General features: G+C 66.0%; 52 protein-coding genes (2 of these 52 only partly in view). 25 read left to right on the top strand and 27 right to left on the bottom strand.

Annotated elements, in window-relative coordinates:
• From A6F65_RS03230 to A6F65_RS03200, 7 genes are all read right to left on the bottom strand, one after another.
• Positions 1-2,514: the 5' portion of a PKD domain-containing protein gene (locus tag A6F65_RS03230; RefSeq protein ID WP_067785934.1), read on the bottom strand. The gene continues 726 nt to the left of window position 1, outside the view; only the first 2,514 of its 3,240 coding nucleotides appear in the window; it begins with the start codon at positions 2,512-2,514; its stop codon lies off the left edge, out of view.
• Positions 2,515-2,664: 150 nt separating this feature from the next.
• On the bottom strand, positions 2,665-3,195 hold the full coding sequence (locus A6F65_RS03225) for a hypothetical protein (RefSeq protein ID WP_067785932.1): 531 nt from the start codon (positions 3,193-3,195) through the stop codon (positions 2,665-2,667).
• Positions 3,196-3,253: 58 nt separating this feature from the next.
• A complete protein-coding gene (locus tag A6F65_RS03220) occupies positions 3,254-3,868 on the bottom strand; it encodes a lysophospholipid acyltransferase family protein (protein WP_083989180.1) in 615 nt (204 codons plus the stop codon).
• Between the two features lies 1 nt (position 3,869).
• Positions 3,870-4,394, bottom strand: a complete 525-nt coding sequence (locus A6F65_RS03215) for a DUF2306 domain-containing protein (protein ID WP_157093031.1) — start codon at positions 4,392-4,394, stop codon at positions 3,870-3,872.
• A gap of 79 nt (positions 4,395-4,473) precedes the next feature.
• Positions 4,474-4,776, bottom strand: coding sequence for a DUF3088 family protein (locus A6F65_RS03210; protein WP_067785928.1), 303 nt, complete (start codon positions 4,774-4,776; stop codon positions 4,474-4,476).
• 2 nt (positions 4,777-4,778) lie between these two features.
• Complete coding sequence (locus A6F65_RS03205) at positions 4,779-6,380, bottom strand: carboxyl transferase domain-containing protein (protein ID WP_067785926.1); 1,602 nt, start codon at positions 6,378-6,380, stop codon at positions 4,779-4,781.
• 4 nt (positions 6,381-6,384) lie between these two features.
• Entirely contained in the window at positions 6,385-7,539 is a 1,155-nt protein-coding gene (locus A6F65_RS03200) for an acyl-CoA dehydrogenase family protein (protein WP_067785924.1), read from the bottom strand.
• Between the two features lie 141 nt (positions 7,540-7,680).
• Here A6F65_RS03200 and A6F65_RS03195 point away from each other — a divergent pair, with 141 nt between their 5' ends.
• Entirely contained in the window at positions 7,681-9,216 is a 1,536-nt protein-coding gene (locus A6F65_RS03195; RefSeq protein ID WP_083989176.1) for a sensor histidine kinase, read from the top strand.
• Here the strand turns inward: A6F65_RS03195 and A6F65_RS03190 are convergent.
• Together A6F65_RS03190 and lgt are read right to left on the bottom strand one after the other, a co-directional pair.
• A complete protein-coding gene (locus tag A6F65_RS03190; RefSeq protein WP_067785922.1) occupies positions 9,203-10,267 on the bottom strand; it encodes a class I SAM-dependent methyltransferase in 1,065 nt (354 codons plus the stop codon). The genes A6F65_RS03195 and A6F65_RS03190 overlap by 14 nt on opposite strands.
• Positions 10,264-11,163, bottom strand: a complete 900-nt coding sequence (gene lgt, locus A6F65_RS03185) for a prolipoprotein diacylglyceryl transferase (RefSeq protein WP_067785920.1) — start codon at positions 11,161-11,163, stop codon at positions 10,264-10,266. The genes A6F65_RS03190 and lgt overlap by 4 nt, the downstream gene beginning before the upstream one ends.
• An 84-nt stretch (positions 11,164-11,247) precedes the next feature.
• On the opposite strand from lgt, the gene A6F65_RS03180 reads away from it, so the two are divergent.
• The 3 genes from A6F65_RS03180 (at position 11,248) to A6F65_RS03170 (ending at position 15,911) form a co-directional block, all read left to right on the top strand.
• Positions 11,248-14,013: a [protein-PII] uridylyltransferase gene (locus A6F65_RS03180; protein WP_067785918.1), complete on the top strand. Its 2,766-nt coding sequence runs from the start codon at positions 11,248-11,250 to the stop codon at positions 14,011-14,013.
• A 179-nt stretch (positions 14,014-14,192) separates the two neighbouring features.
• Positions 14,193-15,239 carry a rod shape-determining protein gene (locus A6F65_RS03175; protein ID WP_067785916.1) on the top strand — a complete coding sequence of 349 codons (1,047 nt, stop codon included), beginning with the start codon at positions 14,193-14,195 and terminating at the stop codon, positions 15,237-15,239.
• A gap of 201 nt (positions 15,240-15,440) precedes the next feature.
• On the top strand, positions 15,441-15,911 hold the full coding sequence (locus A6F65_RS03170; RefSeq protein WP_067785914.1) for a GNAT family N-acetyltransferase: 471 nt from the start codon (positions 15,441-15,443) through the stop codon (positions 15,909-15,911).
• A gap of 39 nt (positions 15,912-15,950) precedes the next feature.
• Here A6F65_RS03170 and A6F65_RS03165 read toward each other — a convergent pair whose 3' ends face one another.
• Positions 15,951-16,625 (bottom strand): YggS family pyridoxal phosphate-dependent enzyme, encoded by a 675-nt coding sequence (locus A6F65_RS03165; RefSeq protein ID WP_067785912.1) that lies wholly within the window; start codon positions 16,623-16,625, stop codon positions 15,951-15,953.
• On the opposite strand from A6F65_RS03165, the gene A6F65_RS03160 reads away from it, so the two are divergent.
• The 3 genes from A6F65_RS03160 to A6F65_RS12835 all read left to right on the top strand — a co-directional run bounded on the left by A6F65_RS03160 (position 16,609) and on the right by A6F65_RS12835 (position 20,231).
• The gene (locus tag A6F65_RS03160; protein ID WP_335645333.1) at positions 16,609-17,208 is read left to right on the top strand and encodes a thiamine phosphate synthase; all 600 of its coding nucleotides are present in this window, start codon (positions 16,609-16,611) and stop codon (positions 17,206-17,208) included. The genes A6F65_RS03165 and A6F65_RS03160 overlap by 17 nt on opposite strands.
• A 61-nt stretch (positions 17,209-17,269) precedes the next feature.
• Complete coding sequence (locus A6F65_RS03155) at positions 17,270-19,612, top strand: FtsK/SpoIIIE family DNA translocase (RefSeq protein WP_067785908.1); 2,343 nt, start codon at positions 17,270-17,272, stop codon at positions 19,610-19,612.
• Between the two features lie 4 nt (positions 19,613-19,616).
• Positions 19,617-20,231 carry a hypothetical protein gene (locus A6F65_RS12835; protein ID WP_157093030.1) on the top strand — a complete coding sequence of 205 codons (615 nt, stop codon included), beginning with the start codon at positions 19,617-19,619 and terminating at the stop codon, positions 20,229-20,231.
• 143 nt (positions 20,232-20,374) lie between these two features.
• Here the strand turns inward: A6F65_RS12835 and A6F65_RS03150 are convergent, their stop codons facing one another.
• From A6F65_RS03150 to A6F65_RS03140, 3 genes are all read right to left on the bottom strand, one after another.
• The gene (locus tag A6F65_RS03150; RefSeq protein WP_067785906.1) at positions 20,375-21,760 is read right to left on the bottom strand and encodes a DEAD/DEAH box helicase; all 1,386 of its coding nucleotides are present in this window, start codon (positions 21,758-21,760) and stop codon (positions 20,375-20,377) included.
• A gap of 235 nt (positions 21,761-21,995) precedes the next feature.
• Positions 21,996-22,400: an acyl-CoA thioesterase gene (locus tag A6F65_RS03145; RefSeq protein WP_067785903.1), complete on the bottom strand. Its 405-nt coding sequence runs from the start codon at positions 22,398-22,400 to the stop codon at positions 21,996-21,998.
• Positions 22,397-24,469 carry a S9 family peptidase gene (locus tag A6F65_RS03140; protein WP_067785901.1) on the bottom strand — a complete coding sequence of 691 codons (2,073 nt, stop codon included), beginning with the start codon at positions 24,467-24,469 and terminating at the stop codon, positions 22,397-22,399. Before A6F65_RS03140 ends, A6F65_RS03145 begins: the two co-directional genes overlap by 4 nt.
• Positions 24,470-24,593: 124 nt before the next feature.
• On the opposite strand from A6F65_RS03140, the gene A6F65_RS03135 reads away from it, so the two are divergent.
• The 5 genes from A6F65_RS03135 (at position 24,594) to A6F65_RS03115 (ending at position 32,187) form a co-directional block, all read left to right on the top strand.
• Positions 24,594-26,414, top strand: coding sequence for an aminopeptidase P family protein (locus tag A6F65_RS03135; RefSeq protein WP_067785899.1), 1,821 nt, complete (start codon positions 24,594-24,596; stop codon positions 26,412-26,414).
• 228 nt (positions 26,415-26,642) lie between these two features.
• On the top strand, positions 26,643-27,215 hold the full coding sequence (locus tag A6F65_RS03130; protein ID WP_067785897.1) for an EF-hand domain-containing protein: 573 nt from the start codon (positions 26,643-26,645) through the stop codon (positions 27,213-27,215).
• A gap of 8 nt (positions 27,216-27,223) precedes the next feature.
• Positions 27,224-27,949: a response regulator gene (locus A6F65_RS03125; RefSeq protein ID WP_237164874.1), complete on the top strand. Its 726-nt coding sequence runs from the start codon at positions 27,224-27,226 to the stop codon at positions 27,947-27,949.
• 9 nt (positions 27,950-27,958) lie between these two features.
• Positions 27,959-29,410, top strand: a complete 1,452-nt coding sequence (locus A6F65_RS03120; RefSeq protein WP_067785893.1) for an ATP-binding protein — start codon at positions 27,959-27,961, stop codon at positions 29,408-29,410.
• A gap of 62 nt (positions 29,411-29,472) precedes the next feature.
• On the top strand, positions 29,473-32,187 hold the full coding sequence (locus A6F65_RS03115; RefSeq protein WP_067785891.1) for a M1 family metallopeptidase: 2,715 nt from the start codon (positions 29,473-29,475) through the stop codon (positions 32,185-32,187).
• A 22-nt stretch (positions 32,188-32,209) separates the two neighbouring features.
• Here the strand turns inward: A6F65_RS03115 and A6F65_RS03110 are convergent, their stop codons facing one another.
• The gene (locus A6F65_RS03110) at positions 32,210-32,602 is read right to left on the bottom strand and encodes a hypothetical protein (protein ID WP_067785890.1); all 393 of its coding nucleotides are present in this window, start codon (positions 32,600-32,602) and stop codon (positions 32,210-32,212) included.
• Between the two features lie 69 nt (positions 32,603-32,671).
• Positions 32,672-34,246: a helicase HerA-like domain-containing protein gene (locus A6F65_RS03105; protein WP_067785888.1), complete on the bottom strand. Its 1,575-nt coding sequence runs from the start codon at positions 34,244-34,246 to the stop codon at positions 32,672-32,674.
• A 141-nt stretch (positions 34,247-34,387) separates the two neighbouring features.
• Here A6F65_RS03105 and pabB point away from each other — a divergent pair, with 141 nt between their 5' ends.
• From pabB to A6F65_RS03060, 9 genes are all read left to right on the top strand, one after another.
• Positions 34,388-36,187, top strand: a complete 1,800-nt coding sequence (pabB, locus tag A6F65_RS03100; protein ID WP_067785886.1) for an aminodeoxychorismate synthase component I — start codon at positions 34,388-34,390, stop codon at positions 36,185-36,187.
• The gene (locus A6F65_RS03095; protein WP_067785884.1) at positions 36,184-37,371 is read left to right on the top strand and encodes a pyridoxal phosphate-dependent aminotransferase; all 1,188 of its coding nucleotides are present in this window, start codon (positions 36,184-36,186) and stop codon (positions 37,369-37,371) included. Before pabB ends, A6F65_RS03095 begins: the two co-directional genes overlap by 4 nt.
• The gene (locus A6F65_RS03090; RefSeq protein ID WP_067785882.1) at positions 37,368-38,018 is read left to right on the top strand and encodes an RluA family pseudouridine synthase; all 651 of its coding nucleotides are present in this window, start codon (positions 37,368-37,370) and stop codon (positions 38,016-38,018) included. Before A6F65_RS03095 ends, A6F65_RS03090 begins: the two co-directional genes overlap by 4 nt.
• On the top strand, positions 38,015-38,416 hold the full coding sequence (gene arfB, locus A6F65_RS03085) for an alternative ribosome rescue aminoacyl-tRNA hydrolase ArfB (RefSeq protein WP_237164873.1): 402 nt from the start codon (positions 38,015-38,017) through the stop codon (positions 38,414-38,416). The genes A6F65_RS03090 and arfB overlap by 4 nt, the downstream gene beginning before the upstream one ends.
• 138 nt (positions 38,417-38,554) lie before the next feature.
• Complete coding sequence (gene rpmG, locus A6F65_RS03080; protein ID WP_067785877.1) at positions 38,555-38,722, top strand: 50S ribosomal protein L33; 168 nt, start codon at positions 38,555-38,557, stop codon at positions 38,720-38,722.
• Positions 38,723-38,853: 131 nt separating this feature from the next.
• A complete protein-coding gene (locus A6F65_RS03075) occupies positions 38,854-39,489 on the top strand; it encodes a LolA family protein (protein ID WP_237164872.1) in 636 nt (211 codons plus the stop codon).
• Positions 39,490-39,767: 278 nt separating this feature from the next.
• Complete coding sequence (gene xth, locus A6F65_RS03070; RefSeq protein WP_067785874.1) at positions 39,768-40,559, top strand: exodeoxyribonuclease III; 792 nt, start codon at positions 39,768-39,770, stop codon at positions 40,557-40,559.
• Between the two features lie 41 nt (positions 40,560-40,600).
• Positions 40,601-41,623, top strand: a complete 1,023-nt coding sequence (ribA, locus tag A6F65_RS03065) for a GTP cyclohydrolase II (protein ID WP_237164871.1) — start codon at positions 40,601-40,603, stop codon at positions 41,621-41,623.
• Entirely contained in the window at positions 41,620-42,120 is a 501-nt protein-coding gene (locus A6F65_RS03060; protein ID WP_205631898.1) for a GNAT family N-acetyltransferase, read from the top strand. The genes ribA and A6F65_RS03060 overlap by 4 nt, the downstream gene beginning before the upstream one ends.
• Here A6F65_RS03060 and asd read toward each other — a convergent pair.
• Genes asd through recQ form a run of 5 tightly spaced genes read right to left on the bottom strand, consistent with a single transcriptional unit; the run spans position 42,117 to position 46,957 of the window.
• Entirely contained in the window at positions 42,117-42,959 is an 843-nt protein-coding gene (asd, locus tag A6F65_RS03055) for an archaetidylserine decarboxylase (protein ID WP_067785872.1), read from the bottom strand. The genes A6F65_RS03060 and asd overlap by 4 nt on opposite strands.
• 28 nt (positions 42,960-42,987) lie before the next feature.
• Positions 42,988-43,251 (bottom strand): DksA/TraR family C4-type zinc finger protein, encoded by a 264-nt coding sequence (locus A6F65_RS03050; RefSeq protein ID WP_067785870.1) that lies wholly within the window; start codon positions 43,249-43,251, stop codon positions 42,988-42,990.
• A gap of 53 nt (positions 43,252-43,304) precedes the next feature.
• Positions 43,305-44,288, bottom strand: a complete 984-nt coding sequence (locus tag A6F65_RS03045) for a right-handed parallel beta-helix repeat-containing protein (protein ID WP_067785869.1) — start codon at positions 44,286-44,288, stop codon at positions 43,305-43,307.
• Between the two features lie 35 nt (positions 44,289-44,323).
• Positions 44,324-45,109, bottom strand: a complete 786-nt coding sequence (locus A6F65_RS03040) for a CPBP family intramembrane glutamic endopeptidase (protein WP_083989174.1) — start codon at positions 45,107-45,109, stop codon at positions 44,324-44,326.
• A gap of 54 nt (positions 45,110-45,163) precedes the next feature.
• Positions 45,164-46,957 (bottom strand): DNA helicase RecQ, encoded by a 1,794-nt coding sequence (gene recQ / locus A6F65_RS03035; RefSeq protein WP_067785867.1) that lies wholly within the window; start codon positions 46,955-46,957, stop codon positions 45,164-45,166.
• Between recQ and A6F65_RS13160 the strand changes: the two genes are divergently transcribed.
• The 3 genes from A6F65_RS13160 to phhA all read left to right on the top strand — a co-directional run bounded on the left by A6F65_RS13160 (position 46,956) and on the right by phhA (position 48,752).
• Positions 46,956-47,438: a hypothetical protein gene (locus A6F65_RS13160; RefSeq protein WP_237164870.1), complete on the top strand. Its 483-nt coding sequence runs from the start codon at positions 46,956-46,958 to the stop codon at positions 47,436-47,438. The two genes, recQ and A6F65_RS13160, sit on opposite strands and share 2 nt — an antisense overlap.
• Positions 47,439-47,527: 89 nt before the next feature.
• The gene (locus tag A6F65_RS03025; RefSeq protein WP_067785864.1) at positions 47,528-47,752 is read left to right on the top strand and encodes a hypothetical protein; all 225 of its coding nucleotides are present in this window, start codon (positions 47,528-47,530) and stop codon (positions 47,750-47,752) included.
• Between the two features lie 61 nt (positions 47,753-47,813).
• Complete coding sequence (gene phhA / locus A6F65_RS03020; RefSeq protein WP_067789871.1) at positions 47,814-48,752, top strand: phenylalanine 4-monooxygenase; 939 nt, start codon at positions 47,814-47,816, stop codon at positions 48,750-48,752.
• A gap of 128 nt (positions 48,753-48,880) precedes the next feature.
• On the opposite strand, the gene A6F65_RS03015 is transcribed toward phhA, so the two are convergent.
• The 5 genes from A6F65_RS03015 to A6F65_RS02995 all read right to left on the bottom strand — a co-directional run bounded on the left by A6F65_RS03015 (position 48,881) and on the right by A6F65_RS02995 (position 54,576).
• Positions 48,881-49,120, bottom strand: a complete 240-nt coding sequence (locus tag A6F65_RS03015; RefSeq protein ID WP_067785861.1) for a hypothetical protein — start codon at positions 49,118-49,120, stop codon at positions 48,881-48,883.
• A gap of 77 nt (positions 49,121-49,197) precedes the next feature.
• Positions 49,198-49,464 (bottom strand): GlsB/YeaQ/YmgE family stress response membrane protein, encoded by a 267-nt coding sequence (locus tag A6F65_RS03010; protein WP_067785858.1) that lies wholly within the window; start codon positions 49,462-49,464, stop codon positions 49,198-49,200.
• 101 nt (positions 49,465-49,565) lie between these two features.
• Entirely contained in the window at positions 49,566-50,360 is a 795-nt protein-coding gene (locus tag A6F65_RS03005; protein ID WP_067785855.1) for an undecaprenyl-diphosphate phosphatase, read from the bottom strand.
• A 139-nt stretch (positions 50,361-50,499) separates the two neighbouring features.
• Complete coding sequence (locus A6F65_RS03000; protein WP_067785852.1) at positions 50,500-52,614, bottom strand: M13 family metallopeptidase; 2,115 nt, start codon at positions 52,612-52,614, stop codon at positions 50,500-50,502.
• A gap of 153 nt (positions 52,615-52,767) precedes the next feature.
• The gene (locus tag A6F65_RS02995) at positions 52,768-54,576 is read right to left on the bottom strand and encodes an ABC transporter transmembrane domain-containing protein (protein WP_067785849.1); all 1,809 of its coding nucleotides are present in this window, start codon (positions 54,574-54,576) and stop codon (positions 52,768-52,770) included.
• 189 nt (positions 54,577-54,765) lie between these two features.
• On the opposite strand from A6F65_RS02995, the gene A6F65_RS02990 reads away from it, so the two are divergent.
• The gene (locus A6F65_RS02990; protein WP_067789868.1) at positions 54,766-56,004 is read left to right on the top strand and encodes a polyhydroxyalkanoate depolymerase; all 1,239 of its coding nucleotides are present in this window, start codon (positions 54,766-54,768) and stop codon (positions 56,002-56,004) included.
• Between the two features lie 3 nt (positions 56,005-56,007).
• On the opposite strand, the gene A6F65_RS02985 is transcribed toward A6F65_RS02990, so the two are convergent.
• Entirely contained in the window at positions 56,008-56,637 is a 630-nt protein-coding gene (locus A6F65_RS02985; protein ID WP_067785846.1) for a DUF4126 domain-containing protein, read from the bottom strand.
• Between the two features lie 40 nt (positions 56,638-56,677).
• On the bottom strand, positions 56,678-56,787 hold the end of the coding sequence (locus A6F65_RS02980) for a DUF5935 domain-containing protein (RefSeq protein ID WP_067785843.1). It continues 1,279 nt past the right edge of the window; 110 of the gene's 1,389 nt are visible here — the last part of the coding sequence; its start codon lies beyond the right edge, outside the window; its stop codon occupies positions 56,678-56,680.

Raw genomic sequence — 56,787 nt, 5'->3', positions numbered from 1 at the left:
TTCGATCCAGACATCGAACCGGCCCGCGCCATTGTCCGCCAGGCCAAGCGCGGCGCTGGCCATGGCCAGGCTGCTGGAGACGCGCAGGTCACCGCCCGTCAGGCGCATGTCCACCGGCAGCTTGCCGCTGCCCGGAATGGGCACGCCGCCAAGGCTGGCGCTGCCGCCGCCCGGCGTTACGCCGCGCACCCGGTCCAGCCGGCGCATGCTGTCGGGCTGGCCGGCCAGCAGCAGGGCATTACGCCCGCCCAGGAACTCGCCAATCGCCTCCTGCGCAGCGCCGCGCGTGTCGGACAGCTCCACCGTGCAGACCAGGTCTTCACTGGGCGAAAGCTCCAGCGCGATGCTGCCCTGCGCGAAGTTCACCGCGCTGTCCGTGTCGTTGCAGCTGAGCGCCGTCAGGGCATAGCCCTGCGCCCGCAGGTCTGCGACGGAAAAGGTGTAGCTGCCGCTGGACACGCCGGTCGCACTTGCCGTCGCCATGCCATTGCTGGTGGTGACGGAGCTGGCGAGGCCCGGGACATTGGTGGTGTATCCCACCTGCGTATCGGGCCCCACGATCCGCTGGCGGATGGTGATGTTGCCCAGCGCCTGCACCGTGATGGTCACCGTGTCCGCCGGACTGTCGACCTGGCCATCGTTGACGATCAACTGGAAAGTCAGCGGCTGTGTGCCGGTGACATTGGGCGCGGTGAAGGTGGGCGAGGTTGCCGTGCTGCTGCTGAGCGTGACGCTCGGCCCGCCGGTCTGCACCCAGCGATACGTCAGCGTGTCACCGTCCGGGTCGCTGGAGCCGGAACCGTTCAGCGTGACAGTCTGCCCGCTGTCGATCGGCCCCTGATCCGCGCCCGCATTCGCGACCGGTGCGGTGTTCGGCTCCACCGTGATGACCACCGTATCCGTGACGCTGGAAATCCCGTCGCTGACCGTCAGCTCGAAGGTCAGGTCCTGGTCCACCGGCGTGCCGAGCGGCGCGGTGAAGGTGGCCTGCGCGGCATTGGCATTCGACAGGTTGACGGACGTGCCGCCTGTCTGGACCCAGCTGTACGTCAGCGTGTCCCCTTCCGGATCGCTGGAGGCCGAGCCATCGAGCGTGACGGACGTGCCGCCCTCCACCCGCCGGTCCGCACCAGCCGCTGCCGTAGGCGCGGCATTGGCCGCGATGGTCAGCGTGACCGTGTCGGTGTCGGTCGCCCCGGCATTGTCGGTGACTTCGACTTCGAAGACGAGCGTCTGTGCACTGGCCATTGCGGCAGGCGCGATAAAGCTGGCCCGCACGCTGGCCGGATTGGACAGGGTAACGCTGGGTCCGCTCACCTGCGTCCATGCATAGCCGGTCACCGTTCCATCCGGGTCGCTGGAGCCGCTGGCATCGAGCACGATCCGGTCGCCGGCATCGATGATCCGGTCCGCGCCCGTCACGGCATCGGGCGCGATATTGACCACTGCGGCCGGGATCGTGATCGTAACCTGGTCCGTGCTCGTTGCGCCGTCATCATCGGTGACGGTTACTTCGTAAACCAAGGCCTGCGGGCTGCCGCTGGCAGGCGGGGTCGAAACGGTTGCCTGCGCAGACGAGGGGTTGCTGATGGATGTGGAAGTGCCGCTGACCTGGCGCCAGGAATAGCCGACGATCGTGCCGTCGCTGTCGGTCGAACCCGAAGCATCGATGGTTACGGACGAGTTTGCGGAGGCAGTACGGTCCGCACCTGCATCTGCGACCGGCGGATTGTTTGCCGCCGCGGGACTGAGATTGATCGTCATGACGGAAGTGTCCGTCGCGGTCCCATCGCTGACGGTCAGCTCAAACCGATACTGCCTAGGTGCGGAAATCCCGCTGACTTGGAAAGTGGCCTGCGCCTGACTGGTATTGGAAAGGGTCACACCCCCGGTCGGACCCTGGATCTGACGCCAGGAATAGGTCAGCGGGTCACCGTCAGGGTCGAACGAATTGCTACCATCCAGAATGATCGGCGCATTCGAGACATAGTTCCGATCCACGACGTTGGGACCAGCATTGGCAACTGGCGGGAAGTTGGCCGCCGGCGTGGAGAACGTGGTGGCCAGCGTCGCGCAAGCTCCGCCTGCAGCACTCATCTGGTTCAGGTCGAGCGGGGTCTGCGCCAGCAAGGCACCTCGCGTGTTGAGATCCGTTTCGAAAATCGAGACGTAGACCGGACCGGTCCCCTGCGTGTTTGCCGGCATCAAGAGCTCGCGAACCCCGATATTGATTGCGCTGGCCCCATTGGGGAACACGCCCGGTTGCTTCACCCCGGAGAGATCATTGCCATTTGCATCGGTGATCACAACGTCGGTGAAGTCAGCGCCGAACTGGTCGTTGCGCTGGTAGAATTGCGAGAAATTCCCGCCAATCCAGCAGGCGGTCTGCGAGTTGGTGTTGTTGTACGTAAGGTTTGCCGGTGCCGTTACCGTCGCAGCACTGGCAGGCTGCGCCAATGCGACGAGCGAAACGGAACCCAGCGCCGCAGCGCGGCGGAGAAACTTGGTTTGCATGGATTTTGACCCCTAATCAGAATTGATCCGGGGTTGCCGATGCCAATCAGGCGCGCGGGCTTGAATATCCCAAATGGGACATAAGTGGCGATTTTTTCAAAGCGTCCCGTGCCCGCACAGCGAAGGTTGCAGGAGGCGCGGGAAATGGGCCTATTCGGCGGCTTCGGCGGCCTCGGCCTCTTCCGTGGCGCCGGCTTCCGGGGTCTCCGCCGCAGCGGGAGCAGCCGCGGGCGCATCGTCTTCTGCCGCATCGCGGACATAGATCACATCGCCAGTCGCTTCCGCTTCCGGCTGGTCGATGGCGTCGAGTTCTACCAGCGATCCGTCGCGCAGCAGGAAGAAACCGGTCCCGCCGCTGAAGGCGGAAATCGTCAGGCGCCCGCCATCCTCGCGCGAGAATCGCCCGCTGCGGCGCGATCCGTCGGCATCGGTAAATTCATATGTGTCATCGGCATTCAGGACCAGCTGGCTGGTCGCGCCGTCGGCATCGGTGCGGGTATAGGCGCCGATGAAGTCATCCTCTTCGGAAGCGATGCTTTCCGCCTCGGCCATTTCGAGCGCCGGTGCCTTTTGCGCCTGCAGTTCCGCCTCGTCGATATCCTCCACGCTGATGGTCTCCCCGCAGGCAGCAAGGCTGAGCGAGAGGGCGGCGAGCGGCAGGGCGGCGATGACGGGACGCATGGGATATTCTCCGAGAAACGGTGCTGGCAGGCTGGCCGTCCGGCTGGCCCGCCCTACCCTATTGGCGCTCGCCCCGGCGTTCTTCAAGCTTTGCCGCGAGCGCGGCGAAATCCGGCGTCACGATATTGCGCGAGGAATAGAAGGCCTTCGCCGTTTCCATGTCCGCTTCCAGGTCGCCGGTGGGCATGAGGGAGGGGCCGAGGCCGCCCTCGCGCTTATCCGGATCAACAAAGCCGCACACGATATGCACGCCCGCGCCATGCGCAATGCGGTAGAAGCCGGTCTTCCAGTCGCCCGGCGCACTGCGTGTGCCCTCCGGCGCGATGACCAGCAGCAGTTCGTCCCGCTTGCGGAATTCCTCGGCCATCTGCTCGACCATGCCGGCGCTGCGGCTGCGGTCCACCGGGATGCCGCCCATATCGCGCATGAAGGGGCCCATCGCGCCCTTGAAAAGCGTATGCTTGGCCATGAAGCGGGTGCGCACGTCCAGGTCGTGCGTCAGGCCCAGGAAGTCGATGAAATCCCAGTTTGACGTGTGCGGTGCGGCCAGCACCACGGCCTTCTTCGGGATCGGCCGGTGCGCCACCGCCGTCCATCCGCGGCGGCGATAAAGGCCAAGGAGCGAGGCATAGACCGCGCGCGAGAGCAGGGTGGGCTTGCGGTCGTGCGCCAAGTTACATCGCGATCCAAATTGCAAAAAGCCGGTTGAACATGAAGGTGAAGAACCCTGCAACGAGCAAGGCCCCGATCACGATCCCACGCACGTGGCCGCGATGGGCAACATGATCGCCCGCCCGCGCACTGGAAACAATGCGCCAGCAGACAAAAAGTGTCAGCACGCTGAGAAGGTGGATCAGGCTGAAATTGCCGTCATTGATGTCGCGGATGAAAAACGTGTCCACGGCCGTGATGACCATGGCCGCGATCCAGACATAGCCCATGACCCGGTGCGCCTTGTCGCCCTTGGCCCGCAGCAGCAGGACAGGCGTCAGCGCAAGCGCGATGGCCAGCGTACCGAAGTGCAGCGGGTAAGTCAGCGGCAACTGCGCCAGCTGGTCCTGTCCGCGCCAGATCGCCAGCGCCATTGCGCCCAGCATGGCGAGGCACGCAGCTGACAGGATGTAATCCATCGCCTGGGGGACATAGCCCCACAGCTTGTTGGACTGCGCCGCCTTTGGTGATGTCGCCTGCGTCGCCACTAACACTCTCCCTGCCCTGCGGGGAAGCTGGCAGAGCGGGCCGCCGCCCGCAAGCCGCTTGCAATGCGCCTGCCCGCCATCAGGAAGAACGCTGCGGGAAGCCGTGCCGCTCATTCAACGCAGCCAGCAACGCCTCCTGCGTATTCACGAACCCGCCTTCCGCGAGGACCAGCGCAGGGCAATTCTGTTCGTCCTGTCCGATGGCCTGCACCACTGCCGTACGCGGCCGCTCCCACGGGACGCGGACGATCTCCATGCGTTCGGCCAGCTCCGGGTAGAGCGCGAGCAGGCCCTCCACCTCCACGCAATCGCGGCAGAAGTATTCCGCGCCGTCGCTGCCGGTGTAACTGCGTTCGAGAAGGAAGAGCGTATCCCTCGCCAAGGTCACATCCGGAAAACGCCGAAGCGCGGGGCTTCGGGGATGGGCGCCTCGAGGCATGCCGCAAAGGCCAGCCCCAGCACGTCGCGCGTCTGCACAGGGTCGATCACCCCGTCATCCCACAGCCGCGCAGTGGCGTAGTACGGATTGCCCTCGCTCTCGTACTTGTCGCGGATAGGGGCCTTGAATTCCTCCGCCTGCTCATCCGTCCACCTGTCGGCATCGCGGTGCACGGTGGCAAGCACGCTGGCGGCCTGCTCGCCGCCCATCACGCTGATGCGGGCATTGGGCCAGGTGAAGAGGAAACGCGGGGAATAGGCGCGGCCGCACATGCCGTAATTGCCTGCGCCGAAGCTGCCGCCGATCACCACGGTGATCTTGGGGACCTGCGCGGTGGCGACGGCGGTCACCAGCTTCGCGCCGTGCTTGGCGATGCCTTCCGCCTCGTACTTCCCGCCGACCATGAAGCCGGAGATGTTCTGCAAGAACAGAAGCGGGATGCCGCGCTGGCAGGCAAGTTCGATGAAATGCGCGCCCTTCTGGGCAGACTCGCTGAAGAGCACGCCGTTGTTGGCCAGGATCGCCACCGGCATGCCCCAGATATGCGCGAAACCGCACACCAGCGTGCTGCCGTAATCGCGCTTGAATTCCTGGAATTCGCTGCCGTCCACTAGCCGGGCAATCACCTCGTGCACCTCATACGGCGCGCGCACATCCTCCGGCACGATGGCGTAGAGGTCTTCCGCATCATATTTCGGCGGGCGCGGGTCGCGCAGCTCCACCCTCGCCGTGTCGCCAGCGCCAAGATGGCTGACGATATCGCGCAGGATGGTGAGGGCATGCTCGTCATTCTCGGCAAGGTGATCGACCACGCCGGACTTCTTTGCATGCAGGTCCCCGCCGCCGAGGTCCTCGGCGCTGATTTCCTCGCCCGTCGCCGCCTTCACCAGCGGCGGCCCGGCCAGGAAGATGGTGCCCTGTTCGCGCACGATCACGCTCTCGTCGCTCATGGCGGGCACATAAGCGCCGCCGGCGGTGCAGCTGCCCATGACGCAAGCCAGCTGCGGAATGCGCTTGGCGGACATGTTCGCCTGGTTGAAGAAGATGCGCCCGAAATGGTCGCGGTCCGGGAAGACCTCGGCCTGGAAGGGCAGGTTCGCCCCGCCGCTATCGACCAGATAGATGCACGGCAAATGGTTTGCCTCGGCAATTTCCTGCGCGCGGAGATGCTTCTTCACCGTCAGCGGGAAATAGGACCCGCCCTTCACCGTGGGATCGTTCGCCGCGATCATCACCTGCCGGCCTGACACGCGCCCAATCCCTGCAATCATGCCTGCGCCCGGCACGTCCGTGCCATAGACATCGTGCGCCGCCAGCTGGCCGATTTCGAGGAAAGGCGAGCCGGGATCGAGCAGCCGCTCCACCCGCTCACGCGGCAGCAGCTTGCCGCGCGACACGTGCCGCTCGCGGTGCTTCTCGGAGCCGCCCAAGGCCGCAGTCGCGACATGCGCGCGCAGCTCCTCGGCCAGCTTCCTGTTATGCGCAAACCGCGCCTTGGCATCAGGCGCCTCGCGGTCGAGTTTGGATGTGAGGACGGGTGCGGTCATGGCATCAATCCTTCAGCAACTCGCGCCCGATCAGCATGCGGCGGATCTCGTTCGTGCCTGCGCCGATGTCCAGCAGCTTCGCGTCGCGCAGGTAGCGTTCCACCGGCCAGTCCTTGGTGTAGCCCGCGCCGCCCAGGGCCTGGACGCTTTCGCCTGCGACGCGGAAGGCGCTTTCGCTGGCCAGCAGGATCGTGCCGGCGGCATCGAAGCGGGTCGTGCGATCATTGTCGCAGGCGCGGGCCACGGCGTAAGTGTAAGCGCGGGCCGATTGCAGCGCGACATACATGTCCGCCACCTTCGCCTGCATCAGCTGGAAGCTGCCGATGGGCTTGCCGAACTGCTCACGCTCGCGGAGGTAAGGGATCACCGTGTCGAGGCAGGCCTGCATGATGCCCAGCTGGATACCGGCGAGCACCACGCGCTCGTAATCCAGGCCGCTCATCAGCACGGCGACGCCTTCGCCCACTTCGCCCATCACGTTCTCGTCCGGCACGAAGCAGTCTGTGAAGACCAGCTCGCTGGTCGGGCTGCCGCGCATGCCCATCTTGTCCGCCTTCTGGCCCGGCGCGAAGCCGTCCATGCCCTTCTCGATCAGGAAGGTGGTGATGCCGCGCGATCCCTCGCCCGTGCGGGCGTAAACGACCAGCGTCTCGGCATAATGGCCATTGGTGATCCAGAACTTCGTGCCATTGAGCTTCCAGCCGCCATCGACCTTCTCGCCCTTCAGCTTCATCGACACGACATCGCTGCCGGCGCCCGGCTCGCTCATGGCGAGGCTCCCGACATGCTCGCCGCTGATCAGGCCCGGCAAATATTTCGCCTTCTGCGCGGCGTTGCCCCAGCGCGCGATCTGGTTGATGCAGAGGTTGGAATGCGCGCCGTAGCTGAGGCCGACCGAGGCGCTGGAGCGGCTCACCTCTTCCAGCGCGATGACATGTTCGAGGTAGCCCAGGCCCAGCCCGCCATCCTCTTCGGAAACGGTGATGCCATGCAGGCCGAGTTCGCCCATCTGCGGCCAGAGCTCCTGGGGGAAGCGGTCATCGGCGTCGATCCCGACGGCCAGCGGCTCGATCTGTTCGTCGGAGAAGCGGCCGACCGTTTCGCGCAGCATGCGCGCTTCGTCACTCAGGCCAAAGTCGAAATCGGGGGTCGCGCGCATGGAAGCTCCTGTTGGGTTCGACAGCGCGCATAGCAGGGGGCGCGCCACGCGCAAACCGGTTGCAAATGGAAGTATCCCGGGGCGCAGGATTTTGCATTCGCCATGATCCGCACTTGTGGGCTATTGAGCCATCGCGTCGCGATGAAGAATCCTGTCCACCTCTCCTGGCCCACCGATGCCGAGCCCGCGCCCGAGTTCTGCGGCGAGGATGCGCGCATGGGCGTTCTGCGCAGCTTCGATGCCGAGGCTTTCGTCGACGATCCGGAGCTGCAGGCGATCGTGCGCTATGCCGCCGAGATGGCCGGCGTGCCCACCGCGCTCGTCACGCTGGTGGACGAAGAGCGTCAGGTCTTCATCGCCCGCGAAGGGCTGGAAGACCGCGAGACGCCGCGCGAATTGTCTTTCTGCGCCCATGCCATGCTGATCGGCCGCGGCATGACGGTGGAAGACGCGCGCGAAGACCCGCGCTTTGCCGACAATCCGCTGGTCACCGGCGCGCCGCATGTGCGCTTCTACCACGGCCAGCCGCTGATTTCCGGCGAGGGCGCGCCGCTGGGTGCGCTGTGCCTGGTATCACCTGACGCGCGGCCCGGCGGGCTGGACCCGCTGCAGCGCAAGGGCGTGGCCGTAATGGCGCAGGCCGTCATGGGCCGGCTGGAGCGCAGGCGCACCGCGATCGCCGTCGATGCCGAACTGGAGGAGCGCGATGCGCGCTTCCGCGACCTGGCCGATTCCATCCCCGACATCGCTTGGACGGCGAAGCCTGACGGCACAGTCACCTTCATGAATCGGCGCTGGTTCGAATATACCGGGCGGACCGATTTCGATCCGCAGCTGGCAGCGCGCAATTGCGTGCATCCGGACGATTTCTCCAAGATGGAAGCGGCACGGGCGGTATCGCTGCGCGACGGGACGACCTTCGAATTCGAGAACCGGCTGCTGCGCCATGACGGCGCCTATCGCTGGATGATCACCCGCGCCGTGCCCATCACGGACGATAGCGGGGCCGTGGTGCGCTGGTTCGGCACGATTACGGACATCCATGCAGCGCATTCCCTGTCGGAAAGCCGCGACTTGCTGGCCAAGGAACTGAGCCACCGGATCAAGAACATCTTCGCGGTCATCACCGGCCTGATATCGCTCAACGTGCGAAAGCAGCCGGAGCACAAGCCCTTCGCGGACGAGCTGATCCAGACGCTGCGCGCGCTGGGCCGGGCGCATGAATATGTCCGCCCGACGGACCGTATCGCGGATGAGAAGGACACTCTGCAGGGCATGTTCTCCGACCTGTTCGCCCCCTATGGCGGCGGCACGCATGCGCGCGTGAAGGTGAGCGGGGACGACGTGCCCATCGGGCCGCGCGCCGCCACGCCGCTGGCGCTGATCTTCCACGAACTGGCCACCAATTCCGCCAAATACGGCGCACTGGCGCAGGAGCGGGGCGACGTGGACATCACCCTGCGCGAGGAAGGCGACACGGTCATCATCCGGTGGGACGAGAACGGCGTGCTGCACAAACCCGATACCGAGCACGAGGGCTTCGGCTCGCGGCTGGTGGACATGAGCGTGCGCGGCCAGCTGGACGGCGAGTGGGAGCGCCGCTTCGGCGAAGACGGGCTGGAAGTGACGCTGCGGCTGAGCCGCGCGGCGCTAAACGGCCAGGTCAGCTCACGCTGAAGCCTGCGCCTTCCGGCCAGTCCGGATCGGCCAATGCCATTACCTTGAACAGTTCGCCCATCTGGTCCGGTGCGATCAGCCGGTCCTTTGCGGCCAGCAAGGCCTCGCGGTGATGCGGTGCGAAATTGGACAGGGCCTCCGCCCGGCCCTCGATACCCAGCGCGGTCAGGAACTCGCCCTGCGTCACCGTGCCGAGCCATTTGGCCCCGCGTGACTGGGCGACCTGCGCTGCGGCATCGAAATCGACGAGCGCGGTCAGGTCTGCCTCGCCCGGCTCCATGAAAGGGTCGACCTTCCGGTGCGCCTTCACGGCCTGCAATGTGGAGCCGGCCTGGGGCGCCGTGTAGCCGTAATCGATGAACAGCGCCGCGCCGCCCTGGTTCACCAGCCGGCCGGCCGCTTCGTAAAGGATGGCCGCAGCACCGGGGCTGGTTTCCAGCAGCGTGCCATCGGGCTGGTCGCGCCGGGCCTCGGGCACGGCGGCGTCCATCGGCCGATCCCCGGCAATGCAGGCGAAGCGGCCATCGGCCTCGTCCCACACCACCATCCGTTCGCGCCAGCCATCGGGCGTCTTCACCAGCTGGCGAACGGGCAGCGCGTCGAGGAATTCATTGGCGACCAGCAACACCGGCCCTTCCAGCGGGATGAAGCTGAGATCGGCGTGGAAGCGCGCGCCGGGCACGGACTGCAATTGCACTTCCTTCAGTGCGGTGGAGCTTTCCACGAAATGCACGACCGGTTCGATGCCGTATCGCTTCATCGCCCGCAGCGCATCGCGCGCCAGCGTGCCCTTGCCCGGACCAAGTTCCACGTAATGCACCGGCTCCGTCCGCCCGGCGCGGATCCACATGTCGGCCAGCCACAACCCGATCAGCTCACCGAACATCTGGCTGATTTCGGGCGCGGTAACGAAATCGCCCCCCGTGCCCAGCGGGTCGCGGTCGTTGTAATACCGCGCATTCGCTTCGCCCATGTAATGCTGCAGGCTGATGGGCCCGGTATTGGCGACCAGTCGCCGGAAGATGTCCGTCAGCGAGGCATCTTCGTTCATGCGGGTGCGGTTTCCTTCGCGCGGGGCTTTGTCCCGCTGGCGAGCGCCGGGCGGCTCATTGCCCAGAGCACGAGGCCAAGGCCCAGCACGATCATCGGCAGCGACAGCCACTGCCCCATGCTGAGCCCGCTGCGCTCCGCAAATTCGGTCAGGTGCGCATCGGGCTGGCGGAAAAACTCGCCGATGAAGCGGGCCGTGCCCATGCCAGCGGTGAAAGCGCCAACCAGCAGGCCGGGGCGGAAGCGTGCGCGTGTCAGCCAGAACAGGCCCAGCATCACCAGCATCAGCAGCAGGCCTTCCATGCTGGCTTGGTAAAGCTGGCTGGGGTGGCGCGCGACCGGGCCGCCATCGGGGAACACCATGGCCCATGGCACGTCGGGGCCGGCAGGGCGGCCCCATAGCTCGCCATTTACGAAATTGGCCAGCCGTCCGAACAGCATGCCGAAGGGCACGTTGACCGCGATATAATCGCACACGCGCAGGAATTTCAGGTCATTGCGCCGCGTGACCCAGACGATGGCCAGCACCACGCCGATCACACCGCCATGGAAGCTCATGCCGCCGTCCCACAGGCGCAGCAATTCCCACTTCACGAGGCCGTCACCGCTCCAGCCGGTGAACAGTTCCGGCTTGTAGAACAGCGCGTATCCGAAGCGGCCGCCCAGGATCACGCCCAGCGTGCAGTAAAAGAACAGGTCTTCCGCATGGACCTTCGCCAGCGGGGCGCCGGGCGCCTTGATCATCTTCAGCAGGTGCACATAAGCCAGCACCAGCCCCGCGAGATATGCGAGCGAGTAATAGCGCAGCGTGAAGAAGCCGAGGTCGATCCCTTCCTTCAGGCCCAGGTCGGTCCACTGGATCGGCGCATAGGCGCTGGCGACGATTGGCTCTAACATCTGCGGCTGGGATCCCTCGCTTCAAACGCGCTCGCCCTGCCAGAAAGCTTGGCCGAACGGAAGGCGCAACCTATGTAGGTTGGCGTGAACAGCGTGAAAATCCCCAGGCGCCGCGCCATCATTGACCGCCGCGCGCTGGCCGAGCGCATCGCCGCGCTGGCAGCGGATGGCGGCGCGCAGGCCAATCGCATGGGAATTGTCGATGCGGCCAAGGAGTCCATGGCAGCTGGCCGGGCGGAGCTTGAAAAACGGCTCTCGGAGAAGCCCAGTGCGGGGCACGAAAGCGCGGCGGGCCATGCCTTCCTGACGGACCAGGTCATCCGCACGCTGTATGATCATGTCGTCACGGACCTGTACCCCGGCGGCAACCGCTCCACCGGGGAGCGGATCGCACTGGTCGCCGTGGGCGGATACGGCCGTGCGGAGATGGCGCCGCATTCCGACGTGGACATCGCCTTCGTCACGCCGGGCAAGCCCACGCCCTGGTGCGAGCAGGTGATCGAGGCGATGCTGTATTACCTGTGGGACCTAGGCCTGAAGGTCGGCCAGTCCAGCCGCAGCATCGAAGACACGGTCCGCATGGCGAAGAGCGATGTCACCATCCGCACCGCCATGCTGGAAAGCCGTTTCCTGTGGGGTGATCAGGATGTCTACGACGAGGGCGCGAGGCGGTTCTGGGCCGAAGTGGTCAAGGGAACCGAAGCGCAGTTCGTTGCCGAGAAGCTGGAGGAGCGCAACGCGCGGCACAAGCGGATGGGCGACAGCCGCTATGTCGTCGAACCCAATGTGAAGGACGGTAAGGGCGGGCTGCGCGACCTCCACGCGCTGTACTGGATCGGCAAGTACATGCACCGCGTGCAGAGCGCCGCTCAGCTTGTGGACGCGGGCCTGCTGACCACGCGCGAATACCGCACCTTCCGCCGTGCCGAGAGCTTCCTGCTGGCCGTGCGCGCCCACCTGCATCACATCACCGGCCGCCCGGAAGACCGCCTGACATTCGACCTGCAACGCGAAGTGGCCAGGCGGATGAATTTCGCCGAGCGGACCGGCAAGAGCGCGGTCGAGCGCTTCATGCAGTACTACTTCATCCAGGCCCGCCACGTTGGCAGCCTGACCGGCGTGTTCCTGGCCCAGCTGGACGACCAGGCCATGGCGCAGCGCAAGGCGCGCGGCCTGCTGGCAGGCTTCCGGCAGAAGGCGCGAATCCTCAGTGGCTACCGCGTGTTCGGCGGCAAGATCGCCGCGCCGGACAAGGATGACTGGTTCCGCCAGGATCCCGTCCGCCTGCTGGAAATCTTCCAGCTGGCCGAGGAACACGGGCTGGAAATCCACCCCGACACCATGCGCACCGCCACGCGCGACCAGAAATGCATCGACCATGACGTGCGGCACGATCCCCGCGCCAACGCCCTGTTCCTGAAGCTGCTGACCGGCCGCGTGCAGGCGGAGACAGCGCTGCGCTGGATGAACGAGGCGGGCATTTTCGGCCGCTTCGTGCCCGATTTCGGCAAGGTCGGCGCGCAGATGCAGTTCGACATGTACCACCACTACACGGTCGACGAGCACACCATCCGAGCCATCGGCCTGCTTGCCCAGATCGAGCGGGGGGAGCTGAAGGGCGACCACCCCATTGCCAGCGAGCTGATCCCGCAGCTGGACAGCCGCCGCGCGCTATATGTCGCCACGCTGCTGCACGATATCGCGAAGGGCCGGGGCGGCGACCACTCGGTGCTGGGCGCGGAGATTGCGCTGACACTGTGCCCGCGTTTCGGCCTGAGCGACGACGAGACGGAGCTGGTCAGCTGGCTGGTGCGCCAGCACCTGCTGATGAGCGCGACGGCCTTCAAGCGCGACCTGGCCGACCCCAAGACCATCACCGATTTCGTGGAACAGGTGCAGGGGCTGGAGCGGCTGCGCCAGCTGACCGTGCTGACCATCGTGGACATCCGCGCCGTGGGTCCGGGCGTGTGGAACGGCTGGAAGCGCCAGCTGATCGGCGATCTTTACGAGCTGACGGAGGAGCGCCTGCGGCTGGGCCACAAGCGCCGCCATCGCAGCGATATCGTGGCCATGAAGAAGGACAAGGTCCGCGGCGCGCTGGGCGACAAGGCCGATGTGCTGGATCGCCTGTCCGACACATTCGACGATGCCTACTGGATCGCGGAGCCGGAGGATATCGTCGCGCTGAACCTGGTGCATTACGCCGCCGCGACGGACATGGATCACGACCTGTCGATCCATGCCGAATACTACCCCGCGCGCGGCGCCACGCTGGTCACCGTCATCGCCAGCGACCACCCGGGCCTCTTCTTCCGCATTGCCGGGGCGATCCACCTGGCGGGCGGCAACATCATTGATGCGCGCATCCACACGACACGCAGCGGCCGCGCGGTGGACAATTTCCTGGTGCAGGATCCGCTCGGCCAGCCCTTCAGCGAAGATCCGCAGATAGAGCGGCTGGAAAAGAGCATCCGCGATGCGCTGGCCAATCGCATCGAGCTGGTCCCGCAGCTGGCCGCCCGGCCCCTGCCCCGCACCCGCGCCGCCAGCTTCGATGTCCGCCCGCGCGTCTTCTTCGACAATAAGGCCAGCGGCCGCTTCACCGTGATCGAAGTCAGCGCGCGCGACCGCCCGGCGCTGCTCAACCGGCTCGCCCGCGCCCTGTTCGAGGCGAATTTGATGGTCACGTCCGCCCACATCACCCATTATGGGGAGCGCGCGGTCGACACATTCTACGTCACCGACCTCACGGGCCAGAAAGTGACTGCGGCGGACCGGCTGCGCGCCATCGAGGTCGCCTTGCTGGACGCCGCCAGCGACCAGCGACAGGCGGAGACCGAGGCCGCCTGAGCGCCACCCTTGCTGCGCCCTGCCCGCTTTGCGGCTCCACTCGGCGCAGCCCAGCGGCACGCGCCCGGCCCGTTCATCTGCGCGACAGTTTGCTGGTCCATCGCAGGCCTTTCCGCACCGTCAGGGGATGGGCGCTGCGCAAGACGGGACATAAGGGGGCTGGAGGGGTCGCAAACCCGATGGGCTTTATGGATTTCCTGCCATTCGCTTCGGCGGACATGGCAATCGATTTGGGCACGGCAAACACCGTTGTCTGGTTTCGCGGCAGCGGCATCGTGCTGGCCGAACCATCTGTCGTGACGCTGGAAAGCGTCAATGGCATCAAGGGCGTGCGCGCCGTGGGTGACGATGCCAAGCTGATGATGGGCCGCACGCCTGACAATGTGGAGACGATCCGTCCGCTTCGCCACGGGGTCATCGCCGACCTCGAAGTGGCGGAGGAAATGCTCAAGCACTTCATGGCCAAGGCCAAGCTGGAGGCCGGGTCACGCGGTCGCGGCAGCCCCGAAGTGGTGCTCTGCGTGCCCAGCGGCTCCACCAGCGTGGAACGCCGCGCGATCCGCGATGCGGCCAGCAACGCCGGCGCGCGCAAGGTCTATCTGATAGACGAGCCGATGGCCGCAGCCATCGGCGCAGATTTGCCCGTGACGCAGCCGACGGGCAGCATGGTGGTCGATATCGGCGGCGGCTCCACGGAAGTCGGCGTGCTGTCGGTGGGCGGTCTCGCCGTAACGCTGTCCGCCCGCATCGGCGGCGACCGGATGGACGAGGCCATCGCCGCGCATATCCGGCGCGACCACAACCTCGTGATTGGGGAAATGACAGCCGAGCGCGTGAAGATGCAAATCGGCGCGGCGACCTGCACGGACGAGGGCGGGACCATCGCCATGAAGGTGCGCGGGCGCGACGTGGTGCGCGGCGTGCCCACCGAAACCGCCATCGCCCAGTCGGAGATTGTCGAGGCGCTGTCCGAACCTGTCGGCCAGATCGTGCACACGGTGCGCCAGGCGCTGGAGATGACCGCGCCGGAAATCGCCGCCGACATCATCGAGGGCGGCATTGTCATGACCGGCGGCAGCTCGCTGCTTACTGGGCTGGACAAGGTCCTGAGCGAAGCGACCGGCCTGCCGGTCATCGTTGCCGACGACCCGCTCAACTGCGTCGCGAGAGGTGCAGGCCGCGCGCTGGAGGAGGCGGAATACCGCGGCGTGCTGGTCGCCGCCTGACCTGCTCGCTTGCGTTACTGACCAAATTGCGTCACTTATCCCGCGTCCCACGAGGGACGGATGGAGATTTTTTGAACGCTACCGCGTGAATAAGGACCGGCCTGCATCGGTGATGCGGCCCGGCAAGATCCAAAACCCCGCCACCGGCATGGCCCGGTTGGCGAGCGGTTCGCTGTAATCTCAATTCACGAGTATCATGACATGAACGACACGGCTTCCATCCGCGCGATGACGCGCGAAGACCTGCCCCGCATTGGCGAACTGGTCGATGCCAACCAGATGTTTCCATCCGAAATGCTGCCCGACATGACGGCGCCATTTTTTGAAGGCGAAGCGGAGGCGCATCGCTGGATCGTCTTCGATGACGGGCAGCTTTCCGGGGTGGCTTACACGGTGCCAGAAGCCATGACCGATGGGGCATGGAACACGCTGCTTATCTGCGTCGACCCGGCGCGGCATGGCGCAGGCATCGGCGCACGGCTGATGCAGCATATCGAGGCCGACCTGGCCAGCGGCGGCGGGCGCATCCTGCTGGTCGAAACCAGCGGCAAGCCGGAATTCGAGCGCACGCGCGGCTTCTACGACATGCTGGGGTACGAGCGGGAGGCCCGCATTCGCGACTATTACGAAGCGGGCGACGACAAGGTCGTCTTCCGCAAGGCTCTTGGCTGATCGTGGGAAACTGGGGCGGGCTGCGAGAGCGGCCTGCCCCTATCCGCGCGCACCGAACAGTGCGCTGCCCACGCGGATATGCGTGGCGCCGGTCATGATCGCGGTTTCGAAATCGCCGCTCATGCCCATGCTGAGGCCCAAGGGTTCTTCGGGCACGCCATTGTCCCGCGCCAGCTTGGCGAGGAAGGCAAAGAAGGGTGCGGGCTCGATATCGGCGGGCGGCACGGCCATCAGGCCGGCGAGCGGAATGTCCGCATCGCGCACCTTGGCCAGGAAAGCGGGCAGCTCCGCCACGGGGCAGCCACCCTTCTGCGGTTCCTCGCCGATGTCGACCTGCACGAAGCACGGCACGCGCCGGTCCTGCCGGTCCATCTCCTTGGCCAGCGCCTTCAGCAGGCTTGCGCGGTCGAGCGAGTGGATCGCATCGAACAGCGCCACGGCATCGCCCGCCTTGTTGCTCTGCAACTGGCCGACCATGTGCAGCTTCGTATCGGGAAATCGCTCGCGCAGGGCTGGCCATTTGTCCAGCGCCTCCTGCACGCGGTTCTCGCCGAAGCTGCGATGACCCTGCTCCAGCAGGGGCAGGATGGCGTCGGAACCATGCGTCTTGCTGATCGCAATCAGTTCCACGCTGCCGGTTTCGCGGCGGGCGATCTTGCATGCTTTGGCGATGCGCGCCTCGATCGCCTGCAAGGGTGTGTCTGGATGTTCCATCGCCGCGCGCTATAGCCTGCCCATGCCGCTGCGCCATCCCCAAAGCCGCTTCCTGCCCCCGCGCTGGCTGCTGTCCGATCAGCGCAACGACACCGTACTGGAGCGCGCGCTGGAGCGCCTGCCGGAGGGGGGCGGCTTCATCTACCGACATTACCACCTGCCGCCGCAGCAGCGCCTCGCCCGTTTCCGCCAGCTTGCCGCTATCGCTCGCAGGCGGGGCCACTGGGTCGTGCTGGCGGACAGCGCCCTGACCGCGCGCGAATGGGGCGCCGACGGCATCTATGGCGCGCCGCGCAGCCTCTATCCCACACGCGACCTCCTCACGCTTGCCACCGCGCATGACATGGCGGAGGTCGCGCAGGCCAACCGCATGCACGCCGATGCCGTGCTGATCTCGCCGGTCTTCGCCACGCAGTCCCATCCCGGCGCAGATGTGCTGGGCCCGATGCGCTTCCGCAGGCTGGCCGCCCATGCCGCCATGCCGGTCATTGCGCTGGGCGGGATGACGCCGGCCAGCGCGCGCCGACTGCAATGGCCGCGCTGGGCCGCGATCGACGGCCTGTCCGGCGACACGGATTCTTGACGGCGAGTCCGCGAGGGCCGATGGTGCCAATTCGGGACTTTGGACGAGGATTACACGGACGATGGCAACACGCGTCGCCACGCAGCGCAAGGGTGCGGTGGACTGGAAAGCGGCCTTCCGCCGCTCCGCCCGGCGCGCCATGCAGCTGGTGGGTGCGGTGGTGCTGTTTGCGGGCGTCGCCTTCCTCGCCCTGTCGCTGCTGAGCTATTCCGAGGCCGATCCCAGCCCCTCCACCGCCGCGGGCGAAGTGGTCGCCAACTGGATGGGTCGCCCCGGTGCCTGGGCATCGGAGCGCGCCTATTTCCTGTTCGGCTGGCCGGCCTTCCTGCTGCTGCCGCTGTTCTACGCCTTCGGGATGAAGCTGTGGCGCGATGCCGGTGACGAGGTGACGCTGCACGGCAGCAAGTGGTGGCGCACCGTCGGGTGGCTGGTGCTGGCCATCGTGCTGATCGGCACGGCGCTGTCGCTGGCATTCGATCCGGCCACCACCAACCGCCCCGCCGGATGGGGCGGCATCGGCGGCCTGCTGGGTGCAGGCGCGCTGGAAGGCGTAGCCGGGCTGCTGCCCGATGGCGCGCAATTCTGGGCGCTGCTGGTGGCAGGGCTGGTCGCCGCCTTTGCCGGGGTCAGCCTGGCGGGCAAGGTCTTCATGCTGGATTGGGATGCGCTGCTCACCCGCCCGCAATGGCTTAGCCGCATGCCCAGCCTGCGCGGGCCGGAAAACCCCTTCAAGCCGCAGAAGGAAAAGCCCGCACGCGCCGCGCCGCGGATCGAGGAACCGCAGGACGGCGAGGAGGAGGCAAGGCCCCGCCGCGCCCCCGAAATTGCCGATCCCTCCGTCCCGCCGCGCCCAGCAAAGCCCAGCAAGACCGCGCAGAAGGACATGTTCGCGGATTACGAACTGCCCAGCATCGACCTGCTGGAAGATGCCCCGCCGGACAACCGCCCGGTGCTGGACAAGGCGGCGCTGCAATCCAACGCCCGCCTGCTGGAAAACGTGCTCGACGATTTCAATGTGAAGGGCGAGATCACCGCCGTGCGCACCGGCCCGGTGGTGACGATGTACGAGCTGGAGCCCGCGCCCGGCATCAAGGCCAGCCGCGTCATCGGCCTGGCCGAGGATATTGCGCGCAACATGTCCGCCATCTCCGCGCGCGTCAGCCCCATTCCGGGCAAGACGGTGATGGGCATCGAACTGCCCAACAAAGATCGGCAGATGGTCAGTTTCAAGGAACTGGCCGCGTCCGAAGCCTTCCAGGGCCACAAGGGCGCGCTGCCGATCATCCTGGGCAAGGATATTGCCGGCGAGCCCATCGTCGCGGACCTAGCCGCCATGCCGCACTTGCTGGTGGCGGGCACCACCGGTTCGGGCAAGTCGGTCGGCCTCAACGCCATCCTGCTGAGCCTGCTTTACCGCTTCAATCCCAGCCAGTGCCGCCTGATCCTGGTCGATCCCAAGGTGCTGGAGCTGAAGAGCTATGACGATATTCCCCACCTGCTGAGCCCCGTGGTGACGGAGCCGCACAAGTCCGTGCGCGCACTCAAATGGGCGGTCGAGGAGATGGAACGCCGCTATCGCATGATGTCCGATATCGGCGCGCGCAACATCTCCGGCTTCAACGAGCGGATCGCCACCGCCGCAGCCAAGGGCAAGCCATTGGGACGCGCAGTTCAGACGGGATTCGACCCCGAAACCGGCGAGGCGTTGGTGGAGGAAGAGCAGCTCGATTACGAGGTACTGCCGCTGATCGTGCTGATCGTGGACGAGCTGGCCGACCTGATGGTGACCGTGGGCAAGGAAATCGAGGTGCTTATCCAGCGCCTTTCCCAGAAATCGCGCGCCGCGGGCATCCACCTGATCATGGCGACACAGCGCCCGTCCGTCGATGTCATCACCGGCGTCATCAAGGCCAATTTGCCCACCCGCATCAGCTTCAACGTCACCAGCCGGATCGACAGCCGGACCATCCTGGGCGAGCAGGGCGCGGAGCAGTTGCTGGGCAAGGGCGACATGCTGTTCAAGCCGTCATCGGGCGCGCTCACCCGCGTGCACGGCCCCTTCGTGTCGGACGAGGAAGTGGAAGCGGTCGCCAGCCACTGGCGCGGCCAGGGAGAGCCCGCTTACGTCGACAGCGTGACCGAGGAGCCGGAAGACGGCGGCTTCGGCTTCGAGGACGAGCTGACCGCCTCGGACAATCCCGAGGAGCGCAAATACCGCCAGGCCTGCCAGATCGTGATCGAGAACCAGAAAGCGTCCGGCAGCTGGCTGCAACGCCAGATGGGCGTAGGCTACAACACCGCCGCCAAATGGATCGAACGCATGGAAGGCGAAGGCCTCGTCGGCCCGGCCAACCACGTCGGCCGTCGCGAAATCTTCCGCGACCGGGACGGGAATCCGTTGTGAAAACATGATCGCCAATTGCAGATTATACCGGCATCAAGAAGAATCCTCTGAAACCGTGAAGAGGACGAAACTCGTTCTGACCGCCGGAGCTTCGATAGCTTTAGCCTCCTGTGGTCAGCCGCTCGGCACTTACGAAGTTGAGGCTTTAACAGTGACCGAGAATGCGCCCAAGCCTGAGGGCGTTCGCGCTCCAAACTATGGTCGTTACGTGAAGGTTGCGCTTTCCTCTGAAACGAACCTCACTGCGATCGCAGATCACATCGCCAGCGTTTACGCACATGCAGACTTTTGCCCGTTCTCTGACCCCTATTTCTTGACGACATTTGGACCGTTCAGCAGTGGCGATGCCGACTTAGAAGTACCAAGTTCGGCGAAAGCTCTGGAGCGAGCACCGGACGGCAAGTTCCACTACAATGTCTATATCGTCCCGCGGCATAGAATGCCGGATATCAAGTACAGTCGAAGTGCAGATGCCCGAGAGAGCTACGACATAGAGTCAGACGGGCGCGACATCTGTATCAGGTTCGACGCTCCGGGTTACGATATCGTCAAATCAAGGTCAAAAATGATCCGGATATCGCACGATGATATCCGAGACGCCTTCGCTTCTGCTTCGTGAGGCCGACGCGAACATTCGCGTAAGCAGGCTCTTTCTGAAGCCTTGGGCGAGCCACAACAATGCGCATACGAAAAAGCCCCGCCTTCCAGCGGGGCTTTTCATCTTAAGGCACGAGTTGTGGTTCGCGCAGATGCGGTAAGGCGTCAGCCTGCGGTGTCGCGCTGCTTGCGGCGGCGGTTGCGGTTGCCGCCGCCCTGGCTACCCTGGCCGCCGCCCTGTCCACCAGCCTGTCCCTGGGCGCCGCCCGGTCCGCGGCGGTTGTGCCGGGGTTTGGGCTTGGCGCTGGGCTTCGGCTTGCGGCCGAGCGGGCGGTTGTGTTCGGGGCGGTTGCCGTCTTCCTGTCGGAAGGGCGCCGTGGCGCTGGCCTCCACTGCGTCGACCGCCTCGCGGAAGCCTGAAGGCAGCGGGACCTTGCCCAGCGTGATGCCGGTCAGCTTCTGGATGTCGCGCAGGTAATCGCGCTCGTCCGGGGCGCAGAAGGCAATCGCCACGCCCGATGCGCCGGCACGCGCGGTGCGGCCGATGCGGTGGACATATTGTTCTGGCACATTGGGCAGCTCGAAATTGAAGACGTGCGACACGCCTGGAATGTCGATCCCGCGCGCGGCGATGTCTGTCGCCACCAGGATCGGCACCTTGCCGCTGCGGAAGGCGGCGAGGCTGCGCTCGCGCTGGGGCTGCGACTTGTTGCCGTGGATGGCATTCGCCTCGATCCCCATGCGGCCGAGCTTCTTCACTACGCGGTCAGCGCCGTGCTTCGTGCGGGTGAACACCAGCACGCGGTCCATTTCGCCGCTTTCCATGCCCTTGCGGATGGAAAGGGTCAGCAGCGCCTGCTTTTCACCCTGGTTCAGGAAGCAGACGAACTGGTCCACCCGCTCCGCCGTGGTGGCAGCGGGGGCGACGGAAACCTGCTTCGGATTGGTCAGGTACTGGCTGGCCAGCTGCTTGATCGCCTTGGGCATGGTGGCGGAGAACAGCAGCGTCTGGCGGTCCTTCGGCAGCAGCGCCACGATGCGCTTCAGCGCATGGATGAAGCCGAGGTCCAGCATCTGGTCCGCTTCGTCCAGCACCAGGATCTGCGTGCTGTCCAGCTTCAGCGCCTTCTGGCTGATGAGGTCTTCCAGCCGGCCGGGCGTGGCGACGAGAATGTCGACGCCGCGGGCCAGCTTCTGCTTGTCCTTGTTGACCGAGGTGCCGCCCACGATGCTGGCGACGCGCAGTGCGGAAAGCGCCCCGTATTCGCGCGCATTGGCGGCAATCTGGCCGACCAGTTCGCGTGTGGGAGCAAGCACCAGCTTGCGGCAGGAGCGCGGGCTGGGCTCGCGGTCGTCCTGCGCCAAGTGCTGGATGCTGGGCAGCATGAAGGCCGCCGTCTTGCCGGTGCCGGTCTGCGCGATGCCGAGGAGGTCTTCACCCTTCAGCAGCAGCGGGATGGACTGGGCCTGGATCGGCGTAGGCGTGTCGTAACCCTTGTGGGCGAGCGCCTGCTGGATGGACTTTGAAAGTCCGAGTTCGTTGAATTTCATGTCTGATATGTACTCATGTGCAAAGCCGTCCCGCGCAGCCGAAATGGCGCACGAGTGGCGGGTTCGTGAACGACCCGCGTGACAAGGGAGGCTCTGTCAGGGATGCCGGGTGGGGGCTGCGGCGGAAGGTCCGCCCATTCACGCTGCCCTATCGAAAGGCCCGGCTCGCGGCCCATGTGGATGCTGCACCGCACAAAGTCAATGGCGGCGCGTTAAGGTCTTGCAGCGCGCTGGCTCAGGCCTTGGGCACGAACTGCGCCGCGACATCCTTGGGCACGCGCATGATCTTGCCGGTGGACCGGTCGATCATGGCCCAGCTCGTGACGGCGCGGACGATGGGCTTGCCCTCGGCATTGCGGAAGGTGGTGCGCCGCTCGAACCGCGCGCCGGTGGGCGCCTTGCCGATCTCGGTGGTCGCTTCGGTCGTCTCGCCTTCCACGATATTGCCGCGGTAATCGATCTCGTGCCGGGTGACGAACCAGGCATAGGCCTCGCGGTGCGCCTCGTCCGCAATGCTGTTCCAGTGCGTAGTGGCAACCTCCTCCATCCAGCGCACCCAGACCGCGTTGTTGACGTGGCCGTTGATGTCGATGTCTTCCGGGGCGGCGGTGAAGCTCATCGTGAAGCTGGAGGAGCTCATGCCTCCACTCCCATCTGCCACAGGATGAAGGCGAATTCCTCGGCTGTCTCGTGCAGGCTCTGGAAGCGGCCGGACTTGCCGCCGTGCCCTGCGCCCATATTGGTCTTCAGGACCAGCTCGTTCGCATCCGTCTTCAGCTCGCGCAGGCGGGCGACCCATTTGGCAGGCTCCCAATAGGTGACGCGCGGATCGTTGAGGCCGGCGGTGACCATCAGCGGCGGGTAATCCTGCGCGCGGACATTGTCATAGGGGCTGTAGCTGCGGATCAGCTCGAACGCGGCCTTGTCCTCGATCGGGTTGCCCCATTCGGGCCATTCGCCCGGCGTCAGCGGAAGCGTCGCGTCTAGCATGGTGGCGAGCACGTCCACGAAGGGCACATGCGCCACCACCGCGCCCCACAATTCCGGGTCGGAATTGATAACCGCGCCCATCAGCTCGCCACCCGCGCTGCCGCCGGAGATGCTGATGCGGCCCTTCTCGGTCAGGCCGCGCTCGACCAGACCCTGCGCCACGTCCACGAAATCGGTGAACGCGTTGGTGCGGCTTTCCAACTTGCCTGCCTTGTACCAGGCGCGCCCCAGATCGTCCCCGCCGCGGATATGCGCGATGGCATAGGCAAAGCCGCGATCCACCAGGCTGAGGCGAGTGGTGGAGAAGCCGGGCGGGATGGCGATACCGTAAGCGCCGTAACCATAAAGGTGAAGTGGGCCAGAACCTTCCCGGTCTTTTCGGTACATCACGCTGACCGGTATCGCCGTGCCGTCACGCGCGGTGATCTCCAGCCGCTCGGTCGCGTAAAGCTCGCGCTCGTAGCCGGAGGGGATTTCCTGCCGCTTCAGCAGCGTCAGTTGCTGGCCCGCGACATCGTGATCGTAAGTGCTCGCCGGGCTGATCATGCTTTCGTAGGAGAGGCGCAGCACGGTCTGGCCGTATTCCGGATTGCTGCCGAGCCCCGCGGTGTAGCTGGCCTCAGGAAATTCCACCGGCTCGATCCGCGACGGGTCGTCGTAATAGCGCAGCTCGATCCGGTCGAGACCGCCAAGCCGCCCGTCGAGCACCCAGAAATCGCGGAACAGTTCGAAACCGGTCAGATAATGCGCGTCCGTCCCCTCGACCACGGTTTCCCAGCGGTCCGGCGTGCCGAGCGGAGCATTTGCCACGCGGAAGTTCTCATGCGTGTCATTGGCCAACACCCAGACGGTGCCTTCGCGGATATCGCAATCGTATTCGACGCCCTTTTCGCGCGGCTTCACGCAGCGCGGCGGCGCGGTGGGATCGTCCGCCGGGACCAGCCAGGCCTCGCCCGTTTCGTGGTCCCCGGTGGAGATGACGATCCAGTCATCCTGCGCGGAAAGCCCGGCGGAGACGCGGAAGCCCTCGTCGTCCTCGTGGAAGATCTCGGTGTCGTCCTCGGCTCGCTGGCCCAGCCAGTGCAGCCGCGCATTGTCCGTGCGCCATTGCTCGTTCGCCAGCGAATAGACCAGCGCCCGGTCATTCGCGCACCAGACCAGCGAGGATAGCGTGCCGGGTATCTCATCGGCGAGCATTTCACCATTCTGGAGATTCTTGACCTTTGCCGTGTACCGTTCCGACCCGTTATCATCGACCGAATAGGCCAGCATGGTGCCATCCTTGCTGACCGACAGCGCGCCCAGCCGGAAATATTCCTTCCCCTCTGCCAGGGCGACCTCGTCGAGGATGAGCTGGTCCGCTCTGCCATCGTCTGCCGCATCGACATGGCGGCGCCACCACTTCTTGTATTCGGCGCCTTCCTCGAACTCGATCCAGTATAGCCAGTCACCATCCTTCTGCGGGACGGACTTGTCCGCTTCCTTGATGCGCGCGCGCATTTCCCTGAACAGCGCCTCGACCGTGCCCTCATGCGGCTTCATCCGCTGCTCGAACCAGGCGTTTTCCGCTTCCAGATGTGCCAGGATCGCCGCGTCCTTCACCTCCGGATAGCCGGGATCGCGCAGCCAGGCGTAATCGTCGGTGATCGTGATGCCGTGATGCGTGGCGGAGGACGGCTTCTTCACCGCGCGCGGCGGCTGGATGGTCTGGTCTGTCATGCCAGCCCACTTAATGGCTTTGGCGCGCGAGGGAAGATGGCCGCGCGCCGCTTCGCTGGAAAAGCCGCGGCAACCGGCCTATGCCTGTAGGCGGATAGTTTCATACGAACCGAAAGTTGCCGCCATGCTGATGCAGACCCACGAAGCCCGCCTCGATGCGCTGAGGACCGAACTCGCCAACCGCGATTTACAGGGCTTCTTCGTGCCGATTTCCGATGAGCATATGAGCGAATATGTCGGCGATTATGCGCAGCGGCTGCAATGGCTGACGGGCTTTGCCGGCAGCGCGGGCAGCGCGGTGGTGCTGAAGGACAATGCGGCCATGTTCGTGGACGGCCGCTACACGCTGCAGGTGACCGAACAGGTCGACGGCAAGCTGTATGAATACAAGGGCGTCCCGCAGGACGATCCGGCCGACTGGATCGGCGCGAATGCAGCGGAAGGCTCGCGCATCGGTTATGATGCGTGGCTGCACACGCGCGGCTGGGTCTCCAGCATGACGGAAAAGCTGGCCGAGCATGGCATCACGCTGGTGCCGGTCGATGGCAATCCGATCGATGCCGTGTGGCAGGACCGGCCCGAGCCGAGCCCGGCCAAGGCTTTCGTCCAGGCGAACGAGCATGCCGGGCGCTCCTCAAGCGCCAAGCGCAGCGAGATTGCCGAATGGCTGAAGGCCAAGAAGCTGGACGCGGCGGTCATCTCCGCGCTCGACTCCGTGGCATGGACGCTGAACATCCGCGGCAAGGACGTGCCGCGCACGCCGGTCGCGCTCAGCTACCTGCTGGTGCACGCGGATGGCACGGCGGAATGGTTCATCAAGGAAGACAAGGTGGACGATGAAGTCCGCCAGTCGCTCGGCAACGCAGTGCGCATCACGCCGCGCGATGCCTTCGAAGGCTCGCTGTCCGGGCTGAAGGGCAAGCGCGTGGCGGTCGATCCCAATTACGGCGTCGCGGGGATTTTCCAGGCCTTGGAAGATGGCGGGGCCAGCCCTGTCGCGGTGACCGATCCGGCCATCCTCCCGAAAGCGCAGAAGAACCCCGCCGAGCAGCAGGGCCACCGCGATGCACAGGCGCGAGACGGGGCGGCCGTTGCCCGCTTCCTGCGCTGGCTGGAAGTCGAAGGCCCCAAGGGCGGTGTGGACGAGCTTTCCGCCGCCGCCCGGCTGCAGGAATTCCGCCAGGCGCATGGCGACCTGCGAGACCTCAGCTTCGACACGATCTCCGCCGCCGGCCCGCACGGCGCCAGCCCGCATTATCGGGTGGACGAGGACAGCAATATCCCGCTCGCCCCCGGCAGCGTGTATCTGGTCGATAGCGGCGGGCAATATCCCGACGGCACGACCGACATTACCCGCACCGTGTGGATCGCGGGCGAGGGCGATGCGGCAAACCCGCCCGCCGAAGTGCGCGACCGCTTCACCCGCGTGCTGAAGGGCCATATCGCGCTGGACCGGCAGGTCTTCCCCGCAGGCACGCAGGGCGGCCAGCTGGACGCGATTGCCCGCATGCATCTGTGGCAGGCCGGCTGCGACTATGCCCATGGCACGGGCCACGGCGTGGGCAGCTTCCTGATGGTGCACGAAGGCCCGCAGCGCATCGCCAAGCCCGGCGGCGCCTATGCCGGGACGGCCCAGCCGCTGCTGGAAGGCATGATCCTCTCCAACGAGCCGGGATATTACAAGGCCGGCGAATACGGCATCCGGATCGAGAACCTGGTGCTGACCGAGAAGCGCGAAATCGCCAATGCGGATGCGGGCGAATGGCTTGGCTTCGAGACGCTGACCCTGGTTCCCATCGCGCGCAACATGCTCGATGTGGACCTGCTGGACGCCGACGAGCGCGCATGGTGGAACAGCTATCACGCGAAGGTGCACGGGGTGCTCGCCCCGCAGCTGGAAGGCGCGGACCGCGAATGGCTGGACGACGCCTGCAAGCCTATCTGACCGCGCGGTGACCGGCCCGACCGCGCTGACAAGGCCCTGATCTAACGGCAGGATGAACGGGGCAGGCCGCATGTTACAATCCGCGACAAATACGCCGCGTTCGGGCATAAGCCCGCGACATTGCTGTCCTAGAACTGTTTTCGTGGACAGCGGGGTGCTGCCGGTTTCCAATCCCTCCCCCTTTGCCGGTGGGCCCCGCTGTTCCTGAAGCAACATCAGGAGAGAATTATGCGTAAGTTTACCCTTCCCCTCATCGCTGCCGGTGCAGCCACCCTGGCCTTTGGCGGCGTTGCCGTGGCGCAGGAACGCGGCGGCGACATGACCCGTGCGGAAGTGACCGCCAAGGCGCAGGAACGCTTCGCCAAGATGGATGCCAACGATGACGGCGTCATCAACGAAGCCGACCGCGATGCCCGCCAGCGCGAGCTTTTCGACCGTATGGACGCGAACAATGACGGCGCCGTCAGCTACGAGGAGTTCTCCGCCATGCGCGAGCAGCGCAGCGAACGGCGTGAAGCCCGCCAGGGCCAGCGCGGCGGCGAGCAGCGCGGCGGCCGCCGTGGCGGCCAGCGCGGCGGCAAGATGATGCTGCAGCAGGCCGACACCAACAATGACGGCGCGATTACGGCGGCCGAGTTCCAGGCCGCAGCGCTGACCCGCTTCGACCAGGCGGATGCCAACAATGATGGCACCGTGACGGCCGAGGAGCGCAAGGCGGCCCGCCAGCAGATGCGTGGCCAGCGCGGCGGGCAGCGCGGTGAAGGCCGCGGCGAGCGGCGCGGCGCACGGCAGGCGAACTGACCCGCGCTTTGACCGAGAATACAACCATCCTGCTGGTCGATGACGAGGCCAGCCTGCGCGAGCCCCTGGCGGAATATCTTTCCGGCCAGGGGTTCGTCGTGACCGAGGCCGAGAGCGCTGCAAAGGCCCGTTCCGCTCTGCTGTCTGCGCGGCCGGATATTGCGCTGGTCGACATCATGATGCCGGGCGAAGATGGCCTCTCGCTCACCCGCCACCTGATCGAGGCGAAGGACCTGCCCGTCATCCTGCTGACCGCAAAGGGCGAGCCGACCGACCGCATCGTGGGGCTGGAAATCGGCGCGGACGATTATGTCACCAAGCCTTTCGAGCCGCGCGAACTTGTGGCCCGCATCCGCTCCGTCCTGCGGCGCGCGTCGAAGGGCGCGCCGACGCCTGAGGAGGATGCGCATTACCGCTTCGATGGCTGGCAGCTCGATCCGCTGAAGCACCGGCTGACCGATCCCGACGGCACTCTGGTGCCAATCTCCACGGCCGAGTTCCGCATGCTTGTCGCCTTCCTCGATGCGCCGAACCGCGTGCTGGACCGCGACCTGCTGCTGGATGTGGTGCAGGGGCGCGAGGCGCATATGTTCGACCGCGCGGTGGACAACCAGGTCAGCCGCCTGCGCCGCAAGCTGGGCGACAAGGACCGCAGCGTGAAGCTGATCCAGACGGTGCGCGGCGGCGGCTATCGCTTTGCGGCCGACGTGCAGCGCGTGATGCCGGGCAGCTGACGGCGGGCGATGCGGCGCTTCCTACCCAAAAGCCTGCTGGGCCAGGTCCTGCTGGCAGTGGCGGCGGCGCTGCTGATCGCACAGGCGATTTCCGCCGTGCTGCTGCTGCGGGCGCAGGAACAGCGGCGCGAGGCCGTGGCCATGAACGCGCTGGCCATCCAGATGGCGGAAGACCCCGATGAACGCATGGCGCGTCGCATTGCCCGGCGCGGGCAGGAACGAGCCGGAACAGGTGCAGGTTTGCGGGGCGAGCGCCGTGCAGGCCCGCGCGGCGAGGGCACCCCCGGCGGCCTGCTGCGTCCCCGACTGGCGGAGCAAGGCCCCATCCGCAGCGGCGATGTCCGCTCACCGGGCCGCGAGGCGGAACTGCGCGAACTGCTGGAGCGGCAGGGCATTCCCATTGCCGAGCTTGTCGTGGTGGAACGCGACCCGATGGCGGATCGCCGCGTACAGCGCTTCCTGCAGCGGCGCGGCGGCGCGGCCCTGCGCCAGCGCTGGCTGCGCGGCAAGATATTGGTGGGCGGGATCCGCCGCGCCGGCAGCGACCAGTGGCTCATTGCCCGCGCACCCATTCCTGCTGTGGAGCCGCGCGCGCTGGGCTCCATCATCGCGCAGACGCTGATCCTCTACCTCGTGCTCGTGGGGCTGCTCTGGGCGCTGCTGCGGCGGCTGACCCGACCGCTCGCCGCGCTGACCCGGCGGACGGCGGAATTTGCCGAAACGCGCGGCATCGAAGGGCAGATAGAGCCCTCCGGCCCGTCCGACACGCGCCAGCTGATTGCCGCGCATAACCGTATGGAAGCGCGCATCGCTGGCCTGATGGACGAAAAGGACGTCATGCTGGGCGCCATCGGGCATGATCTGAAGACCCCGCTTGCCGCCCTGCGCGTGCGGATCGAAAGCGTCACCGACGATGCCCAGCGCGGCAAGATGGCCGCCAGCATCGCGGACCTCGACCGCACGCTGGACGATATCCTCTCGCTCGCCCGCGTGGGCCGTCCGACCGATGCGGCGGAGCGCACCGACCTCTCCGCCTTGGCCGGCGCGGTGGTGGAGGAATATGAGGATCGAGGGAAACCCGTGACCCTGGCCGATGGGGCGCGCGTGACCGCCACCATCCGCCCCACATGGCTGCGCCGCGCACTGCGCAACCTTGTCTCCAACGCCGTACGCTATGCCGGATCGGCGCGGGTCAGCGTGCTTCAGGACGGCCCCGTGGCGGTCCTGCGCGTGGAGGATGACGGGCCTGGCATTCCCGATGACCAACTGGCGGACATGCTGGAGCCCTTCCGCCGCGGCGATGCCTCGCGCAACCGGGGCACGGGCGGCAGCGGGCTGGGCCTGACACTGGCCCGCGCCATCGCGCAGCAGCACGGCGGGCAATTGCTCATCCAGAACCGCCGCGCTGCGGATGGCACGCCGCAAGGCCTGCTCGCCGAACTGCATATCCCGCTCGACTGAAATCATCGCCAAGCGGTGTTCGCGGTGCTAATTCCCCGGCGCAATTCTGCCGGGGGATTTCCATGCGCCTGAACCGTTTCGCCGCCATTTCCGCAACCGCTATCCTGCTGGCAGGCTGCGCCACCGTGCCGCCGCCGGAAATGGCCAGTGCCGATACGGCGGTCGGCACATCCATGCCTGCACGCGCGCCGGTTCCGGGCGGCCCGCTGCAGCCCCTGCCGGCCGATGTGAACACGGATCTGCCGCGCACCGCTGCGCCCGCCCATTACCGCATCCATGTGGTGCCGGACATGGCGAACCTCACCTTCACCGGCTCCTCTTCGGTCGAGATGCAGGTGTTCGAGGAAACGGACACAATCGTCCTGCACGCCAACCAGCTGATGATCGACAGCGCGATCCTGGTGCCGCTGGCAGGCGGGGAGGCGCGCATGCTGGAAACCACGCTGGATGCGGATGCGCAGCTGGCAAGCTTCACCGATGGCGCGTCGATCCTGCCCGGATATTACCGGCTCGACACCACATATGAAGGCGTCATCAACACGCAGGCGACCGGGCTGTTCGCGCTCGATTACCCGGACAAGGTGACGGGCGAGGAGAAGCGCGGCCTGTTCACGCAGTTCGAAGCGCCCGACGCGCGCCGCTTCGCGCCCATGTTCGACGAGCCGAGCTACAAGGCGACCTTCGACCTGATCGCCGACGTGCCCGTGGGCATGATGGCCGTCAGCAACATGCCGGCGGCGAGCGAGGAAGACCTCGGCAACGGTCTGAAGCGCGTGACCTTCCCGACCGGCCCGAAGATGTCCAGCTACCTGCTGTTCTTCGGCCTGGGCGATTTCGAGCGCGTGTCCATGATGGCATCGGACGGCACGGAAGTGGGCATCGTGGCCCCCACCGGCAGCGGCGAGCAGACGCGCTACGCGCTGGAATCGATGGCCCCGCTGATGGGCTATTTCAACGACTACTTCGGCGTCGATTACCCGCTGCCCAAGCTGGACAATGTCACGGGCCCAGGCAGCAGCCAGTTCTTCGGCGCGATGGAGAACTGGGGCGCGATCCTGACCTTCGAACGCATCCTGCTGTACGATCCGGCAATCTCCAGCGCAGGCACGAAGCAGGCGATCTATTCGGTGCAGGCGCATGAAGTCGCGCACCAGTGGTTCGGCAATATCGTGACCATGGCCTGGTGGGACGACCTGTGGTTGAACGAAGGCTTCGCCAGCTGGATGGAAACCAAGGCGACGCATCATTTCAACCCGGACTGGTATGCCAATCTCAGCCGCGTGGGCGGACGCGAGCGGGCCATGGGCCTGGACAGCTATGCCACCACGCACCCGGTGATCCAGCCGATCGAGACCGTGGCGGAAACCGCGCAGGCCTTCGACGCCATCGCCTATTCCAAGGGCGAGGCGGTGATTTCCATGCTGGAAGCCTATGCCGGCGAGGACGTGTGGCGCGGCGGCATCCGCCGCTACATGGACCGCCACCAATACGACAATACGAAGAGCGTGGACCTGTGGCGCGCGGTCGAGGAAGAGGGCGCCGAAGGCCTGACCGACATCGCGGTGGACTTCACCACCAAGCCCGGCGTCCCGCTGGTGCTGGCCAGCCACACCTGCAACGGCGACACCGCCACGCTGGACGTGCGGCAAAGCGAATTCAGCCAGGACCGGCGCGAGGAAGCCATGGCCAATCCGCTCAGCTGGAACGTGCCGCTGATCGTGAAGGCGGGCGACATGCAGCCGATGCGCCACGTCCTGACCGGCAGTGCCAGCCTGACCCTGCCCAATTGCGACGCGGTGGTCGTGAACAGCGGGCAACTCGGCTATTTCCGCACGCTCTACACGCCGGACATGGTCGGCCCGCTGGCAGCCGCCGTCCCCGGGCTGGACCCGATCGACCAGCTTGGGCTGGTGGCCGACAACCTCGCCCTGGCCGCAGCGGGATACCAGGATTACGCGGTGGGCCTGGACATGCTCTCCGCCATCCCGGCAGACGCCAACCCCGTGGTGGCGGACGCCGCCATCGGGCGCTGGGCTAGCTTCTACGGCGCGCTGGATGACGAAGCGCAGAAGGCCAAGCTGGCAGGCATGGTCACCGACAAATGGCTGCCGCGCCTGATGCAGCTCGGCTTCGAGCCGCGGGCGGACGAGTCCCTGTCCGATGCCAACCTCCGCTCGGAACTGATCGGTTCGCTCGGCGCGATGGGCAATGCGGCTGTGCTGGCCGAAGCCAGCCGGCGGTTCGCGCTGCTGGCCGACGATCCGCGCGCGATGGACGGACCGCTGAAGACGCGCTGGCTGGGCATCGTGGCTGGCAAGGCCACGCCCGCGCAGTGGGAGCGGATGCTGGAGCTTGCCCGCACCACCACCAGCACGGTGGAACGCCAGACCTATTACGGCCTGCTGGGCGCCACGGAGGACCCGGCCTTGGCGCAGCGCGCGCTGGACCTGGCGCTTACGGGCGAAGCGGGCACGGCCAGCGCCGGCATCGTCCTGGGCGTCGCGGCAAACCATCCGGAGATGGGTCACGATTTCGCGGTCGCCAACATGGACGCCATTACCGCGCTGGTGGACGCCTCGGGCCTGGCAGGCTTCCTCGCCCGGTTGGCCTATACGGCCGATACGCCGGAACTTGCCGCGAAGTACGAGGCGCTGGCCGATGGCATGAGCGCGGATGCGCGCCGCCCGATCGACCGGTCACTGCTGGCGCTGCGGATCGGGTTCGAGCGGCAGCCGGTCCTGCGCCGGCAGGTCGGTGCGTGGGTAGATGCGCAATAGGCTCGCTTTCGGACGGGCCGCGTCAGTACGTGCTTTCGCGGTTCTCTTCGCCCTGCGGGCCGACAGTCAGCCGCCAGGTCTGCCCGGCATTCACGCGGATGCCGTTGAACTTGGCCAGCGCGGACATGCCGTTGCCGACATAGGCGACGTGCGTGTCCCAGCAATCGGCGTCCACCTGCCAGCGCATGGACTGCCCCGGTTCGATGGAGCCGCGCAGCTGGTCGAGCCCGTGGCTCATCGCCGAACAGCGCGAAATGGTGATGGTGTTGATGCTGTAGCCGGAATTGTTCTGCACGATGATCGCGCCGTTGGGCTTGCCTTCGGTCACCAGATTGCCGCCCAGGAAGGTGCTGCAACCGGCCGTCGCCAGTGCTGCAGCGATCAGGCCGAGGCCGCGTAAGAAGCGCACATTCATGTCACTGTCCCCTGTTTTCCTGCCGCCAAACCAGCGCAGGGCGGCAGGACAGTCCAGTGACAAACCCTGTTAGCGCATCAGCCCGCCGATCAGATTGCGCACAAAGCGCCCCGCAATCGGCCCCGCCAGATCCGTCGCAATGGAGCCGACGGCGCTTGTGACGCCGGACTTCACCGGATTGGCACGCGATTTCTTGCCCAGCACGGCGGCAGCAGCGGCCCCGGCGGCAGAGCCTGCGGCGACCTTGGCCCCGCGGCCAATTGCCTTTTCCCACAAGCTCTTGGTCTTGCGCGGGCGCTTGGCGACTTCCTCGCGGCCCTTCTCCTCCACCTCTTCTGCGGTGGCGGCGGCATCGGCGGCCTTGGCCAGCAGGACTTCCTCGGCGCTCTCGCGGTCCACCGCCTCGTCATATTTGCCATCGAGCGGGCTGACCGACTGGATGATGGCGCGTTCCTTGGCCGTGATCGGGCCCAGGCGGCTGCGCGGCGGCTTGATCAGCGTGCGCTGTACGATGGAGGGCGCGCCATCCTCCATCAAGGTGGAGACGAGCGCCTCGCCCACGCGCAGCTGGGTGATCGCTTCCTCGACATCGAGATCCTCGTTGATGCGGAAGGTATCGGCGGCGGCCTTGATCGCCTTCTTGTCGCGCGGGGTGAAGGCGCGCAGGGCGTGCTGCACGCGGTTGCCCAGCTGGCCTGCGACCTCTTCGGGAATGTCGATCGGGTTCTGCGTGACGAAGAACACGCCCACGCCCTTGGACCGGATCAGGCGCACGACCTGCTCGATCTTGTCCTCCAGCGCCTTGGGCGCATCGTCGAACAGCAGGTGTGCCTCGTCGAAGAAGAACACCAGCTTGGGCTTTTCGGGGTCGCCCACCTCGGGCAGCGTTTCGAACAGTTCGGCCAGCAGCCACAGCAGGAAGGTGGCGTAAAGCTTCGGGCTGCGCATCAACTTGTCTGCGGCCAGCACGTTGATGTAGCCGCGGCCATTCTCGTCGGTGCGCAGGAAATCGTCGATCTCCAGCGCCGGTTCGCCGAAGAACATGTCCGCGCCCTGGCTTTCGAAGCTCAGCAGCTGGCGCTGGATCGCGCCGACCGACTGCTTCGACACATTGCCATATTGCGCGCTGATGTCCTTCGAATTCTGGGCCACATGCAGCATCATCTGCTGCAAATCGTCGAAGTTCAGCAGCAGCAGGCCGTTATCATCGGCATAGCGGAAGACGATCTGCATCACGCCTTCCTGCGTGTCGTTCAAATCCAGCAGGCGGCTGAGCAGCAGCGGCCCCATTTCGGAAACTGTGGTGCGGATGCGGTGGCCCTGTTCCCCGTAAAGGTCCCAGAAGATCGCCGGATTATCCGAATAGGCATAGTCATCCATGCCCAGTTCCTTCGCACGGCCTTCCAGCTTGTCGGCATGCTTGAAGGTCGGGCTGCCGGGCATGGAGATGCCGGACAGGTCGCCCTTCACATCGGCCACGAACACCGGGACGCCGTTTGCGGAAAAGCTTTCCGCCATGCCCTGCAGCGTGACGGTCTTGCCCGTGCCGGTCGCGCCTGCGACCAGGCCGTGCCGGTTGGCGCGCGAGAGGTCGAGGAACTGCTCCTCGCCATTCTCTGCAAGCCCGAGGAAAATCTGCGCCATGTCCGGTATCCCTGTTGTCTGGTTTTCGCCGTGCTGTCTGGCGGATGGCGAGGGCGCAGGTCAAGGACCGCCGCGCCTGCGCCAGCGCGCCGTGCTTTTCCGGTAATAGACATATGCGCCGGACGGGCTAGAGCAGGCGCGATGGAAGTGAGGCAACCCTTCGTCCTGCTGGATGACGCACGCGCGGACGGGGCAGCGGATGCGCAATTCTACAGCGCGCCGCGCGCCATTTTCGTCGCCCATCGCCCGCAGGATGTGGATGCCGCCCTGGCCGGAGCCGATGCCGCCCGCCGCGAGCAGGGCGGACACCTGGCAGGCTATATCGCTTACGAGGCGGGCCTTGCGCTGGAGCCGCGCCTGCAATCGCTGGCCCACGCTCGCACAGGGGCCGCCGGCCCACTGGTGTGGCTGGGGCTGTTCGATGATCCCGAACCGATCCCGGCAGCAGAGGTGCCCGCATGGCTCGCCGCGCGCGCAGATACAGGGCATGCCAGCATCGGCCCGATGGACCCGGCCATCTCCCCCGGCGGGTATTGCGCGAATTTCGACGCCCTGCAGGAAGCGATCCGCGCAGGCGACATCTACCAGGCCAACCTCACCTTCTCCCTCCACGGCCCGGCGCGGGGCGATCCACTGGCCATCTATGCCGCCATCCGGCCCGATGCCGCAGCCGGATATGGCGGGCTGGTCTTCGATGGCAGCCATTGGCTGCTGAGCTTCAGCCCGGAGCTGTTCTTCAGCCTGCAGGGCCGCAACGCCCGGGTGAAGCCGATGAAAGGCACGCGCCCGCGCGGCCTCGACACGAAAAGCGACGATGCACTGGCGCGAGAACTGGCCAGTTCTGTAAAGGACCGGGCGGAAAACCTGATGATCCTGGACCTGATGCGCAACGATTTGTCGCGTGTGGCAGAGGCAGGCAGCGTGGATGTCAGCGATCCCTTCGCCGTGGAAAGCTATCCCACGGTCCACCAGATGACGAGCACCGTCACGGCCACCTTGCAAGCCGGGATGGGCGCGATGGACGTGCTGCGCGCGCTGTTTCCCTGCGGCTCCATCACCGGCGCGCCCAAGATCCGCGCCATGGAACTGATCGACGCGCTGGAGCGCGATGCGCGCGGCCCCTATTGCGGCGCTATCGGGCGGGTTGATGCCAGCGGCGATGCGGCCTTCAACGTCGCCATCCGCACCGTGCGCCTGACGCCGGGCGAGAATGCGCGCCACCATGCCACGCTGGGCGTTGGCGGGGCGATCGTGGCCGATAGCGCGCCCATGACCGAATGGCGCGAGTGCCTGATCAAGGCCGGCTTCCTGCGCGGCGCGGCGGGCGGACACGATCTGATCGAGACGATGCGCTTCGAACCCGACAGCGGCATCGCGCGGCTGGAGCTGCATCTCTCGCGGCTGAAGGCGAGTGCGGCGGAGCTGGGATTCCAGTTCGACCGGCACGATGCGCGAAACCAGATCCAGGCCCTGTGCTTCGAGCTGGGCGAGGCTGCAAAGGTCCGCCTGCTGCTCGCCCGCGGAGGCGCCATCGCGCTGGAAACGCAGCCCCTGCCGCAGGCTGCAGAGCCGGTTCGCTGCGTCGCCTTGCCCCTGCCCGTCGTCGCCAGCGACTGGCGGCTGCGGCACAAGTCCACGGACCGCGGCTTCTACGCCGATGCGGTCGCCGTGGCGCGCGGGCAGGATGCAGGCGAAGCGATCTTCGTGCGTGACGATGGCCTGGTGACCGAAGGCAGCTGGTCCAATATCTTCGTTCGCGGCAAGGACGGCGTTCTGCTGACCCCGCCCGTAGCGCTCGGCCTGCTGCCCGGCGTCGAGCGCCAGCACCTGCTGGACAGCGGCGAAGCGCGCGAGGCGGAGCTGACGCTTGGCGATCTTGCCGGCGGTTTCCTGCTGGGCAATGCCGTACGCGGGCTGGTGCAGGCGGAACTGGCCGGATGACCGGTGCCGACCCGCGCGCCCATCTGGGCCAGGCGATGGAGCGCGTCGCAGCCTCGCAGACCACCGCCATGACCGACCGGGCGAGCGCCCTGCGCGAAGCAGGGCGGGACATCATCTCCCTCAGCGTGGGTGAGCCGGATTTCCCCACCCCGTCCCACATCATCGCGGCGGCCAAGGCTGCGCTGGATGACGGTGCAACCAGATACACTGCCGTCACCGGGACAAGCGCGCTGAAAGCCGCCGCCGCGCTGCATTTCCAGCGCGATCTCGGCATCGCCGCGCAGCCCGACGCGATCATCGCGACCGCTGGCGGAAAGCAGGCCATCTTCGAGGCTTTCGCGGCGACACTCTCCGCCGGGGACGAGGTGATCGTGCCCAGCCCGTGGTGGGTCAGCTATCCGCAGATGGTGCGCTTCATGGGCGCAAGTGTGGTCCCGCTGCTGACCCATCCGCGCGATGGCTTCCGCTTCGATGCGGGAGAGCTGGACGGCCAGATCGGCCCGCGCACGAAATGGCTGGTGCTCAACAGCCCGGGCAATCCCACCGGCGCCGTCTATCCGGCACAGATGCTGCGCCATATCGGGGAAGTGCTGCGAAGCCATCCGCAGGTCATGGTCCTGTCGGACGATATCTACGCGCCGCTCAATTATACGTCCGGCCCGCATGCCACGTTGGCCGCCGTCTGCCCGGACCTTGCCGAGCGCGTGCTGACCGTGTCCGGCGTGTCCAAGGCCTATGCCATGACCGGCTTTCGCATCGGGCTCGCCACAGGCCCTCATTGGCTGGTCGATGCCATGGGCCGCCTGCAATCCAACACCAGCGGCAACCCCGCCGCCGTTAGCCAGGCCGCAGCCGTGGCCGCGCTGGAGGGGCCACAGGATTTCCTGGCCGAGTGGCGCGAGGCGTTTCGCGAGCGCCGCGACCTGGTGGTGCGCCGCATCAATGCCATTCCCGGCCTGTCCTGCCCCGTGCCGGACGGCGCCTTCTATGCCTTTGTAGACGCTGCCCCGCTGATGGATCGGTTCGGAGACGATGCTGCCCTGGCCCTGCACCTGCTGGACAATGGCGTGGCAATCGTCCCGGCAAGCGCCTTTGGCGGCCGGGATGGCTTCCGCATCAGCTTCGCCGCGAGCAAGGAAAAGCTGGACGAGGCCCTGTCCCGCGTGGAAAGCGCGCTGGCATGAGCGATCCGGTCCCTATCCTGTACGAAGACGGCGAAGCCCTGGTGATTGACAAGCCCGCGGGCCTGCCGATCGATACGCCGCGCAAGGGCGGCCCGGCGCTGGTCGACCATCTCGATGACCTGCGGCTGGGCTTCCAGCGCCAGCCCACGCCGGTGCACCGATTGGATACCGACACCAGCGGCTGCCTGCTGCTGGCGCGCAATCCCAAGGCGCTGAAGCGGTTCAACAAGGCGTTCGAAGACCGCCTGGTCAGCAAGACCTACCTCGGTGTGCTGGCGGGCGAACTGGCCGAGGAAGAGGGCACGATCGAACTCGCGCTCGCCAAGATTAGCAGCGCCGAGAAAGGCTGGCGGATGATCCCTGCGAAGAAGGGCAAGCCCTCCGTCACGCACTGGCGCCGGCTGGAAATCCGCGGTGGCCGCACGCTGGTGGAATTCCGCCCGGAGACAGGCCGCACCCACCAGATCCGCGTGCATACGGAGCATGGCCTCGGCCTGCCGCTGGTGGGCGATCCCATCTATGGCGTGCGCGATGGTGCCGGCATGCTGCTGCACGCCCACGCCCTGAAGGTGGAGCGCGAAGGCAAGACGCCAATCGAGGCGACCGCGCCGCTGCCCGCACGCTTTGGCGAGTGGACGGCAGTGTGAGCATAATCGACCGGGCGCAGACGCTGGCGGAGGAAAGCTTCGTCACAGCGTCCGGCCCGGGCGGGCAGAACGTCAACAAGGTGGCCACCGCCGTCCAGCTGCGCGTGAACATCTATGCGCTGGGCCTGCCCCCGCGCATCTTCCACCGGCTGCAGGACCTTGCCGGCAGCCGCCTGAACCAGGCGGGCGAGATCGTGATCGATGCCCGCAACCACCGCACGCAGGATGCCAATCGCCGCGAGGCGCGCGAGCGACTGGCCGACCTGCTGGAAGCGAGCCTGCGCGAGCCCAAGGTGCGAAAGAAGAGCCGCGTGAACCGCATCGGCAAGGTGAAGCGCCTGAAGGCGAAGAAAGCGCATGGCGAGAAGAAGGCATTGCGCGGCAGGCCGGAGCTCTGATCCGCCCCTGCAATGCTTGACTTTCGGGCGGGAATCACCCATTGGCGCGCCCGTATGGGCGGCGCATGCGCGTCGCCCGACCTGTTTTTACCCCAGGTTCCGGGCGCCCGGCGCCCCGACCGATACGGAAGAAGTACCATGGCGAAGCCCGCAACCGTCAAGATCCGCCTCAATTCGACCGCCGGCACCGGCTTCTTCTATGTCACCAAGAAGAACCCGCGCAACATCACCGAGAAGATGAGCTTCCGCAAGTACGACCCGATTGCCAAGAAGCACGTCGAGTTCAAGGAAGCGAAGATCAAGTAATCGGCAGAATTGCGTAGTCCTGCCTGAACGGCGGGAACCGTTGAAATTCAGTGACCGTTCAACGCTCCGTCGCTAACACACGGAGCATGACACACTTGACCCGTACCCAGAACCGTAGCCCGAAACGCGTCATGGCTGCTGCCCTTGCAGGCGCCATGGCCTTTGCCGCGCCGCTTGCGCTTGTTGCGCCGGTCACGCCGGTCGCCGCGCAATCCGCCAGCCAGCAGCTGGACCAGGTGGTCACCGCGCTGCGCTCCATCACCACGCTGAAAGCTGATTTCACGCAGACCGACCGCGCGGGCAAGACCGTGTCGGGCGAACTGACGCTGAAGAACCCCGGCCGCATCCGATTCGAATATTCGAAGGACGTGAACATGCTGGTGGTCGCTGACGGCAAGTCGCTGACGCTGGTCGATTACGAAGTGGCGCAGGTCCAGCGCTGGCCGATCAAGAATTCTCCGCTTGGCGCGCTGCTCGATCCCAAGCGGGACGTGAAGCGTTTCGGCAAGCTGGTGCAGACGGGCAATCCCAATGTGCTGAGCGTGGAAGTGCGCGATCCGAAGAAGCCGGAATACGGCGTCATCACGCTGGTGATGGTGAAGGACGCAGCCTCCCCCGGCGGCCTGAAGCTGCACAGCTGGGTGGCGCTCGATTCGCAGAACAAGCGCACGACCGTGCGGCTGTCGAACCACCGCTATGGCGTGGCGGTCAGCAACTCCGCATTCAGGTTCAAGGATCCGCGCAAGTCGTCCCGTCGCCCGCGGTAAACGGCCTGCCTTCCATCTGACGCGCTGCTGCGACCAGCCGTTGCTTGCCATTCATTTCACGGCAAGCCGGGCAGGCGTAATAATATCACCGCATGGACGGATTGGAGGCGGGTTTCCCCCCTGTTGCCCTGTCTCCTGGTACCCCGGCTTTGCGACAAGCGTGACGAACGCTCGATAGGAACCCCCATCCCAATGCCCCCGGGATGGGGGTTTTTTCGTGCCCACGAGCCGCGCCACCGCCTTGCCCCACCTGCCTCTGCGCCCTATCGCCTCGGCCCATGGTCACCGTCGCTACATGGAACATCAATTCGGTCCGCCTGCGGATGCCGATCGTCGCGGATTTCCTGAAGCAGGAGGCGCCCGACGTGCTGTGCCTGCAGGAAATCAAGTGCCAGGAAAACCAGTTCCCCTACGACGCGTTTCGCGAGCTGGGTTACGAGCATTTCGCCGTGCACGGGCAGAAGGGCTATCACGGCGTTGCCACGGTGGCGAAAGTGCCGCTGCGCGAGTTTTCCCGCCACGACTGGCAGGACAATGGCGAAGCCCGCCATGTCGGCGTGGAGCTGCCCGATCATGACGGGATGATCGTGGAGAATGTCTACGTGCCGGCCGGCGGCGACGAGCCGGACCGCGAGAAGAATGCGAAATTCGGACAGAAGCTGGACTTCCTCGAACGCATGACCCGCTGGGCCGACAAGGTGGACCGGCCCACGCTGATCGTGGGCGATTTCAACATCGCACCGCTGGAAAGCGATGTCTGGAACCACAAGCAGCTGCTGAAGGTCGTCAGCCACACGCCGGTCGAGGTGGAGAGCCTGCAGCGCTTCATGGACGCGCATGGCTGGGCCGATCTCGGCCGCCAGCACATCCCCGCGCCGGACCGCTATTTCAGCTGGTGGTCCTATCGCAGCAAGGACTGGCGCGTGAACGATCGCGGGCGGCGGCTGGACCACATGTGGGCCAGTCCGGAGCTTGCGGCGCAATCCACGCGCCACTGGATCCTGGAAGATGCGCGCAGCTGGGAAAAGCCGAGCGACCATATCCCGCTGCTGACGGAGTTCACTCTCTGAGCGCCCGCGCGCCATCCGCCACACGCCGCGTGGCGCAGGCGGTGGACGCACTGCGCCATGGGTGGCCCGTGGTGCTTCCCGGCGGCCAGGTGCTGCTGCCGGTGGAAACTGCCATTGGCGAGGCGCGCTCTGCCCGGCTGCTGCTGTCGCAGGACCGTGCCGCCACGCTGAAACTGGGCAATCAGCGCGAAGCGGCGCGCGGGATGGCGCCCGTCCTGGTGCGCGCCGCCGGGGCGCTGTCCAGCGTGGAGGCGCTGCCGGTGGCTGACCCCTCGCTCGACCTCGCCAACCCGCTGAAGGGCCCCTTCCGCGCCGAGCCGCTGGACGATCCCGAAAGCGCCGCGGCCGCGCTGGAGCTGGCCCGCATTGCCGGCATCCTGCCCGCCTTCCTGGTGGACCCTGATGACGCGGGCGAGCCTGCCGGTTTCGACCCGGCCGACCTGCCTGCATTCGCCGATCCGCAGCGCCTGCAGATCGCGACGCGTGCGCAGCTGCCCGTGCGCGAAATGGAAGATGCGGAGATCGTCGCCTTCCGCAGCGCAGATGACCTGCGCGAACATGCAGCGCTGGTTATCGGCGAGCCGGACGGCGCGCGCACCCCGCTGGTCCGCCTGCATTCCGAATGCCTGACGGGGGATGTCTTCGGCAGCCTGAAATGCGACTGCGGCCCGCAGCTGGACGGCGCGCTGGCCGCCATGGCCGCAGAGGCGCGCGAGGGCGGATGGGGCGTGCTGCTCTACATGCGGCAGGAAGGGCGCGGCATCGGATTGATCAACAAGCTGCGCGCTTATCGCCTGCAGGACCAGGGCTTCGACACGGTCGATGCGAACACCCGCCTGGGCCTGCCAGACGAAGCGCGCGACTTTCCCGTGGCGGGTAGGATGCTCCAGCTGATGAATGTCGCTTCGATCCGGCTGATGACGAACAATCCGAGGAAAGTCGCTGCGCTGGAGGCTACGGGTATAGAGGTGACCGAGCGCGTACCCCATGCGCTGCCCGACAATCCGTACAATGCGGACTATCTAGCTACCAAGCGCGACCGATCAGGCCACCTCCTGCCTTGACTGAAATCAGGATCCGAAACGAACGGCCCGAAGATCTCGCGACGATCCACGCACTGACGGCGACAGCTTTCGAGGGTCGGGTCTATAGCGACGGCAGCGAGCCGCGCATTGTCGACCAGCTTCGCTGCGATGGCGATCTGGCACTATCGCTGGTTGCGGCCGATAGCCGGCGGATCGTCGGCCATATCGCCTTCTCGCCTGTCACCATCTCAGATGGCACGGAAGGGTGGTACGGCCTCGGTCCGGTAAGCGTTTGGCCAGAACTGCAGCGGCAAGGCATCGGAAGCGCGCTGATTCGCAAGGGTCTCGCCAACCTGCAGACTATGGGCACGAAGGGCGTCGTGCTGCTTGGCTCGACCGAATATTATCCGCGTTTCGGGTTCGAGCATGATCCGAAGCTCGTCTATCCCGGCCCTCCAGCAGAAAAGTTCCAGCGGCTGGTCCTGAGCGGGCCCGCACCTGAAGGCACCGTCAGCTACGCACCCGCATTCGGCTAGGCGTGCGTCCCAAGCGCCTCGCCCATCCGCACCGCATCGCCCGCTTTCAAACCGTCGCGCCAATTTACGCGGCCAGGCTCGAACAGCAGCACGGCTGTTGAGCCGAGGATGAAGCGGCCCATCTCGTCGCCCGCGGCCAGCGAAACATCGCGCGCGGCGAAGTCCTGCCGCACCAGCCGGGGCGCGTGGGTTTCGACCAGCCCGTCCCACACGGTCTCGATTCCGGCCACGATCATCGCGCCGACCATCACGCTGGCGAAGCTGCCGCGCGGCCCGTCGAACAGGCAGGCCAGCCGTTCGTTGCGGGCGAAGAGGCCGTCCACGTTCTCGGCCGTCACGCCGTTCACACTAAACAGGTCGCCCGGCACGTAAGTCGTGCTGGAAAGCTTTCCGGCAGCGGGCATATGGACGCGGTGGTAATCCTTCGGGCTGAGATAGATCGTGGCGAAGCTGCCACCCTCGAAACGCTCTGCCGCTTCCGCATCGCCGCCCAGCAATTGCGTGGCGGTGAAGTGGCGACCCTTGGCCTGGAATATGCGGCCCTGCTCCACCTGCCCGATCTGGCTGACGGCGCCATCGGCGGGGGAGAGGATGTGCGTGGCAGCGTCCGCCAGCGGACGAGCGCCGGGCTTCAGCTCGCGCGTGAAGAAGTCGTTGAAGCTGCGGTATTCGCCGATGCCGCGCGCCGCCTCGTCCATGTTCACATCGTAAGCGGCGATGAAGCGGCGGATCAGCATGTCTTTCAGCCACGGCACCTCGCTCGATGCGAATTTGCCGATGCCGCGGGAAATGGCGTGATGCGGCAGCGCGTGCTGCAGCCAGACGAATGGTGATGCCATGGCGGTTACCCTTGTCGCGCGAGGCTGCTCAACGCAACTGGCTATCCTTGGAGCCGCGCCGGTTTATCGCCGAATGCGCGACCTTGCTGTCCTTGCCGGACTGGCAGGCGATGCAGGTCTGCACGCCGGGGACGGCCTCGCGTCGACCCTGCGGAATGGGCGCACCGCATTCCATGCAATATTCCGCGCTTTCCCCTTCAGGCATGCGGGCGCGTGCGGCAGCCACCGCGTCCTTCACGCTGTCGTCGATCTGGTCCTGCACCGCGCCATCGCGCGTCCATCCACCGGCCATGGAAACTCTCCTTGCCCGCTACGAACGGGCCGGAGCGTCAGCGTGTTCCCGCCCTATCGCCGCTCGTAGCGGGCGAGGCCGGTGCCGAGCGAGTTCTCGCCGATGTCGATATTGTCGCCCGACCAGTCCGCCACGAAGACCGTGTTGCGGCTGACGCCGGGAGCGAGTCGCGCATCGTTGCCCAGGATTGCCAGCCCGTCTGACGGGTTCACCCGACCTTCCGGCGCGACGGTGATGAAGGCGGAGTAATTCTCCTTGTCCTGGCCCTGCACGAACCAGTTGTTGGAGATCTGCCCTGTCGCCCCGTCCGAAAGATCGATCATGTAATTCGTGCCGCGTCCGCGCACATCGTCGAAGCTGGAACTGGCGACATCCACGCGCGCTGCGCGGCTCTTCACATAATGGCCGCCGCGCCCTTCCTCGAATCGGCTGCGGGTCACGCGCAAGTGGCCGATTTCGCCGGTGTAGATGGAATGCGCGCAGCCGCCGCCGCCTTCGCAAGTGCCAAGGCGGGTGAAGGTAGAGCGGTCCACCACCAGCCGCGTCGAATTGTCATGCGCGGTCAGGATGCCCTGCTGGCTATCGCGGAACCAGCTTTCGGCCACCATCAGATCGCCTTCTTCCAGCCGGATGCCTGCGCCGTTGTAATCGGAGACGCGGATGTTCTGGAAAATCACGCCGGATACTTCCGCGCCCTGCCCGCGCAGCACCAGCGCCGCCTTGCCTTCGCAGGCGACCCCGTCGAACACGGCGGTGCCGGGCTCTGCTGCGAGATAGGCGATGCGCCCCTCGGTCTGCACAGCGCACTGGGCATAACGGCCCGGCGCAATAGCGATCCTGCCCTGGCCCGCGCCAATCGCGTCTACCGCGTCCTGCAGGTTGGAATAACCCTGGCCCGTTTCCATGACGGTGAAGGCCGGCGCCGGCGCCTGTGCCATCAGCGCGGAGGCTGGAATGGCGGCGATGGCCAAGGCGCCAAGCACGGCGAAACCGGGGATGGAAGGGCGAGCGAGCGGTTTGCGGACAGTGTGTTCCATGCCCACTGGCATAGAGCGAAAGGGTTAATGTGCGGTCAAATGGCCGCGAGCACAGCCATGACACTGACCGCGAACAGATGCGTCAGGGCATGGGCGATGATGGCCGCCTCCAGCCCGCGGCGCATGTAAAGCCAGCCGAAAAGCACGCCCAGCCCGGCATTGGCGGCAAGCACCAGCGCCAGCAGCCACAGCGGCGGATCCGGCATCACGGCGAACAGGATTGGGAAATGGCCCAGGCCGAACAGGACTGCGGCAAGGATGTTTGCTGTCCACAGGGCAGCGGCGCGAGGGAGCCGCACCTTCAGGAGCAACAGTGCGAGCACGCTCATCATGCCCCAGCGCAGCAGCACCTCCTCCGTGATGCCGCCATAGAGCATGCGGGTGGCAAGCGGCTGCGCCATTTCTGCGCCCTCGCTGGCGAAGTAGCTTGCGGTGATCGCGCCATAGGCCAGCAGCGTCACCATCCCCACCACACCCACGAACAGGGCGGGCATCAGCGCCGCGCGCAGTGGCAAGCGCCAGTCACCCCGGACCAGTGCTTCCTCCAGCACCGGCGCATGGAGGCCAGCGCGAGGGGCGGCGAACCAGCCGGCGAAGGATGCAACCAGCACGAGGATCGCGGGATTGAGCAACAGCACGGCGCGCGGCACGTCGACGCCATCGGGCAGATTGTCCTCCAGCGGCAGGAGGCCGAGCGAGGCCACGCCGAACATGCCGAGGACAAAGACCGCAAAGGCGAGCGACAGGCCGGGCCGCGCCGGCTTCTCCGCGCGTCCATCCGTCCGGTCCATCACGCCCTGATCCAATTTGCCGCGCTCCATCCAAGCCTCCCTGCGATGCTGCTGTTAGCTATTTAGCTAAATAACGTGCAGCCGTCAATTCGCGCGGATGGCGCGCAGGAAGGCCTCGCCATGGGCCTCCAGCTTCTTGGCGCCGATCCCGGGAAGTTCGCCCAGTTCGGACAGCGTCGCGGGGCGGCGCGCGGTCATCTCGCGCAGGGTGGCATCGTGGAAGATGACATAGGGCGGGACCTGCACCTTTGCCGCCAGCGTCCGGCGCAATTCGCGCAGCGCATCGAACAGCGGATCGCCGACCGGGTTGGCGGCCTGCTGCGTGCGGCGGCGGCCCTTGCGCGATTGTGATGGCGACGGGGTGACGATGGCCACTACCGCCTCGCCCTTCAGGATGGCCTTGGCATCGCCGCCCAGCCGCAGCCCGCCATGCTCGGTCGCGACCAGCGCGCCGCGGGCCTGCAGCGCCCGGCTGACCGGTTGCAGCAGGCGCGCATCCTCGCCTTCGACAATGCCATAAACGCTGAGCCGGTCATGCCCGCGCTGCACGATCCGCTCGTCCTGCGAACCGGTCAACACTTTCTGCAAATGGCCGAAACCGAAGCTCTGGCCCGTGCGATAGGCCGCGCTCAGCAGCTTCTGTGCCAGCACGGTGGCGTCGGTCACGTCGGGCGCTTCGAGGCAATTGTCGCAATTGCCGCAGCGTTCGGGCGGCGTCTCGCCGAAATGGCGCAGCAGCACCGCACGGCGGCAGCCTGCCGTCTCCACCAGCTGCGCAAGCGCATCCAGCCGTGCGCGCTCGCCCTGCTGGCGGGCCTCGTCCACCTCGCCCAGTCGCTGGCGCGCGGTGGCGAAATCGCCTGCCGCCCACAACATCAGGGCCACAGACGGGTCCCCGTCGCGCCCGGCTCGCCCGGTTTCCTGGTAATAGGCCTCGATCGACTTGGGGATGCCGGCATGCGCCACGAAGCGGACGTCCGGCTTGTCGATTCCCATGCCGAAGGCGATGGTCGCCACCACCACCATGTCCTCACTGGCGACGAAGGCAGACTGGTTGGCGGCTCTCTCCTCCGGCGGCAATCCGGCGTGGTAGGGCCGAACCGGACGGCCCGTGCGCGCCGCCAGCTTCTCGGCCAGGTCCTCCACCTTGCGGCGGGTGGGGGCATAGATGATGCCCGGCCCCGGTTCCTGCCCCATCAGCCGCGCCAGTTCGTCCGTCAGGTTCGCCCGGTGGCGCATGGCATAGCGGATGTTGGGCCGGTCAAAGCCTGCAACCACCAGGCCTTCATCCGGGATGCCGAGCTGCTGCAGGATGTCGGCCCGGGTCCGCTCGTCCGCCGTGGCCGTCAGCGCCAGCCTCGGGACCTGCGGGAAAGCATCCATCAGGGGGCGCAGCTGGCGGTAATCGGGCCGGAAATCGTGCCCCCATTCGGATACGCAATGCGCCTCGTCCACCGCGAACAGGGCGATGCGTGCGCTGCCCAGCAGGTCTCGGAAGGCGGGCTGGCTGGCGCGTTCGGGCGCGACATAGAGCAGGTCCAGCTCGCCCGCGCGGTAGGCATCCATCGTCTCGCGCCAGTCGGCATCCACGCTGGTCAGCGTGGCCGCGCGTATGCCGTTGGCGCGGGCCGAGCGAAGCTGGTCATGCATCAGCGCGATCAGCGGCGAGATCACCACGCAGCACCCGTCCAGCACAACGGCGGGTAGCTGGTATGTCAGCGACTTGCCCGCGCCCGTGGGCATGACGGCCAGCGTCGATTCGCCTGCCAGCACGCGCGCCAGCACATCGGGCTGGCGGCCGCGCAGCGCCGGATGGCCAAAGGTCCGGCGCAGCGACTCCATCGCGCTTTCAGGGATTTCGGTCAGCTCTGCGGGCATGGCCGTGCTGTGGCAGATGGCGCGCGCGGGCGGAAGCTGCGCAGCCGCCCATCCACGGGCAATTTGCCGCTTTGCCTTACGCGGCGCCACGATTTACAAGGGCTGCACGCTGGACCGGCGCAGGCACCTGCGTGGCGGCAGCGAAAGTTTCGCCAAAGAGGGAACCGAAACCATGAAGAAGATCATCTCCACCGCCTTTGCCGGCGCAGCACTGATGGCCCTGTCCGCCTGCGGCAGCTCCGACGACGCATCTGAAGATGCGGCCGCCGAATCGGTCGAAGCCCCGGCCGACGATGCCATGACCGATGTCGAAGCGCCCGTGGAAGACGAAGCCGCCGTGAACGCCGCTGCTGCCGAAGCAAGCGAGACCGCAGAAACGGTGCAGGATACCGCTGCCGCAGCTGAAGCTGCCGAAGACGCAGCCATGGACGCGGCAGCTGCTGCCGATGCTGCAACGGCTGCTGCCGAAGACAGCATGTAATCTGCCGCCACAAGGCATTGGGGCGGGCGCGAAGGCAGCAGGCTTTCGCGCCCGCTTCCTTTTTGTGCGGGGCGATCTATCATCGGGCCATGTCTCGCCCCAACCTGCTTCGCTGCGCCGCTGCGCTGGCCGCCATCGCCCTGCTTCCGGCCTGCGGAAGCGATGCCGATCCCGGCCCGGGCGGGGTCAATGTGAGCGAGGCAAAGGCGTTGGACGATGCCGCGGCAATGCTGGAGGAGCGACGCCCGGAACTACCCGAAGCTTCGGAAACCTCCGGCGCCGAGCCGGGCACCGCGCCCGCTGCGACAGAATAATTCGCCGCACGGTAATGTTTGGCAGGCACTTTGCGGCTATGCTAACCGTTGAATGAACGACATGGCTACGATCTTGAACCCTGAGAGCGACTTTTCCGCCATCCCGGAAGTGGACGGCGATGTGTTTACCGCGCCCCTGAAGCGCCCCGAAAATGTGGGTGAGGACTGGCTGGAGCCGGAGCAGCGGCAGTATTCTTCCGAGGACGATGCTGTCTGGAACGACCTGTTCGAGCGGCAGATGGAAATCCTGCCCGGCCGCGCCTGCGATGCCTTCATGGCCGGGATGCAGAAACTGCACCTGAACCGCGGCGGCGTGCCCGATTTCAAGGAACTGAGCGAGGAGCTGGACCGGCTGACCGGTTGGAGCGTGGTGCCCGTGCCTATGCTGATCCCCGATCACGTGTTCTTCTGGCACCTGGCCAACCGCCGTTTCCCGGCGGGCAATTTCATCCGCACGCGCGAGACCTTCGATTACATCCAGGAACCGGACGTGTTCCACGATGTCTTCGGCCATGTCCCGCTGCTCGCCGATCCGACCTTTGCCGATTACATGCAGGAATATGGCAAGGCCGGTTGGAAGGCGATGCGCTACAACCGGCTCAAGTCCTTGGGCTCGCTATATTGGTACACGGTGGAATTCGGCCTGATGATGCAGGCGGACGAGCTTCGCATCTATGGCGCCGGCATCCTGTCCGGCCCGCGCGAGGCGATCTTTGCGCTGGAGGCGGAAAGCCCCAACCGCATCATGCTGAATGTCGACCGCGTGATGCGCACCGATTACGTGATCAGCGACCTGCAGCCGACCTATTTCGTGATCGAGAGCTTCGAGGATCTCTACCGCCAGACGGTGGAGCGTGATTTCGACCAGCTTTACCGCAGCCTGGACCCCGGCTTCACCTATGCCAATGCGGCCGTGATCGATGTCGATTATGTCGTGCACCGGGGCTCGCAGGAATACCACCTGCGCGGCGGCCGCGGGTCCAACGCAAACCCGGTCTGACCCAGCACTCTGGCCGCTGCGCTCCAGTCGGCACGTTTAAATCCGAAGCACATAAGAGAAAGGCCGGCCCCGCTGATGCGGAGCCGGCCCTTTTTCGCATTCCGGGCAGGTCGCCCGGAAAAAGCGAATTACATCGTTTCGTCGATGGTCTCTTCGGCAGCTTCTTCCTGCGCGTCGACTTCGGCCTTCATTTCGTCAGCCGTTTCACCGGTGATTTCGCCGGTGTCTTCCATCATGTCGATGTTTTCGTCAGCGGCAGCTTCTTCTGCTTCGACGACGTCTTCGGCTTCGTTTTCGGCGGCGCTGTCACAAGCGGCAACACCGAGACCGAGGACGGCGGCGGATGCGAATGCAATGATCTTCTTCATGAAATTTCCCCTTTTGGAAATGAGAGGGAGGCTTCGTGGGCCATCCCGAGTGGTTTGAAAAGCCTGAAATCGGATATTTATCCTTTGACGCGGCGTGTCAGGTTCAGCGCCACGAGGAATATGACCGATCCCAGCAGGGCGATCAGCAAGGCCAGCACGTCATAACGCTGGCCCAGCAGGCTGTGCCCGCCAAACAGCGGGTTGAGTACCAGCCCGGCAATAAAGGCGCCGGCAATGCCGACACCCACATTCAGCAGAATCGCCTGTCGGCTCTCGGCGCGCGTGATGATCGATGCGAGCCACCCGAGGATGGCACCCACGATAATCAGGAATAGAACGCCCATTGCCGGCCTTTCGAAACTGCTTGCCCCCTCAACGGACGCTGCGGGGCAAGGGTTCCAAGATAAAGGCAAGGTTTCGGCAAGACTGCCTTATTTCGGCACAGTCAGAAGAACCAGAGAAGCGCCAGCCCCAGCAGGACGCGGTAGATCACGAAGACCATCATGGAGGCGCGCTTCAGGAAATTCATCAGGAACATCATCGTGGCCAGCGCCGCGAGGAAGGTGAAGACACCCGTCACCACCGCATCCCACTGCATCTGCGCGGATGCATCGGCGAGATCCAGAGCGGCCAGCAGGCCTGCCCCCGCCACGGCCGGGATCGCCAGCAGGAAGGAAAAGCGCGCGGCCTCCACACGCTTGTAGCCGAGAGCGCGCGCTGCCGTCATCGTGGCGCCGGACCGGCTGGTGCCGGGAAACAGCGCGAGCGCCTGCGCTAGGCCCACGATGATGGCGTCGCGCAGCGTCATGTCCTCGTAATCCTTCACTTCCTTGCCGAAGCGGTCCGCCACGCCCAGCAGGATGCCGTAGACGATCAGGTTCACCGCCACGAAGTCCGTGAACCGGAAGCTTTCCAGGTAACCGCCCAGCTTCAGGAACAGGCCGAGTGCAACGGCAGGGATGGTGCCGATCACGATCCACCAGAACAGGCGGCGCTGCACCGGATCCTTGCCGATGCCCACGGCCGAGAAGCCGCCGCGCGCGAGGCCTGCCACGTCCTTGCGGAAATACAGCACGATGGCGAGCAGCGAGCCGATGTGCACGGCCACGTCGATCAGCGGGCCCTGGTCCGGGAAATCCGTCAGGTAGGGAATCAGGATCAGGTGGCCAGAAGATGAAATCGGCAGGAATTCCGTGATTCCCTGCACGATGGCGATGATGAGTTGCTGCAAGATGGTCATGTGTGGCGGTTTCCATGGCGCAGCCCGGCTTCATCGCCAAGCATCAAGCGCCAAGCCTTTAGGCGACACGCGCAAAAAGCAAAGCCCCCGCGAACCTGCCTGAGGTGCGCGGGGGCCAGCTTCGTCTATCGGGCAGGTCTTACCAGATGACGATACGATCCTTGGGATCGAGGTAAAGCGCATCGCCCGGCGTCACGCCAAACGCCTTGTGCCATGCATCCATGTTCCGGACCGCGCCGTTGGTGCGGTATTCTTCCGGGCTGTGCGGGTCGGTCATCAGGCGCTGGCGGCCCGTTTCCTCGCGCTGCATGCTGCGCCACACCTGCGCCCAACCAAGGAAGAAGCGCTGGTCGCCCGTGAAGCCGTCCAGCACGGGGGCTTCCTCGCCGCCGAGCGACATGCGGTATGCGCGGTATGCCATGGACAGGCCGCCGACATCGCCGATGTTCTCGCCAAGGGTGAAGCGGCCGTTCACGCAGGTCTCGCCCTCGTCATAGGGGCAATAACCGTCGTACTGCGCCACCAGCTCGTCGCCCAGCTTGGTGAACTGCGCCAGGTCCGGCTCGGCCCACCAGTTGTTAAGCGCGCCGGTCGCGTCGTACTTGGCACCCTGGTCATCGAAACCGTGGCCGATTTCGTGCCCGATCACTGCGCCGATGCCGCCGTAATTGATGGCCGGATCGGCATTGGGATCGAAGAAGGGGGCCTGCAGGATGGCCGCCGGGAACACGATCTCGTTGAAGACCGGGTTGTAATAGGCGTTCACCGTCTGCGGCAGCATGAACCACTCGCTGCGATCGACCGGCTTGCCCAGCTTCGCCTTGTTGTCGGCGACACTCCAGGCGATGGAGCGGACGCGGTTGCCCAGCGCATCGCCCGGCTTGATGACGAGGCCGTCGTACGTCTCGAACTTGTCCGGATAGCCGATCTTGGGCGTGAAACTGTCGAGCTTGGCATAGGCCTGCTCCTTTGTTTCCGGCGTCATCCACTCGTTCTGCTCCAGGCTCTCGCGCATGGCGAGGCGCAGGTTAGCGACGAGCTCGTCCATCTGAGCCTTGGCTTCCGGCGGGAAGTAGCGGTCGACGTAAAGCGCGCCGAGCTGTTCGCCCAGCTGGCCTTCCGTGGCGGACACCGCACGCTTCCAGCGCGGGCGCTGTTCCTGCGCGCCGGACAGCATCTTGCCGTAGAAATCGAAGCTGGCGCTATCGAAACGCGTCGGCAGGACGGAGCTGTGCGCGTTGAGGAAGCTGGCCGTCATGTAAGCCTGCAGCACGCCCAGCGGGGTTTCGCCGATCAGTTCCATCATCGCCGGCAGGCCGCCGCCGATCTTCGCTGCCATTTCCGCATCGGACATGCCCAGCTTGGCACGCTCTTCTGCGGTCGGCGGCATCTGGCTGACGAGGAAGTAATCCACGCCGCCGAAACCGGCCTTGTCGATCAGCATCTCGGTCGGGAAGCCCGGTGCCAGCGCCAGCATCTCGTCACGGCTGACCTTGTTGTAGGTCAGGTCGCGGTTGCGCAGGACCGTGCGGTCCCATTCCAGCCGCGCCACCTTGGTTTCGAAATTGTAGACCGCATTGGCGACCTTGGCAGGCTCCGGGAAACCGGCCTCGCCCAGTAGGAAGGTCAGGTAATCCTTGTAAGCCGCGCGGATGGCGAGGTTACGCTCGTTATCGACCAGGTAGTAATCGCGGTCGGGCAGGCCCATGCCGGAAAAGCCGACGGAAACAGCGTAGGAATTGGGATCCTTGCTGTCGACGGTGACGCCGGCCGAGATCAGGCTGGGCAGCCCGGCTTCGGGGAACAGCGCGATCAGTTCCTCATGCGTCTTCGCGCCCCAGATCTGGTAGACATAGGGCATGGCCGGAGCCAGGCCGAGCGCGTCGATCGTGTCGGTGTCGTAGAACGACGTGTAAGCATCCACGATGCGGCGCTCCGGCGTGCCGGCCGCGGGCGTCATGGCGACGAGATCGTCGATCAGCGTCTTCACGTCGCTGGTGCTCTTCTCACGCAGCAGGTTGAAGGCGCCGTAGCGGGTGTATTCGTCCGGGATCGGGTTCTGCGCGATCCAGCGGCCGTTGGCATAGGCGAAGAAGTCGTCGCCCGGATCCACGCTCTGGTCCACCAGCGAGGGATCGAAGCCCCAGGTGCCGAAGGACATCTGCGGGGCGGCGGTTTCTTCCTGCGCGATGGCCGGGATGGCGAGCGACAGGGCGGCGGCGGATGCGCCGGCGATAAGCAGTTTCTTGATCATAAGGCTTGCGACCTTTTCCTCTCTTCTGTGCGAAGTACCCCCAAGGTACGAATTCGTAGGTGAACCCCTAGCATCTCCGGCGCAAGGGGACTCGACGCTGGTCGGCCATGGATGACCGTTCGTCGAAACGGGACCCGGCGTGCATGGCTGTGCTCAGCGCCCGTAGGGCTCGCTCTCTGCCTCGGTAAACTGCAGCGCGGCGAGCCGGGCATAAAGCCCGCCATTGGCGGACAGCTGCGCATGCGTGCCGCTTTCGACCATGCGCCCATCCTCCAGCACCACGATCCGGTCCGCCGCGCGCACGGTGGCGAGGCGGTGGGCGATAACCAGCGTGGTGCGCCCGGCCATGAGGCCATCGAGCGCCTGCTGCACCAGCATCTCGCTTTCGGCATCGAGCGCGCTCGTCGCCTCGTCCAGCAGCAGGATCGGTGCATCGCGCAGCAGGGCGCGGGCAATGGCAATGCGCTGGCGCTGCCCGCCGGACAGGCGCGCGCCGCCCTCGCCCAGGAAGGTGTCGAGGCCATCCGGCAGCGCGCGCAGGAAATCGGCGGCATTGGCATTCTCGGCCGCCTGCCAGATGGCAGCGTCATCCGCATCCCAATTGCCGTAGCGCAGATTGTCGCGCGCATTGGCGGCGAACAGCACGCCTTCCTGCGGGACGATGGCGATACGGCGGCGGATATCGGCCGGGTCGGCATTGACCAGCGGCACGCCGTCCAGCCGCACCGTGCCGTGCTGCGGATCGTAGAACCGCTCTGCCAGCTGGAAGACGGTGGACTTGCCCGCGCCCGACGGCCCGACGATGGCCACCGTCTCGCCCGGCTCCACCTCAAGGGTGAAGTCGCTGAGCGCGGGTGTGTCCGGCCGGGTGGGATAGCGGAAGGTGACATTACGGAACGACAGGCTGCCGCGCGGGGGCTGCGGCAGGTCCGTGGGGCGAGCAGGCGGGGCGATGGCGGGCTTCTCGCGCAGCAACTCGTTCAGCCGGCTGGCTGCGCCTGCACCGCGCAGCAATTCGCCATAGACTTCCGTCAGCGCGCCGAACGCGCCGGCCACGATCATGCCGGTCAGCACGAAGGCGGCGATGGTCCCACCCGTCAGCGTGCCGTCCGCCACCTGCATCGCGCCGCGCCACATCAGCAGCGTAATCGCGCCGAAGACGGACAGGATGATGATGAAGGTCATGGTCGCGCGCAGGCGGATGCGGCGCTGGGCGGTGTCGAACGTATCCTCCACCGCTTCCGCAAAACGCGCCTTTTCGCGGTCTTCCTGGTTGAAGCCCTGCACGATCTTCATTGCGCCCAGCACTTCGCTGGTGCGCATGCCGACGGTGGCGATCCGGTCCTGGCTTTCGCGCGAGACGCTGCGCAGGCGCCGGCCGAACCATGCAATCGGGCCGACGAGTAGCGGCACGAGCAGCAGCATCAGGCCGGTGAGCGAGGGCGCGAGCACGAAGAGGTAAATCGTCCCGCCGATGGCCATCAGCACATTGCGCAGGGCAACCGAGACGGTCGTTCCGACGACCTGCTCGATCTGCGTGGTGTCAGCCGTCATCCGGCTGGCGATTTCGCTGGGGGAATTTTCCTCGAAGAAGGCGGGGTGCATGCGCAGGAGGTTGTCCTGCACGGCGCGGCGGATATCGGCCACGACGCGTTCGCCCAGCAGGCTGACGAAATAGAACCTGCAAGCCGTGCCCGCCGCCAGCACCACCACGATGCCAAGGAGGTAACGGAACCAGCGGCCGATTTCCTGCGGGTCCACCCCTTCGGCAAAGCCGCGGTCCACGATCAGGCGCAGGCCATTGGGGATGGCGAGCGTGGCGGCGGCGGTGATCAGCAGCGCGGTCAGTGCCAGCGCCACGCGGCCGGGATAGCGCGCAGCGGCGCGCCACACCATCAGCAGCGGGCCAACGCTGCTGGCGGGTTCGACGTCGGGTGCGGTCTTGCTGGGGGCGCGTGCCATCGGGCGCGCACTAGGCGAAGTTCCGCGCGAGGGAAAGCGCCAGCTGGCTGGCCGCGGCGCAAACCGCAGCTTGTGGAGCATTTTTGGCTTTGCCGCATTGCACAATGGACGCGAACACGGCAGTCTGCGCGCGAAGCACAGGGTTGCCCCGCAAAGGCGATGGCGCAACCGCAGGGGACGCATCACACCATGCTATACACCGCTTACGAAATGCAGCGCTCGCTGCTGGCAGGCGCCAGCAACTGGGCGCAGATCGGGGCCGAACTGCTGAGCAACCCGGCCCTGCCGATGGGATATTTCGGCACCGGCCCGCTGATGGCCAGCGCCCTGCAGGTCTTCGCCCATATCTACGAGGATCGCGGCAAGCCCGAATTCAATATCAAGCCGGTCGAGGTTGACGGCAAGAAGCGCAAGGTGAGCGAGGAAGTGGTATACGAGCGCCCCTTCGGAAGCCTGCGCCATTTCAAGCGCGCCGGCCTGCCCAAGGACGCGCCCAAGCTGCTGATCGTCGCGCCCATGAGCGGGCATTACGCCACGCTGCTGCGCGGCACGGTGCAGCGCATGGTCCAGAACCAGGAGGTGTGGGTCACCGACTGGGCCGATGCCCGCATGGTGCCGCTGGACCAGGGGACTTTCGACCTCGACGATTACATCGATTACCTGGTGGATTTCCTGCACCAGATCGGGCCGGATACCCATGTCCTGGCCGTGTGCCAGCCCAGCGTGCCGGCCTTTGCCGCGACCGCGCTGATGGCGGCTGAGAAGGACGAATGCCGCCCGGCCACACTTACCATGATGGGCGGCCCGATCGACACGCGCGCCAGCCCCACCACGGTGAACGATGTCGCCATGGAACGGCCCATCAGCTGGTTCCGCAACAATGTGATCGCCACCGTGCCGGTCAATTATCCCGGCGCGGGCCGCAAGGTCTATCCCGGCTTCCTGCAGCTGGCGGGCTTCATCTCCATGAACCTCGAAAGCCACATGATGAGCCATTACGAGATGTTCAAACATCTCACTCTGGGCGACCAGGAAAGCGCCAAGGGTACGAAGAAGTTCTACGACGAATATCTCTCCGTCTGCGATATGACGGAGGAATTCTACCTCGAGACGGTGGAGGAGGTGTTCCAGAAGCACTCCCTGCCCAAGGGCAAGTTCGTGCACCGCGGCAAGGCCATCGATCCCGGCGCCATCACCGACACCGCCGTGCTGGCGATCGAGGGCGAGAAGGACGATATTTCCGGCATCGGCCAGACGCGCGCTGCGCTCGATATCTCGCGCAATCTGCCGATTGCGAAGCAGAAATACCATCTCGCCCGCGATGTTGGCCATTACGGCATCTTCAACGGCAGCAAGTGGCGCGAGCGTATTGCCCCGGTGGTGGAAGAATGGATGCGCGCCCATCCCAAGTCGGGCGGCGCAAAGTAGGCGTCAGGCCGGCGGCGCGTCCGCCTGTGCCTCGCGCCGGAATAGCTTGCGGATCAGCCGCCGGGCCACCAGCAGCAGGCCGATGACCAGCGCCAGCAGCGTGGCGGCGATGCCCGCTGCCGCCCATGGATATTCATAGGCCGCCCACAGAAGCCCTGCGGTCGCGACATCCTCCGCAGCACTCAGTGCGACATTGCTGGCGGGTTCGGGGCTGGTGTTGACCACCGCCCGCGCGCCAGCCTTGCCGCCATGGCTCAGCAGCGCGCCGCCGCCGCCCAGGATAAAGGCGACAACCTGTGTGGCCGGATCCGATGGATCGACCACGGCCAGCGTCAGCAGGGCCCCGCCAACCGGCCGCACGAAAGTGTGCACCGCGTCCCACGCGCTATCGAGCCACATGACCTTGTCGGCAAAAAATTCGCAGAAGGCCGCCACCCCGGCCACGCCCATCACCCACGGGTTTGCCAGCACCTGCAGGCTGGCGAGGTGTTCCGGCAGCGGCACGATCCCGCTGCGCATGGCGATGCCGGTGGCAAGGACGGTCAGGTAAAGCCGCCAGCCCGAAAGCAGCGAGACGCTGCCCGCGATCCCCAGGATTTCCACGATGCCGAGCGATGCGCCTGCGCTGTCCATGCGCGGCAGTTTACGCCGCCAGCGCCGGCTTGCAAGCCAATCAGGCGGTCGCCGCTTCGCCCGTGGCGACGGAGGCCTGTCGCTTTTTGGCGATGCGCGCCTTCTTCACCGTCTTGTGGGTGCGCTTCTCGTAACTCCAAAGGCCGCACT

The sequence above is a fragment of the Paraurantiacibacter namhicola genome, assembly GCF_001687545.1.
GTDB lineage: Bacteria > Pseudomonadota > Alphaproteobacteria > Sphingomonadales > Sphingomonadaceae > Paraurantiacibacter > Paraurantiacibacter namhicola.
The sequence above is the reverse complement of the archived record's forward strand: the minus strand, read 5'-3'. Positions and strand labels throughout refer to the sequence as shown.

Excerpts from the sequence above, each read along its gene's own strand:
- A6F65_RS03195 (WP_083989176.1), top strand. The coding sequence starts at position 7,681 with ATGAAGAATCCTGTCCACCTCTCCTGGCCCACCGATGCCGAGCCCGCG.
- A6F65_RS03045 (WP_067785869.1), bottom strand. The coding sequence starts at position 44,288 with ATGGAACACACTGTCCGCAAACCGCTCGCTCGCCCTTCCATCCCCGGT.
- A6F65_RS03165 (WP_067785912.1), bottom strand. The coding sequence starts at position 16,625 with ATGGAACATCCAGACACACCCTTGCAGGCGATCGAGGCGCGCATCGCC.
- A6F65_RS12835 (WP_157093030.1), top strand. The coding sequence starts at position 19,617 with ATGATCGCCAATTGCAGATTATACCGGCATCAAGAAGAATCCTCTGAA.
- A6F65_RS03115 (WP_067785891.1), top strand. The coding sequence starts at position 29,473 with ATGCGCCTGAACCGTTTCGCCGCCATTTCCGCAACCGCTATCCTGCTG.
- A6F65_RS02990 (WP_067789868.1), top strand. The coding sequence starts at position 54,766 with ATGCTATACACCGCTTACGAAATGCAGCGCTCGCTGCTGGCAGGCGCC.
- recQ (WP_067785867.1), bottom strand. The coding sequence starts at position 46,957 with ATGCCCGCAGAGCTGACCGAAATCCCTGAAAGCGCGATGGAGTCGCTG.
- A6F65_RS03175 (WP_067785916.1), top strand. The coding sequence starts at position 14,193 with ATGGGCTTTATGGATTTCCTGCCATTCGCTTCGGCGGACATGGCAATC.
- A6F65_RS03075 (WP_237164872.1), top strand. The coding sequence starts at position 38,854 with ATGGCTGCTGCCCTTGCAGGCGCCATGGCCTTTGCCGCGCCGCTTGCG.
- A6F65_RS03040 (WP_083989174.1), bottom strand. The coding sequence starts at position 45,109 with ATGGAGCGCGGCAAATTGGATCAGGGCGTGATGGACCGGACGGATGGA.
- A6F65_RS03140 (WP_067785901.1), bottom strand. The coding sequence starts at position 24,469 with ATGACAGACCAGACCATCCAGCCGCCGCGCGCGGTGAAGAAGCCGTCC.
- A6F65_RS03135 (WP_067785899.1), top strand. The coding sequence starts at position 24,594 with ATGCTGATGCAGACCCACGAAGCCCGCCTCGATGCGCTGAGGACCGAA.
- A6F65_RS03225 (WP_067785932.1), bottom strand. The coding sequence starts at position 3,195 with ATGCGTCCCGTCATCGCCGCCCTGCCGCTCGCCGCCCTCTCGCTCAGC.
- A6F65_RS03025 (WP_067785864.1), top strand. The coding sequence starts at position 47,528 with ATGTCTCGCCCCAACCTGCTTCGCTGCGCCGCTGCGCTGGCCGCCATC.
- A6F65_RS03110 (WP_067785890.1), bottom strand. The coding sequence starts at position 32,602 with ATGAATGTGCGCTTCTTACGCGGCCTCGGCCTGATCGCTGCAGCACTG.
- A6F65_RS03200 (WP_067785924.1), bottom strand. The coding sequence starts at position 7,539 with ATGCGCGCGACCCCCGATTTCGACTTTGGCCTGAGTGACGAAGCGCGC.
- phhA (WP_067789871.1), top strand. The coding sequence starts at position 47,814 with ATGGCTACGATCTTGAACCCTGAGAGCGACTTTTCCGCCATCCCGGAA.
- A6F65_RS03130 (WP_067785897.1), top strand. The coding sequence starts at position 26,643 with ATGCGTAAGTTTACCCTTCCCCTCATCGCTGCCGGTGCAGCCACCCTG.
- A6F65_RS03000 (WP_067785852.1), bottom strand. The coding sequence starts at position 52,614 with ATGATCAAGAAACTGCTTATCGCCGGCGCATCCGCCGCCGCCCTGTCG.
- A6F65_RS03090 (WP_067785882.1), top strand. The coding sequence starts at position 37,368 with ATGAGCGATCCGGTCCCTATCCTGTACGAAGACGGCGAAGCCCTGGTG.
- A6F65_RS03095 (WP_067785884.1), top strand. The coding sequence starts at position 36,184 with ATGACCGGTGCCGACCCGCGCGCCCATCTGGGCCAGGCGATGGAGCGC.
- A6F65_RS03105 (WP_067785888.1), bottom strand. The coding sequence starts at position 34,246 with ATGGCGCAGATTTTCCTCGGGCTTGCAGAGAATGGCGAGGAGCAGTTC.
- xth (WP_067785874.1), top strand. The coding sequence starts at position 39,768 with ATGGTCACCGTCGCTACATGGAACATCAATTCGGTCCGCCTGCGGATG.
- A6F65_RS03015 (WP_067785861.1), bottom strand. The coding sequence starts at position 49,120 with ATGAAGAAGATCATTGCATTCGCATCCGCCGCCGTCCTCGGTCTCGGT.
- A6F65_RS13160 (WP_237164870.1), top strand. The coding sequence starts at position 46,956 with ATGGCCGTGCTGTGGCAGATGGCGCGCGCGGGCGGAAGCTGCGCAGCC.
- A6F65_RS03190 (WP_067785922.1), bottom strand. The coding sequence starts at position 10,267 with ATGAACGAAGATGCCTCGCTGACGGACATCTTCCGGCGACTGGTCGCC.
- A6F65_RS03155 (WP_067785908.1), top strand. The coding sequence starts at position 17,270 with ATGGCAACACGCGTCGCCACGCAGCGCAAGGGTGCGGTGGACTGGAAA.
- A6F65_RS03170 (WP_067785914.1), top strand. The coding sequence starts at position 15,441 with ATGAACGACACGGCTTCCATCCGCGCGATGACGCGCGAAGACCTGCCC.
- A6F65_RS03205 (WP_067785926.1), bottom strand. The coding sequence starts at position 6,380 with ATGACCGCACCCGTCCTCACATCCAAACTCGACCGCGAGGCGCCTGAT.
- A6F65_RS02985 (WP_067785846.1), bottom strand. The coding sequence starts at position 56,637 with ATGGACAGCGCAGGCGCATCGCTCGGCATCGTGGAAATCCTGGGGATC.
- A6F65_RS03145 (WP_067785903.1), bottom strand. The coding sequence starts at position 22,400 with ATGAGCTCCTCCAGCTTCACGATGAGCTTCACCGCCGCCCCGGAAGAC.
- A6F65_RS03010 (WP_067785858.1), bottom strand. The coding sequence starts at position 49,464 with ATGGGCGTTCTATTCCTGATTATCGTGGGTGCCATCCTCGGGTGGCTC.
- asd (WP_067785872.1), bottom strand. The coding sequence starts at position 42,959 with ATGGCATCACCATTCGTCTGGCTGCAGCACGCGCTGCCGCATCACGCC.
- A6F65_RS03005 (WP_067785855.1), bottom strand. The coding sequence starts at position 50,360 with ATGACCATCTTGCAGCAACTCATCATCGCCATCGTGCAGGGAATCACG.
- lgt (WP_067785920.1), bottom strand. The coding sequence starts at position 11,163 with ATGTTAGAGCCAATCGTCGCCAGCGCCTATGCGCCGATCCAGTGGACC.
- A6F65_RS02995 (WP_067785849.1), bottom strand. The coding sequence starts at position 54,576 with ATGGCACGCGCCCCCAGCAAGACCGCACCCGACGTCGAACCCGCCAGC.
- A6F65_RS03150 (WP_067785906.1), bottom strand. The coding sequence starts at position 21,760 with ATGAAATTCAACGAACTCGGACTTTCAAAGTCCATCCAGCAGGCGCTC.
- pabB (WP_067785886.1), top strand. The coding sequence starts at position 34,388 with ATGGAAGTGAGGCAACCCTTCGTCCTGCTGGATGACGCACGCGCGGAC.
- rpmG (WP_067785877.1), top strand. The coding sequence starts at position 38,555 with ATGGCGAAGCCCGCAACCGTCAAGATCCGCCTCAATTCGACCGCCGGC.
- A6F65_RS03050 (WP_067785870.1), bottom strand. The coding sequence starts at position 43,251 with ATGGCCGGTGGATGGACGCGCGATGGCGCGGTGCAGGACCAGATCGAC.
- A6F65_RS03120 (WP_067785893.1), top strand. The coding sequence starts at position 27,959 with ATGCGGCGCTTCCTACCCAAAAGCCTGCTGGGCCAGGTCCTGCTGGCA.